This window comes from Mycobacterium sp., assembly GCF_046330795.1.
Classification (GTDB): domain Bacteria; phylum Actinomycetota; class Actinomycetes; order Mycobacteriales; family Mycobacteriaceae; genus Mycobacterium.
Window position 1 is genome coordinate 281,647 of record NZ_JAXLSA010000003.1, and the last position, 56,898, is coordinate 338,544.

Consider the following 56,898-nt stretch of genomic DNA (forward strand, 5'->3'; position numbering starts at 1 on the left):
TCCACCGCGCGGCCGACCGGGTCTCCGGCGATGTCGCCGAAATCGTTGCCGCAGAACCGGATCCGGAGCAGGCGATCATCGGGCTGATCGCGGCGTACGTGGCGCGATCGTTCGACGATCCGGCGCTGGCCTACGTCTACTACACCGAACGGGCCAACCTGCCCACGGCCGATCAGGCGATCCTGCGCAACATCCAGCGGTCCACCGTCGCGGCCTGGGTCCGGCTGCTGGTGGCTGCCCGTCCGGAACTGGGCGTCACGCAGGCCCGGTTCGCGGTGCACGCCGCTCTGGCGCTGGTGGTCGACATCGGCCGGCTCGTCCAGTACGACAACACCGAGGAATCGCGTGCCTGCGTGCGGCGCATGATGGAGGCCACGGTCCTGGGTCAGCGCGCGGCGGTACCGCTCAGCTGAACGGCTTGCGCCGGTCCAGCTTTCGCGATCCCGTCCCCGCCGTGCGCCACACCCGCGCGACCCAGTCGGCGTCGTCGTCGGTCACCAGGTTGGCCATCACCCGGACGGCGATGTTCATCAGCCGGGGGGAGCGCATCGCGACCGGACCCGCCATCGGCAGGAACCGCGGGATCGTCAGCAACAGCGCGAGCCGGCGTGCCACCGAGAAACATCGGCCGTAGTGATCCTGCAGGACGGTCGGCCACACGGTCGTCAGATCGCGGCGGTCGAGCAACTCGACCGCCAGCCGGCCGGACTCCAGCCCGTAGTCGATGCCCTCGCCGTTGAGCGGGTTGACACAACCGGCGGCGTCGCCGATCAGCATCCAATTCGGGCCCGCCACTCCGGACACCGCGCCGCCCATCGGCAGCAGCGCCGACGCCACCGCGCGGGGTGCGCCCTCGAACCCCCACGCGTCGCGTTTCAGGTCGGTGTAGTGCCTGATCAAGGGCTTGAGCGCGACGTCGGCGGGCCGCTTGGCGGTGGCCAGCGCGCCGACGCCGATGTTCACCTCGCCATTGCCCAGCGGGAAGATCCAGCCGTAGCCCGGCAGTACCTCGCCGTCGACGGACCGCAGTTCCAGGTCCGAGGAGATCCACGGTTCGCTCGCCCGCGGCGAGGCCAGATACCCGCGGGCGGCCACCCCGTACACGGTCTCCTGATGCCACTGCCGGCCCAGTCGGCGGCCCAGCGTCGAGCGGGCGCCGTCGGCGACGATCAAGGTCCGACACCGCACCACCGATCCGTCGGCGAGCACCACGGCGGTCACCCGTCCCGACGAATCATGTTCGGTGTCAACCGCTTTGGATCCCAGACACATCCGGGCGCCGGCGTCCTCGGCGACCCGGCGGATCCGGTCGTCGAGTTCGGTGCGCGGCGCTGCCGACCCGGCCGCGGGAAAGGACGGACCCGGCCAGCGGACCTCGATGTCGGCACCGAACCCGCTCATCCGCAGACCATCGTGCCGGATGTGCTCGTCGAGCCACGGACCCAGTCCCAGCAGTTGCAGTTCGGCCACCGCCCGCGGTGTCAGACCGTCACCGCAGGTCTTGTCCCGCGGGAACGTGGTGCTGTCGATCAGGAGCACATCCCGACCGCGCCGGGCCGCCCAGGCGGCTGCCGCCGAACCGGCCGGTCCGGCGCCGACGACCGCGAGGTCGACTGTGCTGGTCTGCTGAGGGCGCATGTCGCACAGTATGTTGGACCAATGCCAACACCGGTGAGCGTGGTTGCGGGAGTTGACTTCGGCGATGCCGATTTCGCGCAGCGCGTGCGCGCCGGTGTCATTCGCATCGAAGAGCTGATGAAGGAGGAACTGGGCCGCGCCGACGAGCTGATGTCAGAGGCCGTGCACCATCTGTTCCTCGCCGGCGGCAAGCGGTTCCGGCCGCTGTTCACCGTCCTGAGCGCGTCGCTGGGCCCCGATCCGGATTCCGCGCAGGTCACCGTGGCCGGCGCCGTCATCGAGATGGTTCACCTGGCGACGCTGTACCACGACGACGTGATGGATGAGGCCCAGGTGCGCCGCGGCGCCCCGAGTGCCAACGCCCGCTGGAGCAACAACATCGCGATCCTGGCCGGCGACTACCTGTTCGCCACCGCGTCGCGACTGGTGTCGCGGCTGGGTCCCGACGCGGTGCTGATCATCGCGGATACCTTCGCCGAGCTGGTCACCGGTCAGATGCGGGAGACCCGGGGCGCCACGGACGGCGTCGACGAGGTGGAGCACTACCTGAAGGTCGTCTACGAGAAGACCGCCTGTCTGATCGCCGCGTCCGGCCGGTTCGGCGGCACGTTCTCCGGGGCGGACCCCGAACAGGTGGAGCGGTTGTCGCGGCTGGGCGGTCTGGTGGGCACGGCCTTCCAGATCTCCGACGACATCATCGACATCGAGAGCGAGCCCGAGGAGTCCGGCAAGCTGCCCGGCACCGACCTGCGCGAAGGCGTGCACACGCTGCCGGTCCTGTACGCGTTGCGCGAGACGGGGCCGGCCGCCGACCGGCTGCGTCAGCTGCTGGCCGCCGATATCACCGACGAGTCGGTGGCCGAGGCGCTGAACCTGTTGCGCGAGTCCAATGGCATCCCGATGGCCAAGGCGATGGTGCGCAGCTACGCCGAGCAGGCCCGCGCCGAGCTCGCGGCGCTGCCGGACTGCCCCGGCCGGCGCGCGATGGGATCGCTGGTCGACTACACGGTGAACCGGCACGGCTGACGGCGTTCGCGGAACCTAACCGGTCCGTCTGACGTTTAATCAGCTGGTCGCACGAATTGGCCCCTGAATGCCCGGGAGGACCCTGATGACCTGGCACCCGACCCGCAACACCTTCAAGACGTTCGCCCTCCTGGTGGGGATGTCCGCGTTGATCGTGTTCGTCGGCGGTCTGTTCACCAACGCCACCGGCAATCGGATCTACCTCTACATCTCCGTGCTGCTGGCCGTCGGCACCAATTTCTACTCCTACTTCAACAGCGACAAGCTGGCACTGCGGGCGATGCAGGCGCAGCCGATCACCGAGGTCCAGGCCCCGGAGATCTACCGGATCGTCAAGGAACTCGCCACCACTGCGCACCAGCCGATGCCGCGGCTCTACATCTCCAACACCGCCAACCCCAACGCCTTCGCCACCGGACGCAACCCGCGCAACGCGGCGGTATGCGTCACCACCGGGATCCTCGATCTGCTTGACGAGCGCGAGCTGCGCGCGGTGCTGGGTCATGAGCTGTCGCACGTGTACAACCGCGACATCCTGATCTCCTGTGTGGCCGGCGCCATGGCCTCGGTGATCACCGGCCTGGCCAATATGGCGATGTTCGCCAGCATGTCCAGCCGCGGCCGCGGCGGCGCGAACCCGCTGGCCCTGCTGCTGGTGTCGCTGCTCGGGCCGATCGCCGCGTCGGTGGTGCGGCTGGCGGTCTCGCGGTCGCGCGAATACCAGGCCGACGAGTCGGGTGCCGAGCTCTCGGGGGATCCGCTGGCACTGGCGTCGGCGCTGCGCAAGATCTCCGGCGGTGTCGAGCAGGCGCCGCTGCCGCCGGTGCCACAGCTGGCCGACCAGGCCCACCTGATGATCGCGAGCCCGTTCCGCGCCGGCGAGAAGCTGGGCAAGCTGTTCTCCACCCATCCGCCGATCCCGGACCGCATCAAGCGGCTCGAGGACATGGCGGGTCGCGGGCTGGGCCGGTAACGATCTGCACCTTCGGGGACGACGCTCTAGTGTGAGCAACGTGCTGCGTGGAGTCCTGATCGGCGTGGCGGCGGGGATCGCCGTCGCGACCCAGACGCTGCTGGGCGCCGTGGCCTGGGCCGATCCGACGCCGGATCCGGAGCCGGGGCCGCCGCCCCCACCCAACGTCAATGCCCTGACACCGGTTTCGCCGGTGGACTTCGCCGTCGGGCCCAATGTCTGGGCCTTCGCCGGCCCGGGCGGGGTGACCTGTCTGCTGAACCTCCCGGGACGCACCTACGGCTGCAACGGAGCACTTCCGGGGGCGCCCAACGGCGCCAATGTCGTGACGGGCGGCGCGACGGGCGAACCCGGCTTCTCCAGCACCGACCGGCCGATCTACGCATTCGACAAGCCGGCGAAGCCGCTCGCCGCCGGGTCCAGGCTGTCGGCGAGCACCGTCAGCTGCGGTGTGATCGGTGATTCCACGATCTGCAGCAACAGCTTCGACCAGACCGGCTTCGTCATCGCGCCGACCGGCAGCTACACCTTCGGCGGGGTCAACCCGATGCTGGACCGGCCCAAGGGCACCAACCCGTATATGAACTGAGCCGGTGGGTCAGAACCCGGTGCCGTGCACCTCATGGCCGGGCTTGTCGGCGGCCAGTCCGCGGTAGGCCTGCTCGACGGTGGAACCGTGGTTGATGACGGCGTCCACCTCCCGGGCGATCGGCATGTTCAGGCCGTACTTGTCGGCGAACTCCATCACCACGCTGGACGCTTTCACGCCCTCGGCGACCTGATTCATCGAGGCGATGATCTCGTCGATGGACTTCCCGGCCCCCAGTTGCTCGCCGACGTGCCGGTTGCGGCTGCGCTGGCTGGTGCAGGTGACCACCAGATCGCCCATCCCGGCCAGGCCGGCGAACGTGTCGCGGTGCCCGCCCATGGCCTCGCCCAGCTTGGACATCTCCCGCACCGCCCGGGTCATCACCATGGCCCGGGTGTTCTCCCCGATGCCCAGCGAGTAACCCATCCCGACCGCGATCGCGTAGACGTTCTTCAGCGCTCCCGCCATTTCGACACCCACCACGTCGTCGGTGGTGTAGGTGCGAAAGAGCTTGGTGCGGAACAGCTTGGCCAGATCCGCGGCCAGGCTCTGGTCGGGCATGGCCAGCACCGCCGCGGCGGCGTACCCCTCGGCCACCTCCTTGGCGATGTTGGGCCCGGCCAGGATGCCGGCCGGGTGCCCGGGCAGCACCTCCTCGACGATCTCGCTCATCCGCTGATTGGTCCCCTGCTCGAGGCCCTTGACCAGGGACACCACCGGCACCCACGGCCGCAGCTCCTTGGCCAGCTCTTCGAGGACACTGCGGAACCCGTGCGAGGGCACCCCCATGACGATGACGTCGGCGCAGTTGGCCGCCTCCGAGAAGTCGTTGGTGGCACGCAGCGATTCGGGCAGCACCACGTCCTTGCCCAGATACTCGGTGTTGCGGTGGTTGGTGTTGATGTCCTCGGCCGTCTCGGGGGAGCGGACCCATTGCAGGGTCGGCCCCCGACGGGCGTTGATGGCCGCGACGGTGGTGCCCCACGAGCCACCGCCGAGCACGACGACCTTGGGTTGGCGCAGCGCTGGTGTCATGCCCTGAGCGTATTGCCGCCGACCGTCGTATTCAGCGAAGTTGGCGAACTGAGCGCGGCGGGGGCGCGATCGGCGACCCGGCCGAAGATCATTTCCTCGTCGATCCGGTCGAACCGGTGGTCGATGGCGTCGGCGAAGAAATTCTGCCGGACGTTCCACGGCCGCCGCACCCCGGACTTGGGCAGGGCATGGGGCGCGCGCAGCACGTAACCGGCGGCGATGTCCCAGGCCGGCTTCTCCCGCATGGGGCCGTCGACCGGATGCGGGTAGGCGTGGGTGTAGCCGCGGGAACGCATGTAGGCCAACAGCTTTCCCACCTGCTGGGCGGTCATGTCGGCGCGCAGCGTCCAGGATGCATTGGTGTAGCCCACGCACCACGCCAGGTTGGGCACGTCCTCGAGCAGGTGCGCCTTGTAGACGAAGCGGTCCTGCGGGGTGATCTCGACGCCGTCCATGCTGACCCGCACCCCGCCGAGCGCCTGCAGTTGCAGGCCGGTCGCGGTGACGATGATGTCGGCGTCCAGGTGCTCGCCGGAGGCCAGCGCGATCCCGGTGGCGTCGACGTGGTCGACGGTGTCGGTCACCACCTCCACGCGCCCGGAGCTGATGGCCGCGAAGAGGTCACCGTCGGCGTCCAGGCACAGCCGCTGATCCCACGGGTTGTACCGCGGCTTGAAGTGCACGTCCACCGGATAGCCGTCGGGCAGGTTCTTGACCGCGTCGCGTCGGATGATCGACCGCACCAGGTTCGGTCGCCGGCGGGCCAGGAACCAGATCAGCCCCTCCTGGATCGCGTTGCGCCACTTGGCGAAACCGTGGGAGGCCTTGCGCGGCAGCACTTTCCGCACCAGCTCGGTGCTGGGCGAGACACGTCCGCCGGAGGCCACGTAGGTGGGGGAGCGTTGCAGCATGGTCACCTTGGCCGCGCGGCGGGCCATCCCGGGCACCAGCGTGATGGCCGTCGCGCCACTGCCGATGACGACGGCCTTCTTCCCGGTGTAATCGAGGTCATCCGGCCAGAACTGGGGATGGACGACGGTGCCGGCGAAGTTCTCCAGGCCCGGGAACTCCGGCGTGTAGCCCTGTTCGTAGTTGTAGTAGCCGCTGCCGAAGAACACGAACCGGCCGCGGTACCGCACCGCGGCGCCATCGTGTTCGGCCTCCACCGTCCAGGTGTCGGTGGACGAATCCCAGTCGGCGCAGCGCACGGTGGTGCCGAACCGGATGTGCCGGTCGATCCCGTACTTGCGCGCGGTGTCGGCCAGGTACTCGCGGATGTCCGCGCCGTCGGCCACACCTTCCGTGCGGGTCCACGGCTCCCACGGGAAGCACAACGTGAAGACGCTGCTGTCACTGCGCACACCCGGATACCGGAACAGGTCCCAGGTGCCGCCGATCCGGTCGCGGCGTTCGAGGATCACGTACCGGATCCCGGGATTCGCCTCGGTGATCCGGTGGGCGGCGCCCAGGCCCGAGATCCCCGCGCCGATGATGACGACGTCGACGTCCACGGTGTCCGTCGCAGTGCTCACAGGCGGCCTCGCTTCGCTCGCGGGTGTGGTGCTCGTCACCCACGATAACGGTCACTGGTCGAGTCGACGATGCTGCCGCGGAACGCGGCGGCGGAGGAGCGAGACGCGGATTCAGCGATAGTTCACGAACTGCAGCGCCACGTCCAGATCGGAGCCTTTCAGCAGGGCGATGATGGCCTGCAGGTCGTCACGCTTCTTCGAGCTGACCCGGATCTCGTCGCCCTGGACCTGGGTCTTGACGCCCTTGGGGCCCTCGTCCCGGATGATCTTGTTGATCTTCTTGGCGTTCTCGGTGTCGATGCCCTGCTTGAGGTTCCCGCTGACCCGGTAGGTCTTGCCGCTGGCCTGGGGCTCGCCGGCGTCGAACGCCTTCATGGAGATGTCGCGGCGGACCAGCTTCTCCTTGAAGACGTCCACGGCGGCCTTGAGTCGCTCCTCGGTGGAGCTGATCAGTTCGATGGACTCCTCGCCCTTCCAGGCGATCGTGGTGTCGGTGCCGCGGAAGTCGAAGCGGGTGGCGAGCTCCTTGGCCGCCTGGTTGAGCGCGTTGTCGACCTCTTGGCGGTCGACCTTGCTCACGATGTCGAACGATGAATCCGCCATTGGATTGCCATCCCCTCTGCTCATGTGGCCGTTTTCGTGTTGGGTACATCCTCGTTGTACCCTGCTAGTCGCGCCAAACCCGGGAGGGTGACGATGCGGGACGAGGTACGAGTCCCGCTGAGGAGCCCGAACCATCCCACACGGTCGGTCCGGGCGTGGCGCGCAGCACCCAGGCAGGTTGCCCGAGCGGCCAATGGGAGCGGACTGTAAATCCGTCGGCTAACGCCTACACAGGTTCGAATCCTGTACCTGCCACGCTGATCAGGCCCCCTTTCGAGGGGGCCTGAGTGCTTTCAGGGCGTCGGCTGAGGAACTGCTCCCGACCCGCTAGGTGATGCCGCTGATCCTGCGCTGCTGGCCCGCGATCTGCTGATTGGCCGTTGATATGCACGCCGGTAAGGAGATCCGCCATAGGCATGTGGTCGACGCCCTGATATGTAGGTCATTTTGTCAAGAGGCAGGGGGAAACGGACGCCATGGCCGTCGTCGTGGCGTCCGTTTCCGTTGACCGAGCTGAGCCTGACGGCGAGCGTGTCGATGTTGTGTCGACGCGGGTGTCAAGTCTGATATTCGCGGGTTGGTTACCGCAGGACGGACTGTTCTGCTGGAGCGGATCGCGTGTCTAGTGTCGAGCGTGATCCTGTTGCAGGACAAGAGGATTGCTCATAGGGCGTTCGCGGGTCGCTCCCAGGCGCTGCCGCCATCAGGGGTCAGTTCGGACAATCATGGGCCGGTACTCAGGTATCGAGGACGGCCAATGACCAGCACCAGCCAGCCAGCTCCCGAGCGATCGCCGTGTTGGCGACGACGGGGCGCTTCTTGCGGGCATCGAACCGGCACCAGCGGGTGTGCAGACGCCGGTTGGCCTGCTGGCCCCGAGCCCGCGCGGCCGGACTGGCGGCGTCCCAGCGTCGACGCAGATCCACCCCGGGACGGTACGGCTGGCGGTGATGCCAGGCCGCTTCGATCAGCAACCGGCGAGCGTGGCCGTTGCCCGTCTTGGTGATCGGCCCCTGCGATCGTGAGGTACCCGAGGAATACTCGGTCGGGACAAGACCCAGATAGGCGCCGATAGAGCGGCCGGTCAGCCGTTCCCAGTCGCCGATCTCGGCAGCCAGCCCGAACGCGGTCAGCGTCGAGACTCCCCGCAGGCAGCCCAGCCGGGTCACCACCGGCGTGTAGGCACTGTCGGCGGCCAGTTCAGCGATCGCGTCATCGAGGCGGTTGCGGCGGTCCACAGTGGCCAGCATGGTGTCCACCGCGGTGTCATAAGCCAACTGCAGTGGCGCGGCATCGAACCGCTGCCCCCGCGGCCACGTCTCATGTTTGCCGGTCCAGGTCCGGCCGCCGGAGTAGATGATCCCCTGCCGCAGAAGCAGTTTGGATACCCGATGTCGAGAACTCATCAAATCGCCGCGGCAATCCTCCCGTGCCCGCACCAGATCGCGGGCGGCTTCCTGCTCGGCGCTGGGGACCGTGACATCCACGATCTGCCCCAAATGCAGCAGCCGGGCCAGATGCGCGGCATCACGGGCGTCGGTCTTGACCCGATCCCCGGAGGGGCGCTGCAGCTTCGAGGGCGCAGCCACCAGACACACGATCCCGGCCGCGATCAGGAACCGGGCCAACCCGAACCCGGTCGGGCCGGCCTCATAGGTCACCGCCACCCGACCCGGCAACGACCGCAGCCACTCCAGGACGTCCTGGTAGTCGGGGGTCAACCGACGTTCGACCACCTCGCCGGTGTCCCCATCAAGAGCACACCCGACAACCGAACGTGCATGCACATCCAAACCAACACTCGTACGATGACCAATCACTGGGGCCTCCATCCACATCTGTGGCTCTACCGGCCAGGACCCACTCCTGACGGCAACCCACGTTCACATGTGGCGAGGCCCCAGCCTCCCCATACCGTCTAGGCCTCGACGGATTCGACTCGTCACCCGTTGGAACTGGCCAACATCCGGTCGGGGCTGCGGAAGGTCTAGAACGACGGATCATGGGCAAGAAGTTCACGTATCGGCGATATATGGAAAGAATTGGTCATTTTCTTTCCATATTGCTCGGATTTCTGGGCACTCTGCTCTGGTGACCAACTGGCAACCTGATATCCCCTACAACGAACTGCCGCCGCCCCCTGGCGTCGACGAACTCGAGACTCGGAGGGTGTTGAAGGCTGCCATCGGTGCAAATGCAGCGCTAGCTCAACTCGACCAGGCGGTCGCGTCAATACCAAACCCGACCGTGCTCATCAACACGATCCCGATCCTTGAAGCGCAGGCGAGTTCCGAGATCGAGAACATCGTGACGACGACTGATGAGCTATTTCGGCATCAGATTGACGAGGCCGGAGCCGACCCCGCAACCCGAGAAACACTGAGGTATCGAACCGCGCTCCGCACAGGCTTCGACCTCACGATCCAGCGAGGCCTCACGACAGCGACAGCACTGGCGGTATGTAGCACGATCAAAGCTCGCGACATGCGTGTTCGGGCCTTGCCGGGTACGCGGATCGCCAATCCTGCCACTGGTGAGATCATCTACAGTCCGCCCGAGGGCAAGGAGCTGATCGAGACAAAGCTTGCTGAATGGGAGCGATTCATACATGCGGATGACGGTCTTGACACGTTGATACGCATGGCGGCGGCCCACTACCAGTTTGAGGCGATCCATCCGTTCGTGGACGGAAATGGTTGCACGGGCCGCATCGCTAACGTCCTCATGCTCGTCGACGCCGGCCTGCTCAGGTTGCCAGTTCTGTACTTGTCCAGGTACATCATCGATTCGAAAAACGACTACTACCGCCTGCTTCTGGCAGTCACCACCGACGGAGCATGGGAAGAGTGGATTCTCTACATCTTGCGAGGGATCGAGCTGACTTCGAGGTACACACTGCGCAAGATTGCTGCTATCCGCGACTTGCAGACAGATTTCACCCAACGTGCCCGAGTGGTGTCCAAGAGGGGCGCTGACTCCGAGTTTCAGTCCGTTCTGTTCGAACAGCCGTACTGTCGCATCGCTATCGTGATGGACAGGTGCGACGTCTCAAGGCCAACCGCGTCCGCTTGGCTCAATGCACTGGCCGAAAGCGGACTGCTCCAAACAGCAAAGGTTGGGCGAGACCGTCTCTACATAAACCGTGAGTTCCTGCAGCTCCTGGTGCGTCCAGAACCACTTGGCGAGCCGGATGGCACATGAAAAGGAACTTGGCATGTCATGGGAAAGCGGCAAAATTGTTGCGCAATACTACGGTATTTATGTGATCTACATCACTTCTACGGTGGCGTGCTACCCGGCCGGCGCGTCTGGGTGAGCGCTCAGCTCCCGATTACTCGAGCTGGCACCAGTGCTGCTGTGTCTGCCACGAACTGATCGGCGTCTTTCTCGTCACCGTCTGCACGGATTGCAGCGTCGGATACGGCTTGAACGGCAATGGCCAGGTCCGACGCATCGCAAGTGGCGGTGATCTCCCAGTGATCAGCACCGAACATGGGCGCCCTTCCGTGCTGTTCCCGACCTCTCGGTACGAATCGGGCGGAGGGCGTGGACCACGTGATTCATCAGGAGCGGACGGTAAATCCGTTGGCACAGGAATGCGCGATCTGCCGCGCTGATCAGGCCCCCTTTCGGGGGGCCTGATCACGTTTCGGCGAGGAAGTCCTTCCATCGTCCGAGGACGGCCTCGGGCCGCGGGGCGCTGGGCGCTTCACTCTGCCGGCGCGGCGGCCGCAATCCCATTGTCCGGCGGCCGATCTCGGTGAGCTCGGCGATGAGCGCCTGCTCGTCGATGTCGGTGGGCGCGCCGGTCGCGGCGCCCGCGAGGCCGGTCATCAACGCGGTTGCCTTGATGATTGCGGTGGCGCCCTCGTCGAGCTGGGTGAGCAATGTCAGCTGCCGAACGATCAGGTCTCCCCAGTCGGGCTGCAGTTGCAGGATGCGGTGGACGTCGGGGTCGAAGACCATCACCGCCGCCAGCGACCGGTTTTTGGCGACCACCGTCGCGAAACCGGCCACCATCGCGTCCACCTGGGTACGCGGCGTGCGCTGGCTCTCCGCCAGTTCCACGACCCGCCGAATGTCGTGCAGCATCGGCTCCATCAGCGCGATCAGGAGATGGTCGCGGGTGCGGAAGTGGTGGTAGATCGCGGCTTTCGTGAAGCCGAGCTCATCGGCGATCATCTGCAGCGAGGTGCCGCCGAAGCCGTGCTGGCTGACCAGGGTCATCCCGACGTTGAGCAGCCGCTGTCGCGTGTCGATCGGATTGCCCGCATCGGTCTTCTCCGCAGACGACATGCCTCACCTCCTGATGACAAGTGAAGCAATCACCTAGCCAGTCGACAAGCTATCACTTTACGATCGGTCAATGTGATGCTTGACACACGGCAAGCGATAGCTTTACGGTCGGTAAGTCAAAACTTGACGCTCGGTAAGTCGCAACGCTGCCGAGCCTCCACATCGAATCTGGCTGGGGTACCAATGAGCACACAAAATACGCAGGTCGGGCCGTATGCCCGCTATATCGGCCGGGTCGGCGCTCTGGCCGCCGCCTTGGGCATCGGCGTGATGGTTGCAACGTCACCGGGCATTGCGAACGCCGATTCCGCGGGTGCCTCGGCGTCGAGTTCGGCAAGTGATTCGTCGTCCGAGTCGGGCGCGTCGGAGGGTTCGAGCAGCAGCGACTCCGCTGCCAGTGGCTCGGAGGCCGGCACCAAGCCGGCATCCGAGGAGGGCTCGTCGGCCACCGGAAGCAGTGATACGGAGGACGAGACGCCGCAGAAGACAGAGGGCGACGTGGACGCGGCGGCGACCAACGCCGACGAGGAGGATGCTGCCGACTCCGATTCAGCGGACACCACGACGGCCGATTCTGCCGGCGTGGAGTCGACTCAAGCGGCCACCCCGTCCGCCCCGAGCGACGCGGCCGCCCCGGTCAAGGAGGCCGAAGCGGAAGAGACGACTGCGCCGAGTGCGACCCCAACTGCGGCCCCGGCGGCCGAATCCACGCAGACGACCACGGCACCGGCCGTGAGCGAATCACGTTCGGAGGCCGCGGCGGAGCCCACGCCGGCCGCGAAAGTGGTCACCGCGGCCGCCGCGGAGGACACGGATACGGATCGGGCCCCGAACGTGTCGAGTGTCGCTCCTGCGTCGGACGACGTCGCCGCGAGCGTCGCCGCCGTTCCCGCGACAGTTGCGACGGCACTCGTCGCACCGGTGAGCGCGGCGGCCACCGATCCCGTGGTCGGCGTCATCGGATTCCTCAACCACGTCGTCGCATCACTCCTCGATCCATTCCTGGCGCCGGCGCCCGCGTCACCCGACCTCCTGACCCCAGTCATCTGGGCGGTCCTCGGGTGGGTGCGCCGCAACGTGTTCAACGAGGGCCCGAGTATCAACTACGACTCCGCGACGACGGTCCAGACCGGACAGACGATCACGGGTAACTTCGGCGCGACGGACCCCGAGGGCGACGCTCTGACCTACACGGTCACGCAGGGTCCGCAGCATGGCAGTCTGACCATCGACCAGGCGACGGGCGCCTTCACCTACGCCCCTGACGACATCAATTACACTGCGGTGCAAACGGATTCGTTCACCGTCTCGGTCACCGACGGCAAGGGCAACCTGATGAGTCTGTTCGGGGTGCCGCACGGGGACGCCGCGACCGTCGACGTGACGGTGCTCAACCCCACCGTCGAGCGGGTGATCGTGTCCCTGCCGGCCGGCTTCACCAACGCGCAGATTCCGCGTTTCGCCGCCGACGGACAGTCACTCCTGTTCAGTGCCACGCCCCCGGACTCGGCGGCCGGTGCTCGCCGCGAGATCTACAACGTCAATGTCGACGGCACCGGCCTCACCTGTCTGACGTGCGGCCTCGCGGATCCCACTCCACTGGCGGCCGGCAGCACCACACCGAGGGATCTGTTCAAGCCGGTCCCGTTCGAGGACGGCTCCGGCCGGATCCTGATGCAGTCGGCGGCCAACGGCTCCTACACCAACGTGGTCTACGAGAGCGACGCCGATGGAGCGCGCCTCGTTCGCATCCTCACCCCGGCCGGGAAGGCGGGTGTCATCGCCACCGATGCGCAACGTGAGATGCGGATTTCACCGGACGGCACCCACGTGCTGTTCAGCCAGATCCAGCTGGTTCCGAATGCTGGGGACTCGCCGGGCTTCATCACCGCCGTCCCCATCGTCGGGGCATTGACCGCCAGCGTCGATGCCAACGGCAACAAGGTCTACACCATCACCGACGCCCGGGTGGTCTACGCAGTCGGTGAGGGCAAGCAGTGGACCCACGACGGAAAGGGCGTGATCATCCAGGGCGGTCTCTACGACTCGGGCAACGTCGATGACGTCGTGGTGGACCTCGCCACCGGACAGGTGACGCGGCTGACCGGAAATCTCGACTACGACGAGGACGTCGATCTGTCCCCCAACAATCAGTGGCTCGCGATCGACAGTGCACGTGGGCTCGACGCGCTGACCCCGGTGTCGCGGATCGTGCGCCCCGCTTTCGTGACGCTGCTGATCCAGGGCTCGGTGTATACCACCTATGCGGGCACGGGGAACTACACCAACGTGTCGAACCAGCCGTGGTTGGTGGCCGTGGAGGACGACCTGAAGGGCGAGGACGGAATCCCACTGTTCGTCAGCGACGACCCCGGCACGCCCGCGGACGAGGGCGACAATTGGACCGCGCGCAGCATGCCCAGCTGGAATGCGGACGGCACCGAGGTGGCGTTCTGGGAGGCCAACGCCACCGGACAGTCGCGGCTGGTCGTCGCCAAGCTGGAGTACACCACCAGCGTCGGGACCGCGGACGACAAGACGACGCCCGCCCTGTCGTCGGCCCTGCCCACCCTGACCAGCAATACGCCCCAGCAGGTGGAGCTCCTTCCAACCGGGACGTACTCGGGTGCCGGGGGCGGTAGCGCGGTGGTCACCCAGACCACCCTGGCCAACGGTCACATCGTGCGCAGCGTGACCTACACCGACTACGTGAACGTGGACGGGATGATCCTGAACGGCACCGAGTCGACCGACCAGAGCGCCGCTCAGAACACCATCCACTACATCGCCGACATCACGGTGACGGGAACCCACACCGGGTCCCTGACCGGTGATGCAACCATCAACAAGCTGACCCGGACCATCACGGCGACCACCCCGGGTTCGATGATCCAGTCGACCCTGGACGGCGACACGCTGGTCCTGCTCGATCCGACTCGGGTGGCCGCGGCCCAGGCGAGCACGTAGGGCCGCAGTTCCGCAGTAACTCCTCATCGAAGGGCCCGTCTTCACGGACGGGCCCTTCGACACACCTCTGGAACGCCGCCAACACGCCGCGCGGTCGCCGCGATGTCGCCGGTGCCGTTTAGGATGGAGCCATCCCGCTCGCCCCCGCGATTGCGGCTCCTCCTGTTTCAACCCGGCATGTGTATTGGAGTGTGTTGTTCAACCTGGATCGTCGTGCCCGAGGTGCGTCGCTGGCTGCGGTGATGGCGGTACTGGCCGTGCTCGGCGGGGTGGTGCTGACCACCCAGTCGGACCGTGACTGCCTCAGCTGTGGGGTGGCGGCCGCTCGCGTCCAGCCGTCCGCAGCAACCCCCACGGGTCCGGCCGAACTGACGGTGAAACCGGCGGCCGGCGCCCAGGATGTCGATCCGCTGGGCCGGGTCCTGGTGACCGCGCAGACGGGCGGACTGAGCGACGTCACGATGGTCAACGAGAACGGCAAGGCCATCCCGGGCATCATGACGCCGGACAATCAGGCGTGGAAGCCGGCGGAGCAGCTCGGCTACGGGCACACCTACACCATCACCATCGCGGCACGCGGGCCCAGCGGCATGCCGACCCGGGAGACGTCGAGCTTCACCACGTTGACGCCGAAGAACCAGACGGATGTGTACTTCAACACCACCGGCGGCAACCTGCTGGCCGACGGCGCCACCTACGGCGTCGGCATGGTGATCGTCGCCCACTTCGACGAACCGATCAGCAACAAGGCCAGTGCCGAGCGCAATCTGAAGGTGATCACCGACCCGATCGTGCAGGGCTCCTGGTACTGGATCGACGATTACAACGCCCATTGGCGGCCCGAGAAGTACTGGGCGCCAGGCACTTCGGTCACCGTGAACGCCAACATGTTCGGCGTGCCGATGGGCAACGGGCTCTACGGCCAGTCCGACGAGACGGTGTCCTTCAAGATCGGCGATGCGCACGTCTCGGTTGCCGACGACAAGACCAAGCAGGTCAGCGTCTTCGAGAACGGCAAGCTGGTGCGCACCATGCCGACCTCGATGGGCAAGGGCGGCACCGAGACCATCAACGGCCAGACGTTCTCGTTCTGGACCCCGCCCGGCGTCTACACCGTGATGGACAAGGCGAACCCCGTGATCATGGATTCGTCGACCTACGGGCTGCCGATCAACTCGCGGCTGGGCTACAAGACCACCATCCCGTATGCCACCCGGATCAGCACGGACGGCATCTACGTGCACCAGCTCAACGCCACCACCTGGGCCCAGGGCAATACCAACGTCAGCCACGGCTGCCTGAACCTCAACGGCGACAACGCGCAGTGGTTCTTCAACTTCTCCCAGCCCGGTGATGTCGTCGAGGTCCGGGGCACCGGGGGAGCGCCACTCGAGGTCTGGCAGAACGGCGACTGGACGGTGCCCTGGGTCGAATGGCGCAAGGGCAGCGCGCTGCCCTGATACCGGCACCTCCGAGGGTGTGACACAGCTCACAATCGGCGTACGGTGGAAGCATCTCTGCAACGGAGGGAGATGCGATGAAGGGTGCGCACCACGACCCTGTCGACCACGTCCGAACGACACAGCCACATGCGGGTGAGTCCTTCATCGACACGCTGTGGCTGCCGGGTCTGCTCCTGATCGGTATCGGAACTGCCCTGATCGCCGGCACGGTGGCCGCATCGGCGTACGGCAATCAGCACGCCTCGGTGGTGCTCGGCCTGATCGCCGGGGCGCTCGTGACGGCGGGGGCCCTGCTGATCACGCTCGAACACCACCGGGTCAAGCGGGTCGAGCGGCGTTGGCTGACCGAGCATCGACCGTCCGACCAGGGCCAATTCACTTAGCCCACATAGCAATTAGCCGAACTACTCGATGTTGCCTGGATCACACTTTGCCGTACCATGTGTTCCCAGACACATCGAAGGGACATTCAATGGCCGCTGGTGGTTTGTTCCCGCAGGCGAAACCGGTTCCGCCGCGCGCGGCACATGGATCGATCAGCGGCACCCGCGTGCTCATGGGTGTGCTGCTCCTCATGATCGCGGTCGCGGCCGTGGTCGCCGTCGTCGTCACCGCGTCCAGCGGTCAGGCGAACCTGGCAATCATCATCGGCATCTTCTCCGCGGCCTTCTTCTCCCGCGTCCTCTGCTGACCGACCGTCACATCGTGCGCCGCGGCCGTAGCCGCGTCGTCGGCATGGGCGGTGCCGGCAGCCATTCGGTGGCACCCCGGTAACCCGACACCCGGCCGAACCGGGCCGACTGCGCCTGCCACTGTGCCCGGAATTCCGCGATCTCCTCATGGGAGCGGCCGACGAAGTTCCACCACATCATCAGCTCCTCGCCGAAGGGTGTGCCGCCCAGCAGCACCGCGCGGGCGGGCTCGGTCCCGGTGTTGGTCACGGTCAGCACGTCGGCCCCGGCGCCCACGTAGGCCAGCTCGCCCGGCCGCACGGCCGCGCCCGCAACCGTGGCGTCGCCGCGGTCGAGCAGCAGCCCGTGCTCGAATCCCGGATCGACCTCCAGATCGACCGACGCGCCGGCGGGCAGGTCGATCTGCGCCCCGAGCAGTGGGGTGTGGGTGAGCACGGGTGAACGCACGCCGGCCAGTGCTCCCAGGAACACCCGCAGGCTCACACCGGACCGGGTGATCGGCGACGGCGCGTAGTGATCGAAGGCGCGAGCGGTGTACCGGGCCGGGTCGGGCAGGGCGATCCACAGCTGCACGCCATGCAGGAAATGTGTTGCGTCGGTCGACACTTCGGAGTGGCAGATGCCGGCGCCCGCAGTCATCAGGTTCAGTTCGCCCGGGCGGACCATCGCGTGCACACCGGCACTGTCGCGATGCTCGATCTCGCCGGCGAACAGCCAGCTGACGGTCTGCAGACCGGTGTGCGGATGCGGTGGTACATCCATCGCGGGCCCGGAGCCGCCGGTGTTGTAGTGGTCGGCGAAGCACCACGCCCCGACCAGGGATCGCCGGCGCTGCGGAAGTGTGCGCCGCACGTTGATCGCGCGCGGGCCGCCGAGTGGTACCCGGCGTGGCTCCAGGATCTCAACACCGGCGGAAGTCTCAGGGAGGCAATCGATTTCGGCCGGTTCGGCTTCCAGATTGCTCATGACTCAGTTTCGTGGCCGGCAGATCAGCAGCGGGATCTCACGATCGGTATTGCGCTGATAGCCCGCGTAACCCTTGTACGTCGACCACCTGTGGCCACAGTACGGCCCGCTCCTCGGCAGTGGCGGCATGCGCGTGCATCGGCACGGTCCGGCCGTCGATCACCAGGTTGACGTCCGGGTGGGCGACGGCGTTCTTGTACCAGTCGGGATGGTCGGAATGTCCGCCCTTGGAGGCCACCAGGACGATCTGGTTGTCGTCGTGCACGGGACTGGTGAGCAGGTTCGCGTACGGCCGTCCCGATTTGCGACCGACCGTCTGCAATTCGACGGTGAGCATGCCCATGACGGTGCGTGGGTATCGGCCGCCGGTCAGCGCGAGCATCGCGCGGTGGCCGTTCTCGAGCAGCCATGCGCCGGCTTCGGCGACGCGATCTGGTCTGGGCATGGGATTTCCTTTCGGTACTTCAACGGTCGCGCAGGACGGTGGCCTCGATGACGTTCTGGACCCCGCGCTGGATTCGCCGGGTCAGCGCACCTGCGTTGCGGCGCAACACACCCGGTGCGTCGGCGACGTGCACCTCGATGCGGTCGCCGACGTGCACCATGCCCGGCCGCGCCACATCGGCGTACACCCCCAGGAAGCGGTCGGTGCGTTCGGAGAGCAGCCGGGTGATCGAACGGTCGGCCTCGATGCCGGGCTGCGGGCGGGTGGGAATCACGCAGCGGATGGTCCGGCCGGACACCCGCAGCGCTACCGAGCCGATGTCCAACCGGGCGCCCGTCCACTCCGATTCCGGGAATTGCGTTGTGGCTTCGTTGTTCTCGAAGTCGATGTCGATCACGATATTGGGCCGGAACCGGCGGGCGTCGAACCCGCTGCCATCGGGTGACAACGACGCCAGACTGGTGGTGCTCAACAGGTGTACCGGGCTCAGGTCGACGAATGTGCCTGGCGGCGTGGAGAACCGGGCGAGGGTGGCGACCTCCCGCAGCGAGAAGATCGACGTGTCGATGAGCCTGTCACCGTCGGTCAGCCCGAAGTCCTTGCGCACCTCGCTGGGTGCGAAGGCGTCCAGGAGCTGGCGGGGCCGCAGCCGGTGCACCGAGGTGTCGGACTCCTCGGGCAGCGGCGTCAGCCGTACCGGGCGGCCCGCCACCTCGGAGAGGCGGTCGTCGATATCGGGGTCGGCGCTGCTGCGCCGGGTGCCGTCCGGGAAGGTGATCAGCACCTCGGGAACGTTGCCCGGCCCGGCAGCCTGGGCGGGTTCGTCACGGTATTCGGCGGTGCATCCCAGCAGCGCGGGAATCCGGCGGCCGGTGGCGGTGATGTCGTTGTCCAGATCGCGGACCGCCCACAGCCGGTCGGCATGAACACCGCGCCGGTCGATGCGCACCGCGTCGACCGGAGTGCCACCCATCGACTTGACCGGGTAGCGCCACAGCCGGTGCACTGCGATGCTCGTCATCGAAAATCAGCTCGGGACGCCGAATTCCGCCGGCATGTTCTCGATCCCGGCCCGGATGGCCTCCAGGGCCTCGGCGCGGGCCCGCAACTTGCTCGCCGCGTGGGCGCCCCGGTGCAGCTTGGCGAACTCATGGGCGGCCTCCTCGGCGCGCTCGAGCACCTTCTCCGCCGGTACCACCTCGTCGACCCAACCGGCCGCCTTGGCGGACTCACCGAAGAAGACGTTGGCCAGGCCGACGGCCTGCTGGTAGGCCGAGCGGGTCAACCGCAGCTTGACCACCTCGAGCGCGGCATAGGGCATCACCATGCCGATCGCCACCTCGTTGGCCTGAATGTTGTAGTTGGGCGCGGTGATTCGGTGATCACCGCTGCACAGCAGGAACGAGCCCATCGCGATGGCGTGACCCGTGCAGGCGATCACCACCGGCTTCGGGTAGGACAACAGCCGGTGCGACAACTCGAACCCGCCACGCAGCATCCCGATCGACGCGTCGAGGTCACCGGAGCGGAACACCTTCAGATCGAATCCACCGCTGAAGACCTTGTCGTTGCCGGCCAGCACCAGCGCGCCGACGTCGTCGCGGTCGGCCTGGTCGATCGCACCGTTGATGGCCTGCTGCATGTCCGGGCCCAGCACGTTGGCCTTACCGTCGTCCATGGTGATGACGGCGATCGAATCGTCGCGGCGGTAGGTGACTTTTTCGCTACTCGGGGCGGTCATGTTGTCGACGCTACGTCAACCGCCCATCAGCATGTGCCACTGCTCCAGGTTCGACGCCCGGTAGACGTAGTTGGTGCGCTTGACGTCTGCCAGCGGAGCACTGGGCTGCTCGGAATACCAGTGCCCGGGGAACACCGTCGGATCGCCCGCCAGAGCGGCCAGCTGCTGCAGGCTGCGGTACATGTCGTCGACGTTCCCGCCCGGGAAGTCGGTGCGCCCGCAGCCGTCGAGGAACAGGGTGTCGCCGGCCACCAGGCGTCCGTCGAGGAGGAAGCACTGGCTGCCGGGCGTGTGGCCCGGGGTGTGCAGCAACTCGATCTCCATGCCGCCGACGGCCACCTTGTCGCCGTGGCGGTGCGGCGTCAGATCCGACAGCGCAACGTCGGTGACCCGCGAAACCCATTTGGCCTCATGGATATTCACGTGCACGGGAACCGACTCGCGCTCCAGGAGATCGGCCAGGCCCTCGAGTGTGAACCCCATCATGGTGCCGCCGACGTGGTCGGGGTGGTGGTGGGTGACCAGGACGCCCGACAGTCGCATGCCGTCGGCTTCCAGGGTGTCCACCAGTTCGCCGGCCGCATACGCGGGATCGACCACCACCGCGTCACCGGTTTCGCGGTCACCGATCAGATACGCGAAATTGCGCATCTGGGTGGCGATCATGTCGCCGGCGGCGAAGTCGTGCCCGGAGAGCAGCTGTTTGAAGTAGAGCCGGTCGTCAGCCATGCCCAGATGGTGTCAGGCGCGCGTCAGCACTTGGTTTCGGGGCGGCGCAGGCTGATCGAGACGACCCGCTTCTTCTTCGGGTTCACCTTGACGACGGTTCCCGCCCGCGGGCTCTGCCCGCACACGATCCAGTTCGTCGGGTTCAGGATCTGCTGGGCCGGACCCTTCGCGTTGAATGCATTGATCTTGATGACGCCGGCGTCGACCAGCGACTGCAGCGAGGACTCCGCCGCCGCCAGCGTCCCACCCTTGAATGGGCCCGGCATCTCCCACGTGCCTTCTGCGGACACCGGACTGGCGTCGTCCGCCCAAGCCGGAGCGGCGATGCCGATCATCAAGCCGACGGCCATGGATGTCGCGCCCACTGCCGCTGTGAAGCGTTGCCGCATCGATGCACTCCTCCGTGCCGAGAAAAGAAGAATCCTGGACCTGTGTCGAACCATGTAAAGGTACCGCCAACCCGCAGTACCGTCACGGCGTATTCAACACCAGGGCTCACAACGTTGCCAGTTCGTTGCTGACCAGCGGTTTGGTGTTGAAAAGCGCCAGGCTGTACCCTCTTTAAGGCCCTTGCGGGTCAGGCCCCCTTAGCTCAGTCGGTAGAGCGTTTCCATGGTAAGGAAAAGGTCAACGGTTCGATTCCGTTAGGGGGCTCGGTGGACACTGGGATACTCCGGGTCCGGAGTGCCTTGCCTGTCGATCGGGGCGGTGTAGCTCAGCTGGTTAGAGCGCACGACTCATAATCGTGAGGTCGGGAGATCGAGCCTCCCCACCGCTACAGACCATTTGTTGAAGAGCCTGACTATCAGGACAGCGTGAAAGAAGAGGGCAGTAACCGTGGCCTCCAGTACCGATGTACGGCCGAAGATCACCCTGGCGTGTGAGGTGTGCAAGCACCGCAACTACATCACCAAGAAGAACCGGCGCAACGACCCCGACCGGCTCGAGCTGAAGAAATTCTGCCCGAACTGCGGCAAGCACCAGGCACACCGCGAATCGCGCTGACGCCGGCAGGTAGGTCGAGTTCCGTGTCGCTGTCGGAGAAGGTCATCGGGAAGCACTTCCGCCACCCCGACCATTACGAGGTCGAGCGCGAGAAGGTCCGCGAGTACGCCGCCGCCGTCAAGAATGATGCGCCGTTCTACTTCGAGCACGAGGCGGTCGCCGAGTTGGGCTATCGCGGCCTGGTGGCGCCCCTGACGTTCATGTCGGTGTTCGGTTATCAGGCCCAGGTGGCGTTCTTCGAGAGCGTGGGCGTCGGTATCCACGACGCCCAGATCGTCCAGGTGGACCAAGAGGTGAGGTTCCTCGAGCCCATCCAGGACGGGGACAAGCTCTACTACGACGTCTACGGGGAATCCGTCCGGCAGGCGCACGGCACCGACATCATCGTCCTCAAGAGCGTTGTCTCGAACGAAGCGGGCGACATTGTGCAGGAGAGCTACACCACGCTCGCGGGTCGTAGCGAAGGAAACGAAGAGAGTGGCTTCAACGATGACTCTGCGTGAGTTCAGTTCGGTCAAGGTCGGCGACGAGTTGCCGGAGCGGATCATCCCGCTGACCCGTCAGGATCTGGTCAACTACGCCGGCGTTTCCGGCGACCTCAACCCCATCCACTGGGACGACGAGATCGCGAAGCTGGTCGGCCTGGACACCGCCATCGCACACGGCATGCTGACGATGGGTCTCGGTGGCGGCTTCATCAGCGCCTGGGTCGGCGACCCGGGCGCGGTCACGGAGTACAACGTCCGGTTCACCGCCGTGGTCCCCGTCCCCAACGACGGCAAGGGCGCCGAGCTGGTGTTCAACGGTCGGGTCAAGTCCCTCGATCCCGAGGACAAGACCGTCACCATCGCGATCAACGCCACGACCGGAGGCAAGAAGATCTTCGGCCGGGCCATCGCCAAGGCCAAGCTGGCGTAGGGCGGTATAGCGAATATGGCCCTCAAGACCGACATCCGGGGCATGGTCCACAAGTACGAGGACGGCTACGTCGTCGGCCGGGAGAAGGTGCGCGAGTTCGCCAAGGCCGTCAAGGCCGAGGACCCCGCCAGCTACGAGGACGACGCCGCTGCCGAACTGGGCTACGACGGATTGTTGGCGCCGCTCACGTTCGTGGCCACCATCGGGCTGCTGGTGCAGCAGGACTTCTTCCGCAAGGTCGACACCGGCTTCGAGACCATGCAGATGGTGCAGGTGGATCAGCAGTTCATCTACCACAAGCCGATCAAGGTCGGCGACACCGTGTATCCGGTCATGGAGATCCACTCGGTGGTGGAGCGGTTCGGCGCCGATATCGTGACCACCCGCAACGTCCTGACCGACCAGCACGGCGAGGTCGTCCTGGAATCGTTCACCACGATGATGGGCCAGCAGGGCGACGAGTCGACCAAGATCAAATTCGACCGGGACAGCGGCCAGGTCGTCCGGGTAGCGGATTAGCAGTTCGCAGTTTCCCCGATGTAGACTCGGACCTTGGGGTTCTCCCAGAACAAGCGCGCTGTCCGGCCGGTTCCGATTGACCGATCGGGGGGCGCGCGAGTTATGTGGGGACCGCGACCCGCGGCGATGACGAGCCTGAGCGTGCGAAGGTGAGGAGTGCCGCGGAACAACAGAGGGGCGTAGCTCAACTGGCAGAGCAGCGGTCTCCAAAACCGCAGGTTGCAGGTTCAAGTCCTGTCGCCCCTGCTCAACTGAATATTGCAGAGGTGGAACACTGGAGAGTGTCCGCCAAGCCGAAGAAGCGACGAAGGAGCGTGCGGTGAGCGACGAGCTCGACAGTGCTGACGCCGCGGGCGTGGTGACGCCCCAACGTCCCACGGGTAAGCGTTCGCGGCGACGTGCTCTCGAGGCCACCACCGCTGAGCAGAGCTCCGAGGCCACGCTCGAGGCGGTCGACAGCGACACCGGCGACAGCGGAGCCGTTGCGGTCAAGGTCAAGCCCGCCAAGAAGGCCGGCGACAAGCCGCGAGCCCGCAACCCGTTCACGTTCGTCTTCACCTACCTCCAGCAGGTGGTGGCAGAGCTCCGCAAGGTCATCTGGCCCAACCGGAAACAGATGGTCAGCTATACGACGGTCGTGCTGGCGTTCCTGGTGTTCATGGTGACGCTGATCGGCCTGGCCGACCTGGGTCTGGCCAAGCTGGTGTTGCTGGTCTTCGGCTAGCACCCCGGCATTCGAGAGACGCAAGAGAGGACTGACAACGTGACCAGCTTCGAGGGCGAGACGCCCACGGGTGAGTCCGTCGACGTGATCGCCGAAGCGGCGGAAGCCGTCGAGCCTGCCGTGGCCGAGCCGCTCGACGAGGTGGTGGACGATCAGGCGGTCGCCGAGGAGGCGGTCGCCGAGCAGGACGACGCCGACGTGGATCCCGCGGTTGCGCTCAAGCAGGAACTGCGCAGCAAGCCGGGCGACTGGTACGTCATCCACTCCTACGCCGGGTACGAGAACAAGGTGAAGGCCAACCTCGAGACCCGCGTGCAGAACCTCGACGTCGGCGACTACATCTTCCAGGTGGAGGTCCCCACCGAAGAGGTCACCGAGATCAAGAACGGTCAGCGCAAGCAGGTCAACCGCAAGGTGCTGCCGGGCTACATCCTGGTCCGGATGGACCTGACCGACGACTCCTGGTCGGCCGTGCGCAACACCCCCGGCGTGACCGGCTTCGTCGGCGCCACCTCGCGGCCCACGTCGCTGTCGCTGGACGATGTGGTGAAGTTCCTGCTGCCGCAGGGCGCGGCGAAGAAGGCGGCCAAGACCACGGCTGCGGCCGCCGCGGCCGGTAGCTCCGAGGCCACCCTCGAGCGGCCCGAGATCCTGGTCGATTACGAGGTCGGCGAATCGGTCACCGTCATGGACGGCCCGTTCGCCACCCTGCCGGCGTCGATCAGCGAGGTCAACGCCGAGCAGCAGAAGCTCAAGGTACTCGTGTCGATCTTCGGTCGCGAGACACCGGTCGAACTGACCTTCACCCAGGTCGCCAAGATTTAGCAAGTCGGGCCCCGAGCCCAAACCCACAGAAGAAGAAGTAAAGGAAACACCACACCCATGGCCCCGAAGAAAAAGGTCGTCGGGCTGATCAAGCTGCAGATCCAGGCCGGGCAGGCCAACCCCGCCCCGCCGGTCGGCCCTGCGCTCGGCCAGCACGGCGTCAACATCATGGAGTTCTGCAAGGCGTACAACGCGGCGACCGAGTCGCAGCGCGGCAACGTCATCCCCGTCGAGATCAGCGTCTACGAGGATCGCAGCTTCACGTTCGCGCTGAAGACCCCGCCCGCCGCCAAGCTGCTGCTCAAAGCCGCCGGCGTGCAGAAGGGTTCCGGCGAGCCGCACAAGACCAAGGTCGCCAAGGTGACCTGGGATCAGGTCCGTGAGATCGCCGAGACCAAGAAGGAAGATCTCAACGCCAACGACATCGACGCCGCCGCGAAGATCATCGCCGGGACTGCCCGGTCGATGGGCATCACCGTCGAGTAGCGCAGCGGATCGGCGCGACAGCAGAAGTCGAGTATCCGTTTTCCCCGTGGGAGGGCTGGCATCGGCCCGCGAACCACGACCTCTGAACACAAGGAGACACCAATGAGCAAGAACAGCAAGGCCTACAAGGAAGCCGCCGAGAAGGTCGACAAGACCCGGCTCTACTCGCCGCTCGAGGCGGCCAAGCTGGCCAAGGAGACGTCGTCGAAGAAGCAGGACGCCACCGTCGAGGTTGCGATCCGTCTCGGCGTGGATCCCCGCAAGGCCGATCAGATGGTGCGTGGCACCGTCAACCTCCCGAACGGCACCGGTAAGACCGCCCGCGTTGTGGTGTTCGCGGTCGGTGACAAGGCCGAGGCCGCGCAGGCTGCCGGCGCCGACGCTGTCGGCAGCGACGACCTGATCGAGAAGATCCAGGGCGGCTGGCTGGACTTCGACGCCGCGATCGCCACCCCGGATCAGATGGCCAAGGTCGGCAAGATCGCGCGCGTGCTGGGCCCGCGTGGCCTGATGCCGAACCCCAAGACCGGTACCGTGACCCCGGATGTGGCCAAGGCCGTCACGGACATCAAGGGCGGCAAGATCAACTTCCGCGTCGACAAGCAGGCGAACCTGCATTTCGTGATCGGCAAGGCGTCCTTCGACGAGAAGCAGCTGGCCGAGAACTACGGCGCCGCGCTCGACGAGATCCTGCGCGCCAAGCCGTCGTCGTCGAAGGGCCGGTATCTCAAGAAGGTCACCGTCTCGACCACCACCGGCCCCGGGATCCCGGTCGACCCGGCCGTCACCCGTAATTTCACGGAGGACTAGAAGGCCGGGGCGCGCCAGCCCCTCAGCAGAACGACCAAGAGCCCCTTCGGGGGCTCTTGTCGTTTGGGTGGTTCTCGGCTGCGCCGCCGACACTCTGCGGTCGATGAATTCGAGGCACGGATCGTGGTGAGCGACGGCACCGTGCCGGCCACCTGGTCACACTCCCGACTCCTGAACCGCCGCGCCGCGCCGGCATCCTCGTCAGGCGGCTGCGCCCTGCTTCAGGTACGTCACCAGGCTCACATCGATCGCCTCGTCGATGAAGTAATACTGGCAGCCCTTCAGGTACCGCATGTAGCGGTGGTAGTTCTCCTCGTCGGTGGCCGCGATGGCGGCGTCCTTGTTCTGCTCGAGGCGGTCGGCCCAGATGCCGAGGGTCTTGATGTAGTGGTTGCGCAGGGACAGCGCCTCGGGCACCACGAAGCCGGCCTTCTCGCCGTGCTCGATCATCATCTGGGTGGTCGGAATCCGGCCGCCCGGGAAGATCTCGGTGATCATGAACTTGATGAACCGCGCCAGCTCGAAGGTCAGCTTCTTGCCGCGGGCACTCAGGTCGTACGGGTGATAGCCCACGCTGCTCTGGATCGTCATCCGGCCGTCCTCGGGCAGGATCTCGAAACAGTTCTTGAAGAATTCGTCGTAGCGTTCGAAGCCGAAGTGCTCGAAGGCCTCGATCGAGACGATCCGGTCGACCGGCTGATGGAACTGCTCCCAGCCCTCCAGGCGCACGTCGAACGTGCGCTCGGAGTCGAGCTTGCCCAACAGCTGGGTGCAGTAGGCCTGCTGGTTCTTGCTCAACGTCAGACCGATGACGTTGACGTCGTACTTCTCCATGGCGCGCTGCAGGGTCAGTCCCCACCCGCAGCCCACCTCGAGGAGTGTCATCCCGGGCTGGAGATCCAACCGGTCGAGGTTCTGATCGACGTTGGCGATCTGCGCCTCCGACAGCGTGACATCCGGGCCGGTGAAGAAGGCGCAGCTGTACTTGCGGGTCGGATCCTGGAAAACCCCGAAGAAGTCATCGGACAGGTCGTAATGCGCCTGGATGTCTTCGAAGTGCGGACGCATCTCGTCGGTGTCTGCCATCCCTGATCACTGCCTTTCCATGCTGGGCACAGCCGATCGACCAGCTGTGCAACGCACCATACCTGTGAATCCATCCAGACCGAAACGACATCGACCGTCGGTTCCCGACACACCGGACACAAACCGCGCTACTTCTCCAGCGTGAACTGGCACACGTCGATCTGGCCCTGCCGGAACATCTTCGCGCATCCGGTCAGGTACTTCATGTAGCGCTCGTACACCTCTTCGGACTGGATTCGGATCGCGTCCTCGCGGTGGGCTTCCAGCGCTGCCGCCCACAGGTCCAGGGTGCGTGCGTAGTGCGGCTGCAGGGGCTGTTCGCGGGTGCAGGTGAAGCCGCCCGCGGCCGCATGTTCGCGCACCATCTCGAACGACGGCAGCCGTCCGCCGGGGAAGATTTCGGTCATGATGAACTTCACGAACCGCGCGAGCTCGAAGGTGACGGGGATGCCCAGTCTCTGCGCTTCGGCGGGACGGAACGCGACGATGGTGTGCAGCAGCATGACGCCGTCGCTGGGCAGCGCCTTGTACGCCATCTCGAAGAAATCCGAATAGCGATCGTGTCCGAAATGCTCGAACGCGCCGATCGACACGATGCGGTCCACCTGTTGGTCGAACTGCTCCCAACCCTCCAGCAGAACTTTCGCGGTGCGGCCGCCCGGTGCGTCGGCGAAGAGTGATTCCACGTGTGCCGCTTGGTTTTTCGATAATGTCAGACCGATGACATTGACGTCGTAGCGTTCCATCGCCCGCTTCATCGTGCCGCCCCAGCCGCAGCCGACGTCGAGCAGAGTCATGCCCGGCTCGAGGCCGAGCTTGCCCAGTGCGAGGTCGATCTTGGCGGTCTGGGCCTCTTCGAGCGTCATGTCCTCCCGCTCGAAGTAGGCGCAGCTATAGGTGCGCGATGGATCGAGGAACAGCGCGAAGAAGTCGTCGGACAGGTCGTAGTGGGCCTGGACGTCTTCGAAATGCGGGGTGAGTTTTCTCGGCACGGCGGAACGCCTTCCTGCTCTGGTCAAGGACACAGCGTTCCCCGCAACGCATCGTTCTATTCCACCCCGATGCGGTTACCCGGCCGAGGCTACACCGGCCGCGATGTTGGCCGCCAACTCCGCGACGATCGGCTCCCACAGGGGTTCGGGCAATTCGTGGCCCATTCCGGGGAACAGCACCAGCCGCGCGCCGGGGATGTTCCGGGCGATCGCGCGGCCACCGGACGGGCGCATCAACCGGTCCGCCTTGCCGTGGATGACGACGGTGGGGGCGGTGATCCGGCGGTCGTAGTGGCGCAGGCTCCCGCTGCCGAGAACCGCGCCGAAATGCCGCGCCACGCCCACCGGGTAGTAGCTGCGGTCATAGGCCTCTTCGGCGTCGCGGCGCAGCCGGTCCTCGGCTGCCGGATACGCCGGACTGCCGATGATCCGCAACACCCGGACCGAGTTGTCGACGACGACGTCGCGCGGTGAACCCGGTTTAGGGCCCTTGATCACGGAGAACAGCGCCTTGGGCGCCGGCGGCGGCAGCAGGGGCTGGTTGTTGCTGGAGAAGATGACGCCGAGCGAGGCGGTGCGGTGGGCGTGCCGGGCGGCGAGAACCTGGGCGATCATCCCGCCCATCGAGGCGCCGACGACATGCGCCCGCTCGATGCCGAGGTGGTCCAGGAGTGCGGCACCGTCGTCGGCCAGGTGCTCGACGGTGTAGACCGCCGGACTGGGCCGACCGATGAACGAGCGCAGCATCGCGGCGTACTGCGAGCCGCCGGCGCGCTGGCCGTCGAGCTTGCTGGACAGCCCGACGTCGCGGTTGTCATAGCGGATCACCCGCAGTCCCCGCTGCACGAGCTTCTCGCAGAAGCCGTCGCGCCAGAGCAGCAACTGGGCGCCGAGCCCCATGATGAGCAGCACCGCTGGGTCGTTGGGGTCGCCCATGTCCTCGTAGTAGATGTCGAGGTCGCCGGACTTCGCCGTGCCGGTACGCGTCTGCACTCAGGCCTCCGGCTTCTTGTCGTCGAGATCGGTGCGGTGTTCTCGACTGACCTCCACCATGAAGTTGGCGAAGTATCCGGAGAACTGGGGATCGCTCATCATCTGCCACCGGGGCGCGAGCAGCTTCATGTAGCGCTCGACGTAGAGGAACTGCTTGCCGATCAGGACGAGCTCGCGCGGCAGCTTGACGTCGTAGGCGTCGGCCAGCGTCGAGAGCTGCTTGCCGATGTCGGCGTACGACATGTCGCCCAGGGTCTTCATCGTCAGCGGTTGGGCGAACGCCTCGAGGTCCCTGGCGGCCTGCGCCTCCGGTTTGGTGGTGCCCACCGCGCCCAGCAGGACGACGATCTTGCCCGCTGCCGCGTGGTCCTTCTTGACCAGCAGCGCGTGCACCAGCTCGCGCAGCAGCCAGCGGGTGCGCGGGTCGATCCGGCCCATGATGCCGAAGTCGAGGAACACCACCCGGCCCTGTTCGTCGACCAGCAGGTTGCCGGCATGCAGGTCGCCATGGAACAGGCCGTGCCGCAGACCGCCCTCGAAGGTGGAGAACAGCAGCGCCTTGACCAGCTCCTCGCCGTCGAAGCCCTGCTTGCGGATGGCGGCGACGTCGTCGATGCGGGTGCCCGCGACCCGCTCCATGGTCAGCACGCGGTCGCTGGTGAAATCCCAGTGCACGTCGGGCACCTTGATGTTCTTGCCCAACGGGGACGCCTGCAGGTGCGTCACCCAGGCCTCCATCGACTGCGCCTCGATGCGGAAGTCGAGTTCCTCGGCGAGGTTGTCGGCGAAGTCGGCGACGACGTCCTGGGCGGACAGCCGTCGGCCCAGCTTGGCGACCTCGACGACCTGCGCGAACCGCTTCAGGATCTGCAGGTCCGCCGCCACACGGCGACGAATGCCCGGCCGCTGGATCTTGACCACGACCTCCTCGCCGCTGTGCAGGGTGGCGTAGTGCACCTGGGCGATGGACGCCGACGCGAACGGCGTTTCCTCCCAGTGCTCGAACAGATTCTGCGGCTCGTCGCCGAGTTCCTCGGTGAAGAGTTTGTGGACCTCGTCGCTGTCCGCGGCGGGGACGGCGTCGAGCAACGTGCGGAACTCCCGGGAGAGCGGCTCGCCGAAGGCGCCGGGGCTGGACGCGATGATCTGGCCGAACTTGACGTAGGTGGGGCCCAGGTCGGCGAACAGCTGGGGGATCTCCTTGATGACCTTGGTCTGCCACGGTCCCCGGGTGGGCAGCTTGGTGAGCACACGGGCGCCGGTGCGGGTGAGCTGCCAGCCGGTGGTCCCGAAGCGGATCGCCTCGAACGGCAGCGGAACCCGGTCGAGTTTGGCGACCTCACGGTGTTTGGTCGAACTCATTCTCGTAGTGTGCCAAACCGCGCTCGAGCGTTCCGAATCCGCGTGCGGCCGCGGCGCCGCCGGACTCCGCTGATTTTATTTGCTGAAATCACCTTGCTGACAACTCGATGAGAATTTGCCCGAGAGGGTCGACCACCCAGTCCGCCAGTTTTTACAATTGACCATTGGCAGGCAATCTACATGTGTAGATGCGTTGGATATCCGAGTGGATAGATGCTTACCGAGCGTAACAATTTACTTTGCGAAAGAGAAGGTGACTCGGTGCCTATTCCGATTGCTGACGGCCTTCCCGACGAGTCCGTTCCCGGCGATCGCGCCGCGCCATCCACGCCGCGATTCGAGATGTCTTGGCGGATTACCTGGTCGATTGTCGGGATGTGCCTGGTCCTGGTGGGCATCGTGGTGCTGTTCCTGATGCGGATGGGCGTGCCGGCCTGACGCCGGCGGTCAGGCGTCCGTCGTGTCGCCGCGCCATGGCTGCAGCCACGGGGTCGGTTCCATGCCTTCGGCGGCCGCGATCAGCTCGTACATCGTGGCGCCGTCGATGCTCTCGCGGATGATGTCGGCGTGGCCGGCGTGCCGGGCCAGCTCGCTGATGACGTGGAGGAACACCCAGCGCACCGACCACGCGTCGACGTCCCGCGGGAACCACGGCGCATCCCGGGGGACGGGGACGGCGGCGTCGAGGTCGGCGGTGTCGACCAACCGCAGTGCCGCGTCGTTCTGGGCCCGGTAGCGGCCCAGTAGGTCGGCCAGTGTCTCGTCCGCGGTCATCACGTATTCGTTCTGGTATTCGGCGGCGCGCTGCTCGAAGGGCCGCTCGTCGGGTGCCGGTGCCTCCGGTGCGGCGGCGACGCGTTGCATCCAGCTGCGCTGCATGCCGGTGACGTGCCTGAGCAGACCGCCGATCGACAGCGCGCTGACGGTTGGGGTAGACCGGGCCTGGTCGTCGGTCAGGCCGTGGGCGACCGCGACGAACGCCGCCTGCTGATAGGCCAGGAACTGGCGCAGGGCGTCGCGTTCGCCGGTGACGGGTGGGGCCAGTGCAGGCATGGTCATGCTCCTTTTTGATGGACGTAAAGATCACGGACACAAGCGATTTCGGCACCGTGATGGATCACCTCACGGTTGATGTGCAGGATCAGGTCCAGCATCGGACGGTCGGCCCACGGTCCCTCGGCCGGGCCCACCGGGGTGGCCAGATCCGGTTCGCCGAGGCGTCGCACCCCGTCGTGCCAGTTCCGGTAGGCGTCGTCGAGCTGGGCGAGTGCGGTGGCCGCATCGGTGGCGTACGCCCAGGTCTGGTAGTCCGCGGGCGGGCCGCCGAAGTGCGAGTGGTTGCGCATGGCCAGGACGCCGACGATGACGTGCGCGAGGCGCCACGCGATGGTGGTGAACGGTGCGGGCGCGGGAGCGGGGTGGGCGAAGTCGATGGTGCCGTCGCGGTGCAGGGTCCAGCAATCGGGTACCGGTTCCCAGAAATACTCGTCGTCGGTCAGACCGTCCAGGCGCGGGCGCAGCGCGTTGTGCCAGTGCCAGTCGAGTTGATCGGTGAGGTGTGCGGTGAGGGCCATGACACCAGCGTGTCAGGAATTCAGGACAGAAGCTGTCCTAGAAGTGCGCGAGACTGGTGGGATGTCGCAGACCACCAACCGCGTACTGCAGCTCCTCGGTCTGCTGCAGTCGCGGCGCGTCTGGTCGGGAACCGAACTGGGCGAACGGCTGGGTGTCACGAGCCGCAGCGTGCGTCGTGACGTGGAGCGGCTGCGTGAACTCGGCTACCCGGTGCATGCCAGCCCGGGCCACGGCGGTGGGTACCAGCTGGGAGCCGGTGCGGTGCTGCCGCCGCTGCTGCTCGATGCGGACGAGGCCGTGGCCGTGGCGGTGGCCCTGCGTCTGGCCGCCGGGAGCAATGTCGCCGGGGTCGCCGAATCTGCGCTGCGGGCGCTGTCGAAACTGGACCAGGTCATGCCACCGCGGTTGCGCTCGCAGGTGGCCGCCGTGCGCGACAACACGGTCACGTTGACCGCTGCCGACGCGGAGCCCGTGGCCCCCGAGGTCCTGATGACCCTGGCCCGCGCGTGCCGCGACCATGAGCACGTCGACGCGCGATACACCGCGCGCTCCGGTGTGACCAGCCAGCGTCGGCTCGAGCCCTACCGGTTGGTGACGACAGGCCGGCGCTGGTACCTGCTCGCCTTCGACCGGGACCGCGACGACTGGCGCACCCTGCGGCTGGACCGGATGTCGCAGGTGCGGGCCCGGGGCAGCACGTTCACCGCCCGTACCGCGCCCGACGCCGCGGCGTTCGTCAGCCGTGCGCTGAGCAGCTCGCCCTACCGGCACGTTGCCCGCGTTCGCTACTTCTGCCCGAAAGACGTTGTGCTACAGCAGTTCGCGCCGTCCGCCGTCACCGTGGTCGAGGATGGCCCGGACGCCTGTGTGGTGACCACCGGCGCCGACGATCCGCAGGTGCTGGTGCTCTACCTGGCGATGGTCGGGTGTGACTTCGAAATACTCGGGCCGCCGGAGGTCATCGACGCCGCCCGCGCGGTCTCGGCGCGGCTGGCGCGAGGGGGTGACGTCTAGCGGGTGGGCCGGTGCCGGATGGGCGTGCGCCGCCGCGACGACGAGGCATGCCAGCGCAATCGCAGCATCAGCAACCGCCGGTGCGCCTGCCAGCCCACCGACAGCGGATCGCGCCATGCCGGCTCGGTCTTGTTCTCGCTCACAGTGACTCCACTGTGGCACAGGAATGCCCGATCGGCGCGTGGCGTGGGCGGGCTCACACGTGAACTGTTCCCGAACAGTGATCGACCGGCGATCACCCGGCGATGACGTCGGCGATCAGCGGCACGCCCGGACGGTAGGCCAGATGCAGGTGTGACGGCGCGTCGAGCACCGCGAAGTTTGCCCGCTGACCGACCGCCAGTCCGCCCACATCCCGGCGGCGCAGGGCCGCCGCGCCGCCGGCCGTCGCCGACCACAGCGCCTCGGCGGGGGTGAAGCCCATGTCGCGCACCGCGATCGCCATGCAGAACGTCATGCTCGTCGTGTAGGAGCTGCCCGGATTGCAGTCGGTGGCCAGCGCGACGGTGGCCCCGGCGTCGAGGAAGCGCCGGCCGTCGGGATAGGCGGCGCGCGTGCTGAACTCGGCGCCGGGGAGCAGGGTGGCCACGGTGGCGGCCGACGCCGACGCGAGGGCCTCGATGTCGGCGTCGGTCGCAAAGGTGCAGTGGTCCACCGACGCGGCCCCGAGTTCGACGCCGAGGCGGATGCCTTCGCCCGGGCCGAGTTGGGCGGCGTGCAGTCGCGGTGTCAGCCCAACGGCCGCACCGGCTTCCAGGATCGTGCGGGCCTCGTCGACGTCGAATGCGCCGCGCTCGCAGAACACATCGATCCAGCGAGCGTGCGGGCGGCATTGGTGGAGCATCTCCCCGGCCACCGATCGTACGTATTCGTCGCGGTTCTCCCGGTACTCCGCGGGCACCACGTGCCCCCCGAGAAACGTGGTCTCCGTGGTGAATTCGCGGGCAATGCGCAGCGATCGGACCTCGTCGGCGGTGCGCAGGCCATACCCGCTCTTGGTCTCGAACGTGGTGACGCCGGCGCGGCGCAGCTCGGTCGACAGCCGGGCGAGGTTGGCGCTCAACTGGGCATCGGTGGCCGCGCGGGTGGCCGCGACGGTGATGGCGATGCCGCCGCCGTCGTACGGGACACCCGACATCCGGGCCGCGAATTCGTGGGCGCGGTCGCCGGCGAACACCAGATGTGCATGGCTGTCCACGAATCCCGGGATGACCGCCGCGCCGTGGAGATCCACGCTGTCGTCGGCCGCGGGGGCCCGGCCACGCGCACCGACCCAGCTGACCATGCCGTCGTCGACCACCAGCGCCGCGTCGGTCAGCAGTCCCAGCGGCGAGCCGTCACCGACCGTCGGGTCGTTGGTGACCAATTCGGCGATGTTGGTGTAGACGGTGCTCATCGGTCCTCGAGTACCGCGCGTATCGCCGCCGTCAGTGCGGCCCCGGTGTCCGGGACGTCGACGTGGGTGCGATCCACCACCACCGGGCGACCGTCGATCACCACGTCGGTGACGTCGGCGGCGCCCGCGGCGAAGACGGCGGTCTCCGGGGTCGGCCCACCGCCCGCGGTGCGCACCGAATTCAGGTCTACGGCAACCAGATCGGCGCGCGCGCCGACCCGCAACACACCGGAGCCGGGCCGCCCCAGTGCGCGGTGCCCGTCGACGGTGGCACACTCCAGCAGCCGGGCGGCCGGGAACAGCCCGCGTTCCCGCCGGTGGAGCCGTTCGTCGAGTTCCACCGCACGCGCCTCCTCGAAGAGGTCGATGATTGCGTGGCTGTCCGACCCGAGACTGAACGTACCCTCGATCAGGGCCGCGGCCGGGCCGATCCCGTCGCCGAGATCGCGTTCGGTGGTCGGGCAGAAGCACACCCCGGTGGCACTGCCGGTGAGGTCGGCGACGTCGCGCTCGGTCAGGTGCGTCGCGTGCACCGCGGTGGTTCGCGCCCCGAGCACCCCATGGTCGCGCATCAGGGCCGTCGGGGTGCAGCCGTGCACCGCCAGACACTGCTCCACCTCACCGGTCTGCTCCGAGGAATGGATGTGCAGCGGGGCTTTTCGGCGCGCTGCCCAGTCGGCGACGGTCCCCATCTGATCGGCCGGTACCGCGCGCACCGAATGGATCGCGGCGCCGATCGTCACCGAGTCCGGTGCGCGCAGCGCGTCGACCCGCTGGGCCCACTGGTCGGCGTCGCCGTCCCCGAAGCGTCGTTGCGGACCGTCCTGCAACCGCGCGCCGTCGATCCCGGAGCTCAGGTAGCAGGTGTCCAGCAGGGTCAACCGCAATCCGGCAGCGGTGGCGGCGTCGATCAGGGCGTGGCCCATGGCGTTCGGGTCGGCGTAGCGCCGGCCAGCGGCGTCGTGGTGCAGATAGTGGAACTCGCCGACGGCGGTGATGCCGGCCAGTGCCATCTCGGCGTACACCGCGCGGGCCAGTGCGCGGTAGGTGTCCGGCGTGAGGCGCTGCGCCACCGCGTACATCAGCGTGCGCCAGGTCCAGAACGATCCGTGGCCGCGTTGGGTGCGCGAGCGCAGTGCGCGGTGGAAGGCGTGCGAGTGGGCGTTGGCCAGACCGGGGATCACCAAGCCGTGCAACACGGTTCCGGTCGGTGGTGAGTCGGGCCGCACCGCCACGATGGCCCCGTCGTCGACGCTGACCGTGACCGCGTCGGCCACCGTATTCCCGCCGAGCCAGGCGTGCTCGCACCACCAGTCGCTCACGCCACCCAATCCTTCATGACGGCCGCCAGGGCACGCGCACCCTGGTGACAGTCGGCGATCTCGGCGTACTCCTCGGGGGAGTGCGACACCCCGGTCGGATTGCGGACGAACAGCATTGCGGTCGGAACGGCGGTCGAGAGTACGCCGGCGTCGTGGCCGGCGGCGGTCGGCAGCACCGGGACGTCGCCGAACTCCGCGCCCAGTGCCTGCCGGATGCGCCGGCGCGGACCATCCGGGAAGAGCACTGCGGGCGAGAGGGATTCGGCCTCGGCGACCACCGAGGTGCGGTCGAGGTGAGCCCGCGCGGCGGCATCGGCGGTGATGGTGTCGACCAACCCGGCCAAGGTCTCCTCGTCGGCGGCGCGGGCATCGAGCCAGGCCTCGACCCGGGACGGAATCGCGTTGGCGCCGTTGGGTGTCACCCGCATCTTGCCGAACGTCGCGACCGCACCGTGCGCGGCCGCGCGGGCGCGGGCGTCGTGCACGGCGGTGGCGAACGTCAGCATCGGATCGCGGCGATCCTCGAGTCGGGTGGTGCCGGCGTGGTTGGCCGTACCGCAGAAGGTGAACCGCCAGCGGCCGTGCGGCCAGATGGCCGATGCGACGGCGACGGGCCGGTCCACGAGGTCCAGCGCGCGACCCTGCTCGACGTGCAGTTCGACGTAGACCCCCACCCGTTCGGCCAGCTCCGGGTCGGCACCCAGGTGTTCGGGGCGGCGTCCCGCCTTTCGCAACGCGTCGGCCAGTGTCGTGCCGTCGCCGTCGCGCAGATTCAGCGCGCGCTCGGGATGCAATGCCCCGGTGGACAATTGGGAGCCGACGCAGGCGACCCCGAACCGGGCGCCCTCCTCGTCGGAGAAGGCGACGACACCCACCGGGACGCGCGGTGTGACACCGTCGGTGCGCAGCAGATCGATCGCGCTGAATGCCGACACGATGCCGAGCGGTCCGTCGAAGGGGCCGCCGTCGGGCACCGAGTCCAGATGCGATCCCGTGACGAACGCGTCGCGCGGGTCGTCGACGTATCCGGGTGGCAGCCACCACGCCCACAGGTTGCCGTTGCGGTCCTCCTCGAGGCTCATACCCCGCCGTTGAGCCTCCCCGGTGAACCACTCGCGCAGCGTGAGATCGACTGCGGTCCAGGCGAACCGGCGATATCCGCCACTGCGGGCGTCCCGTCCGACGTCGCGCAGCGACACCCAGAGCGAGTCGAAGTTCACGGCCGGTCCTTCATCGGAATGCGGACCCCGCGCTCGTCGGCCACTCTCGCGGCGTATTCGTACCCGGCGTCGACGTGCCGGATCACGCCCATGCCCGGGTCGTTGATCAGCACCCGCTCGAGCTTCTCGGCGGCCAGGGCGGTGCCGTCGGCCACCGTCACCTGTCCCGCGTGGATCGAGCGGCCCATCCCGACCCCGCCGCCGTGGTGGATCGAGACCCAGGACGCGCCGGAGGCGGTGTTCACCAACGCATTGAGCAGCGGCCAGTCGGCAATGGCATCGGAGCCGTCGGCCATCGCCTCGGTCTCGCGATAGGGCGACGCGACCGATCCGGAATCCAAGTGGTCGCGGCCGATCACGATCGGCGCCGATACCTCGCCGTTGGCCACCATCTCGTTGAACCGCAGACCGGCCAGGTGCCGCTCGCCGTAGCCGAGCCAGCAGATCCGGGCGGGCAGACCCTGATAGGTCACCTTCTCCTGTGCCATGGTGATCCACCGGCGCAGGTGATGGTTGTCGGGGAAGAGTTCGAGCACGGCGCGGTCGGTGGCTTCGATGTCCTTGGGGTCGCCGGACAGCGCGGCCCAGCGGAACGGCCCCAGGCCCTCCTCGAACTGCGGGCGGATGTAGGCGGGAACGAATCCGGGGAAGTCGAAGGCCCGGGCGAAGCCTCCTTTGAGGGCTTCGTCGCGGATCGAGTTGCCGTAGTCGAAAACCTCGGCACCGTTGTCCATGAAACCGACCATGGCGGCGACGTGCCGGGCCATCGACGCTTCGGCCTGCTCGGTGAAGTACGCCGGGTCCTTCTCGGCCAGCTTCTTCATATCGTCGAACGCAACACCGACGGGCAGGTAGCTCAGCGGGTCGTGTGCCGAGGTCTGATCGGTCACGATGTCGATGGGCGCCTTGCGGGACAGCAGCTCGGGGAAGACCTCGGCGGCGTTGCCGAGCAGGCCGATCGACAACGGGCGCTTGGCATCCCGGGCCTGCAGGGCCCTGGCCAGCGCGTCATCGATGTCGTCGGCCTGCACGTCGAGATAGCGCTGTTCGATGCGGCGGGTGATGCGGGTCTGGTCGCAGTCCACGCAGATCGCAACGCCGTCGTTCATGGTGACGGCCAGCGGCTGCGCGCCGCCCATGCCGCCCAGCCCGGCGGTCAGGGTGATGGTGCCGGCCAGGGTGCCGCCGCTGTGCGGATAGCGGCCGGAGGCCGCGAGCTTGCGGGCCACCGCGCCGAACGTCTCGAAGGTGCCCTGCAGGATGCCCTGGGTCCCGATGTAGATCCACGAACCGGCCGTCATCTGCCCGTACATCGTCAGGCCGAGGGCCTCGAGCTCACGGAACTTCTCCCAATTCGCCCAGTCGCCAACCAGATTCGAGTTGGCGATCAGCACCCGCGGCGACCACTCATGCGTGCGGAACACGCCGACCGGCTTGCCGGACTGCACCAGTAGCGTCTCGTCGTTCTCCAGCCCGCGCAGCGACGCGACGATGGCGTCGAACGCCGCCCAGCTGCGGGCAGCCCGGCCGGTACCGCCGTAGACGACCAGATCCTCGGGATGTTCGGCGACCTCCGGGTCGAGGTTGTTCATCAGCATGCGTAGCGCGGCTTCCTGCTGCCAGCCCTTGCAGGACAGTTCGGTACCGCGCGCGGCGCGTACGACGCGCGTGGGTTCGGAGGTGATCGTGTCGTCCATGTCTGCAAGCACACCCGACGCGAGGCCCTTGCTGAACACCTGATCGGCCGATAGCGTCTCGTATCCGAGACCTCCCCACCGCCCAAACGTACGAACGGGCGGAAGAGTGCGAGTGGACTCCGCCGGAACGTCGATCTCGGCGCGATCAGGAGGCCGTCATGTCCAGCACGTCCCCCGCGGTCGGCCGGGCATTGGATGTGTTGATGTACCTGGCGGGTAAGTCGGGTCCGGTGACCGGGGCAGCGATCGCGCGGGACCTGGGGATCCCGCGATCGTCGACCTACCACCTGCTCGACGTGCTGATCGCCCGGGGTTTCGTCGTGCACTTCCCGGACCGGCGGACCTACGGACTGGGTGTGGCAGCCTTCGAAGTGGGCTCGGCGTACCTGCGTCACGAACCACTGGAGATGCTGGCCCGGCCGGTCCTGGGTCGCCTCGTCGCGCAGGTGGCGGAGACGGCGCACCTGGGCGTGCTGCACGGCGCCGAGACCCTCTACCTGCTCAAGGAGCAGCCGGCGGTGACGCGGATCCCGGTGACGCTGGTGACCGACGTCGGCGTACGACTGCCCGCCCAACTGACCGCCAGCGGCCGGTCGATCCTGGCGCACCTCCCGGCGGTCCAGGTGCGCGCGCTGTTCCCGTCGGCCCGCGGATTCGTCGACCGTACCGGCGCCGGCCCGTCGACACTGCCCGAACTGCGGCGTGTGCTGGCCGCCGAGCGCAAACAGAAGTGGTCGGAAGAGGTGGGCCTGGTGACCGACGGACTGCAGTCGGTGGCGGCCTGCGCATTCGATCACTCCGGTCGGCCGTCCGCGGCGCTGAGCGTGACGTGGCGTCAGGACCACGCCCGGCTGCCGAAGGCGGAGTTGGTTCGGGCGGTGCGCCGGGCCGCGCAGCAGCTGACCTGGGCGCTGTCCGGGCGGGCACCCGATGGCTGGTTCACGGACTGACGCCGAGATCGACGTTCGGGCGGATCCCACCCGCGTTTTTCCGACCGTTCGTACGTTTGGGCAATGCAACGGTGTCTGGGATACGAGACACTATCCGCGGCGGGAACGCTCGTGCGGTGGCGCAGGAGTCCTAACGTTCCGGGCATGACAGTCATCGTCGGGACCGGACCGGTCAGCTTCGCCGATGTCGTCGCGGTCGCCCGCGGGGGCGCCGCCGTCGAACTCGCCGACGACGCCGTGGCGGCCATCGAGGCCAGTCGGATCCACATCGAGGCGCTGGCCGCCAACCCCAGCCCGGTGTACGGCGTTTCGACCGGGTTCGGCGCGCTGGCCACCCGCCACATCCCGCAGGAAATGCGAAAGCAGTTGCAACGCAGCCTGATTCGTTCGCACGCTGCGGGCTCCGGGCCCGAGGTCGAGCGCGAGGTCGTTCGCGCCATGATGCTGCTGCGGCTCTCCACGCTGGCCAGCGGCCGCACCGGGGTCCGCCTGGAGACGGCGCAGGCCTACGCCGACCTGCTGTCGGCCGGACTCACGCCGGTGGTGCACGAGTACGGCAGCTTGGGCTGCTCCGGGGATCTGGCTCCACTGGCCCACGTCGCCCTGGCGGTGATGGGCGAAGGGCACGTGCGCGACGCCGCCGATCGGCTGATCCCCACCGCCGGCGCCCTGCACACGCACGGCCTGGCGCCCGTCACCTTCGCGGAGAAGGAAGGGCTGGCCCTGATCAACGGCACCGACGGCATGCTCGGCCAGCTGGTGCTCGCCCTGACGGACCTCGACGACCTGCTGCGGCTGGCCGATATCGCCGCGGCCATGAGCGTCGAGGCTCAACTCGGCACCGACCGGGTGTTCGCCGCCGACCTGCAGGAGCTGCGCCCGCACCCGGGCCAGATCGCCTCGGCGGCCAACATCCGTCGGCTGCTCGCGGATTCGCCGATCGTCGCCAGCCACCGCACCCCGGACTGCACGCGGGTGCAGGACGCCTACTCGCTGCGGTGCTCACCCCAGGTCGCCGGCTCCGCGCGCGACACCGCGGCGCACGCCCGCGCCGTCGCCGAACGCGAACTGGCCAGCGTCATCGACAACCCCGTCGTCACCCTCGACGGCCGGGTGGAATCCAACGGCAACTTCCACGGCGCGCCGGTCGCCCATGTGCTGGACTTCCTGGCCGTCGTCGTCGCCGACGTCGCCGGCATCAGCGAACGCCGCACCGACCGCTTCCTGGACACCGCCCGCAACCACGGGCTGCCCGCTTTCCTGGCCCATGATCCGGGCGTCGACAGCGGACACATGATCGCGCAGTACACGCAGGCGGGGATCGTCTCGGAGCTCAAACGGCTCGCGGCCCCGGCGAGCGTCGACTCGATCCCGTCCTCGGCGATGCAGGAGGACCACGTGTCGATGGGGTGGTCGGCCGCCCGCAAGCTGCGGCGCGCGATCGACGGGCTGACCCGGGTGCTGGCCATCGAGGTACTGACCGCCGCACGGGCCATCGATCTGCGGGCACCGCTGGCCCCGGCGCCGGGGACTGGTGCGGTGCGAGCGCTGCTGCGCGAACACGTCGAAGGACCCGGCCCGGACCGCCACCTGGCGCCGGAGATCGCGACCGCGGTGGAGCTGGCCGGCAGCGGGGCGATGGTGGCGGCCGCGGAAGAAGCCGTCGGGCCGCTGGGCTGACCGGTGGCGCCCATCCGCGAGCGTGCGCACAAGTACGCGTCCGCCCGGCGTGTCGCGGACCGACGCGCACGCTCGCGCCAAAAGATGGGTGGGTGCTCGCCGCAAACTCGACCGAACTGTTCGTCGGACCGGAGGACACCCCGCAGCAAATCGTCCGGGTCGCCTATGCCGGGCTGACAGCGACTGGTGTCCGGATCGAGGGCGACGGGCTGTCCGGAGCCGCCGACCTGACACCCGGCGACGCTGGTAACGGGGTCGTCGAGATTCCCGTCACCGTCATCGACGCGGAACCGGGCCGACAGCGGGCGGCCACGGCGATCGCCGGCGCCGAGCGTGCCGAGTTCACGTTCACCGACGCCGAGCCGGGCTGGACCATGTTCATGATCAGCCACTTCCACTACGACCCGGTGTGGTGGAACACCCAGGCCGCCTACACCAGCGAGTGGACCGAGGATCCGCCCGGACGGGCCCGCCAGACCAACGGCTTCGAGCTGGTGGCCGCCCACCTCGAGATGGCCCGCCGCGACCCGGACTACAAATTCGTGCTGGCCGAGGTCGACTACCTCAAACCGTATTGGGACACCCACCCCGAGGATCGGGCCGACCTGCGCCGGTTCGTCGCCGACGGCCGGGTCGAGATCATGGGCGGTACCTACAACGAACCCAACACCAACCTCACCAGTCCGGAGACCGCGATCCGGAACTTCGTACACGGCATCGGATTCCAGCGGCACGTCATGGGCGCCGATCCCGCGACCGCCTGGCAGCTCGACGTCTTCGGGCATGACCCGCAGTTTCCCGTCATGGCCGCCGCGGCCGGACTGACCTCGAGCTCGTGGGCCCGCGGACCGCACCACCAGTGGGGTCCCATGGCGGGCGACGGAGATCCCGAGCGCATGCAGTTCGCCAGCGAGTTCGAGTGGATCTCCCCGTCGGGCACCGGCCTGCTGACCCACTACATGCCGGCGCACTACTCGGCCGGCTGGTGGATGGATTCCGCGGCCACCCTCGCGGACGCCGAGGCCGAGACCTACAAACTGTTCGACGGCCTGAAGAAGGTGACCTCCACCCGCAACGTGCTGTTGCCCGTCGGCACCGATTACACGCCACCCAACAAGTGGGTGACCGAGATCCACCGCGACTGGAACACGCGCTACACCTGGCCGCGGTTCGTGTGTGCGCTGCCCAAGGAGTTCTTCGCCGCGGTGCGCGCCGAACTCGGCGGGCGCGGTGTCGAGCCCTCGCCGCAGACCCGCGACATGAACCCGATCTACACCGGCAAGGACGTGTCGTTCATCGACACCAAACAGGCCAACCGGGCGGCCGAGACCGCCGTCCTCGAGGCGGAGCGGTTCGCCACCTTCGCGCACCTGCTGACCGGCGCGCGGTATCCCGAACCCGCGCTGGCCAAGGCCTGGGTGCAGCTGGCCTACGGCGCGCACCACGACGCGATCACCGGCTCGGAGTCCGACCAGGTCTACCTGGACCTGCTGACCGGCTGGCGCGACGCATGGGAGATCGGGCGCGCCACGCGCGACAACGCGCTGGCCGTGCTGGGGCGGCAATTCGACCCTGCGCCGTTGATGGTGTGGAACCCATTGGCGCACAACAGGACCGATGTGGTGACCATCGACACCCACGACGCCGCGGTACAGGTCGTCGACGACACGGGCTCGCCGGTTCCCGCGGTGGTCGATCATGAGCGAGGAACCGTCAGTTTCGTGGCCGCCGACGTGCCCGCGCTGGGCCGGCGGTGCTACCGCCTGGAACCGGCCCGTGCCGCGTCGTCCTGGGAGCCGGTCGACGGGGCCCAGATCGGCAACGAGCACTACCAGGTGCGGGTGGATCCCGACCGCGGCGGGGCGGTCGACTCGCTGCGCCACCACGAACGCGAGCTGCTGACGCCGGGACGCCTCGGCAACGAATTGGCGGTGTACGCCGAGTATTCCGCGCATCCGCAGGCCGGCGAGGGTCCGTGGCACCTGCTGCCGAATGGCCCGGTCGTCGGTTCCGGCGCGGCGCCCGCCGAGGTGCGGGCCCATCGCAGCCCGGCGGGCGAACGGCTGGTGGTCACGGGCCGCATCGTCGACGGGGGCCGCGCCGTCCTGCGCTACACGCAGACCCTGACCCTATGGGCCGGGATGGACCGGCTGGACTGCACGACCACGGTCGACGAGTTCGTCGGCGAGGACCAGCTGCTGCGGCTGCGCTGGCCGACCCGCATCGCCGGGGCGATGCCCGTCAGCGAGGTCGGCGACGCCGTCATCGGCCGCGGCTTCGCGCTGATCCACGAGCCCGGCTCGGAGCATTCGGTGGACACCGCGGTGCACCCGTGGACGCTGGAGAACCCCGCCAACGGCTGGTTCGGGCTGTCGTCCGTAGCGCGAATCACGTTCGGCGACAGTGCTGTTCATCCGATCTCGGTGGCCGAGGTGATCACGCCGGCCGAGGCCGGCTCCGCCCCGCTGGCCCGGGGCCTGATGGTGGCGCTGGTGCGTGCGGGCGTCACGGCGACGTGTTCGGGCGCCGACAAGCCGCGGTACGGGAACCTCGCCGTCGACTCGAACCTGCCGGACACCCGGATCGCCCTCGGCGGCCCGGACCGCAACGCGTTCACCGCCGCGCTGCTGGCCGACGCGGGCCCGCAGTACACCGACGAGTTGCGCAGGCAGCTCGACGCGGCCGGGCACGCGCGGCTCTTCGTCCCGGCCGCGGCGCCGCTGGCCGCCGGATGGGTTCCCGACGCCGACCTGCAGGGCATCCGGGCGTTGCCCGTGCTGGTGATCGCCGGCGGTGACGACGATGCGCTGCGCGACGCGGTGACCGCGGTGGCCGACGACCTCTCGGACGCCGAGATCGCCGTCACGCAGCACCCGGCGTTCCGGGCCGCTGCGTTCGAGGACCGCACCGTCGCACTGCTCAACCGCGGCGTGCCGAGCTTCGCGGTGGAGTCCGACGGCACCCTGCACACCTCGCTGCTGCGGTCCTGTACCGGCTGGCCGTCGGGCGTCTGGACCACACACGAGCGCCGCGCGGCGCCGGACGGTTCGAACTTCCAGCTCCAGCACTGGTCCCACACCTTCGAATACGCAGTGGTCGCCGGGGACGGTGACTGGCGCGACATCCGAATGCCGTTACGCAGCAACGAGTTCAGTCATCCGCTGCGGGCCGTCCTGGATCACGGGGCCGATGGGGACCTGCCGGCACGGACGGCCCTGCTGTCGGTCGGCGAGGGCGTGCGGCTGGAGGCGCTCAAACTGTGCGGCAACCCCACACCGGAGGGCCGGGCGGCCCCGCCGCCGGGCCGGGCGGCGCTGCGCCTGGTCGAGACCCGTGGCAAGCCGACCGAGGTCCGGCTGCAGTCCGGGCCAGGCCCGATCCGCCGCCTCGCCAGGGCGGGTCTGCTGGAGGACGGGTCCCGTCCGGTCGGGAACCTCGAGCTGCACGGATTCGAGATCGCCACCGTCACAGCCGAATTCGGTGACGTCGACCGCGCCGGCGAACCCGCCGTGCTCGCGCCGGACACCGAAGCCGCGCAACCCCTCTATGCCCGCTACTGGCTGCACAATCGCGGACCGGCTCCGCTCGGCGGATTGCCGGCGGTGGCACACCTGCATCCGCACCGGCTCGCGGCAGCCGCCGGGCAGACGGTGTCGCTCCGGCTGACGGTCGCCAGTGACTGTACCGACGCGGCACTGACCGGAGTCGTCGAACTGATCTGCCCGCCCGGCTGCACCGCCGAACCCGCGACGCTGCCCGTCGCGCTGGAACCCGGCGCATATCGCGAGGCGGACGTCACCGTGGCGCTGCCCGCCGGCGCCGACCCCGGGTGCTATCCGGTCCGCGCCCAGCTCACGCTCACCGGCGACGCGGACCTGCCGCCGCCCTGGCGGCAGACCGTCGAGGATGTCTGCCTGATCACCGTCGGCGACCCCGCCGGTCCGGTGCTGCGGCTGGTCGCCGGCCCCGAGGACGTCGACCTGCGCGCCGGCGAGCGCGGCCGGATCACCATCGAGATCGGTACCGACTGCCGGGCGGATCTCGCGCTCGAGGCTCACCTCATCAGCCCGTGGGGCACCTGGGAGTGGATCGGGCCGGCCGCGGTGGGCGCCGTGCTCCCGGCGTCCGGGCAGGTTCGGCTGGACTTCGACGTGACCCCGCCGGCATCGGCCGGACCCGGCGAATGGTGGGCGCTGGTCCGGGCGGCCGCCGCCGGCGAATTGCTCTACTCACCGGCCGTGCGGGTGACCGTCCGATGACCCCGCCGGACGGCGTGGCCCGGGTGTGCGGGCAGCCCGTGACGGTGACCGACGTCGATGCGCGCGAGGCGCGGCTGCGTGCCACCGCACCGGCGGCCTCGCTGCCGCTGGCCGGCACCAGCGAGGGCCGTCAGCTGCGCCGCTGGCTGACCCAGCTGATCGTGACCGAGCGGGTGATCGCCGCCGAGGCACACCGGCTGGGCGTCAGCAGCGACGATGCACCCACCCTGCGCAGCGTGCTGCCGGACGCGACCGCACGGGTCGAGATCGGCAGTGTGACCGCCGCGGCCCTGTCCGACCCGCTGGCCCGGGCGCTGTACGCGTACGTGGTTGCCGACGTGACCGTGCCCGACGACGACGTCGCCGGGTATCACGCCCGCAACCCGATGCGCTTCGCGGCGGGAACCCGTACCGACCGGGGTTGGCGCAACCCCGGGCCGCCGCCGTCCCTGCAGCAGGTTCGTCCGGCGATCACGGCCCATCTGCTGGCTGCGGCGTGCCGACGCACCTTCCGGAACTGGCTCGACATGCGCCGCGCCGATCTGGTCGAACTGGCGCCCGGGTACGAGCATCCCGGCGACCCCCGGCAGCCCGATAATGTGCACAGACACTGATGTCGCACCTGACGCTGGCCCTCGATATCGGCGGCACCAAGATTGCCGCCGGCCTCGTCGACGCCGACGGAACCCTGCTGACCTCCACCCAGGAGCCCACCCCGCGCGGTGATGACCCCGAGGCGGTCTGGACGGTCACCGAACACCTGATCGCGGCGACCACGGCCGGTCACGACGTCGGCGGTGCGGGCATTGCGTGCGCCGGGCCCGTGCACCTGCCCACCGGGACCGTCAGCCCGATCAACCTGACCGCGTGGCGCGAATTCCCGATCCGCGACCGGGTGGCCGGCGTGCTGCCGGGGCTGCCCGTGCGGCTGGGCGGCGACGGCGTGTGCATGGCGCTCGGCGAGCATTGGCGTGGGGCGGGGCAGGGGGCGGCATTCGTACTCGGCCTGGTGGTGTCCACCGGAATCGGCGGCGGCCTCGTTCTCGACGGTGCCCCGTACGTCGGGCGCACCGGCAATGCCGGCCATGTCGGGCACGTCGTCGTCGACACCGCGGGGCCGCAGTGCACCTGTGGTGGCCGCGGCTGCGCCGAGGCCATCGCCAGCGGGCCGCACCTGGTGCAGTGGGCGCGCGAAAACGGTTGGGATGCAACGCCGGCGGCCACCGCCAAGGAGTTGGCCGCCGCGGCCGCCGCTGGCGACCCGGTGGCGGTGCGGGCGTTCCGGCGGGGCGCGACGGCGGTGGCGGCCATGATCGCGTCGGTCGGTGCGGTGTGCGATCTGGACCTGGCGGTGATCGGCGGCGGGGTGGCCAAGGCGGGCCCGGTGCTCTTCGATCCCCTGCGGGAGGCGATCACGCACTACGCGGGCCTGGACTTCATCGCCGGCCTGCAGGTGGTGCCCGCGCAGCTCGGCGGCGATGCCGGCCTGGTCGGGGCGGCCGCCCTGCTGCGTGGCTCCTGATCCGTTTTGGCTGATCGGCGGGGTGCACGCTATTCTTGTCCGCGATCCACCGAAGACCGTCGGTCACCGAGCAATCGGTTGAAGGTCCGGGAACATCCCGGCGGCCCACGCAGGAGGACGAGGCAGCAACCCGCTGGACACCACAGCCAGTGGATCTTCACGCCCCGGCCGCATCCTGCGCCGGGGCGTTCGTGTTGTTACCGCTCGTTCGGTGCGAACACACACATAGCTACGCAGAAGCTTTTACTAACCGAGGAGGCATGCATGGCCAAGGCTGACAAAGCCACTGCCGTTGCAGAGATCACCGAGCAGTTCAAGGCCTCGACTGCGACCGTCGTCACCGAGTACCGCGGCCTGAGCGTGTCCAGCATGGCCGAACTGCGGCGCTCGCTGGGCTCCGGAACCACCTACACCGTCGCCAAGAACACGCTGGTCAAGCGTGCGGCGACGGAGGCGGGGGTCGAGGGCCTCGACGAACTGTTCGCCGGCCCGACCGCCATCGCGTTCATCAGCGGTGAGCCGGTCGAATCCGCGAAGGCCCTGAAGAAGTTCGCCAAGGACAACAAGGCGCTCGTCATCAAGGGCGGCTACATGGACGGCGCACCGCTGTCCGTGGCCCAGGTCGAGGCGATCGCGGACCTGGAGAGCCGCGAGGTGCTCCTGGCCAAGCTGGCCGGCGCGATGAAGGCCAACCTGTCCAAGGCCGCCGGGTTGTTCGCCGCTCCGGCATCGCAGGTCGCCCGGCTCGCCCTGGCGCTGCAGGAGAAGCGGGCCGCCGACGGGGAAACCCTGCCGGCCGCCGATGCTCCCGCCGACGAGGCTCCGGCCGAGGTTGCAGAGGCCCCCGAGGCCCCCGAGACCGCAGCCGACACCGAGACAACCGAATAAACCAACAACAAACAGCACCAACCGGGTAATACCGAAAACCCTAGAAAGGACCCATCATGGCAAAGCTGTCCACCGATGAACTGCTCGACGCGTTCAAGGAACTGACCCTGCTCGAGCTCTCCGAGTTCGTCAAGAAGTTCGAGGAGACCTTCGAGGTCACCGCGGCCGCCCCGGTCGCCGTTGCCGCGGCCCCGGCCGCCGGTGGCGCCGCTCCCGCCGAGGCCGGCGAAGAGCAGTCCGAGTTCGACGTCATCCTCGAGGGTGCCGGCGACAAGAAGATCGGCGTCATCAAGGTCGTCCGCGAGATCGTCTCCGGCCTGGGTCTCAAGGAGGCCAAGGACCTCGTCGACGGCGCTCCCAAGCCGCTGCTCGAGAAGGTCAACAAGGACGCCGCCGAGGACGCCAAGGCCAAGCTCGAGGCCGCCGGCGCCACGGTCACCGTCAAGTAGTTCACAGCTCTACCGCAAGGAGCCCCCGGACGTCCGGGGGCTCCTTCGTTTCTCCGGGTCAGCCCCAGCCCGCCGCCACCATCGAGGCGGCCAGCCGCTCCGGTGAATCACCCATGGCCACCAGAAGATTCGCCAGGAGCCGGCCGAGCACCGAGATCAGCGCGCCGCCATCGACGGCGTCGCCGTAGTACCCGGCGAGTTCGAGCATGACGTAACCGTGGATCGTGCTCCAGAACTGCGCCGAGGTCGACACCACCGCCGCGTGATCGTCGGCCGCCGCGGCGGTGATCCGTCCCGCCGTCATGCAGCGGTGCACCACCGCCGTCAGCTTCGCGAATGCCGCGTAGTGCGCCTCGATGTCCCCGGCCGAGGCGGTCAGCACGTTGCGGGCCGGGGCGTCGATCCCGTGGGCGCTGGTGCTGCCGAACATCAGCCGGTACAGGTGCGGCCGCCTGATCGCGAACCGCCGGTAGGCGGTTCCGCAGGTGATCAGGTCGGCGACCGGATCATCGGTCTCGCCGACGGTGATCGCGGCGTCGAACTGGCGCCGGCCCTCTTCGGCGACCTCGGCGATCAGTCCCCGCATGCCGCCGAAGTGCGTGTAGACCATCATCGTCGAGGTCCCTGCCGCCGCGGCCACCTTTCTGACCTGCAGGGCGTCCGGGCCGTGGTCGTCGAGCAGGCCGACGGCGGCGCGCAGCATTTCCGCGCGGGGGTCCGGCCCCGTCGCCGCCATTGCAGTTCTCGAGTCCATCGCCGTCCTGGAGTCCGACCGCCGTCCTTGAATCCGTCGTTGCCATGGTCGCACTCCGGGCGTACGGTCTGGAGAGCACCCGAATAACAATGTTATGAAGGGATCCCATGACCACGATCGAGAACCGCCCCGACGTCGTCGAAAACCCCTACCTGGAGGGTTACCTGGCGCCGGTGGACACCGAGATCACCGTCGAGGCGGCCGACCTCGAGGTCACCGGCTCCATCCCCGACCACCTCGACGGCCGGTACCTGCGCAACGGCTCCAACCCGGTGGGCAAGGTGAACCCCGCGATCCAGCACTGGTTCCTCGGCGACGCCATGGTGCACGGCCTGGCACTGCGCGACGGCAAGGCGCAGTGGTACCGCAACCGGCTGGTGCGCACCCCGGCGGTGTCGCGGGTGCTGGGCGAACGACCGGTGCCCGGGCTGGATCCCCGGGCCGGCATGTTGGGCGTCGGACCCAACACCAATGTGCTGACCCACGCCGGGCAGACGCTGGCGCTGGTCGAGGGCGGTGGCGCGCAGTACCGGCTGACCGAGGACCTCGACACGCTGGGCACCTGCGACTTCGGCGGCACGCTGTTCGGCGGCTACACCGCACACCCGCACCGAGACCCGAGAACCGGTGAGCTGCACGCGGTTTCCTACTCGGCGGCGCGTGGCCACACCGTCCAGTACTCCATCATCGACACCACCGGCCGCGCGCGCCGCACGGTCGACGTCGAGGTGGCCGGCTCGCCGATGATGCACGATTTCTCGCTGACCGACGACTACGTCGTCATCTACGACCTGCCGGTCACCTTCGACGCTGCCGAGATGGCTCCCGGCGTCGCCCCCAAATGGCTGCAGGCGCCCGTCCGACTGGCCCTGCAGGCACTGGTCGGCAGGGTCCGGGTGCCCGATGCGCTGACCACCCGGATGAACGCCGAGACCCGCCGTCCGGCGCGGATGCCGTTCTCCTGGAACGAGAAGTATCCGGCCCGGATCGGGGTCATGTCGCGCAGCGCCGTCGAGGACGGCGGTCAACCCCCGGTCCGGTGGTTCCAGATCGAGCCGTGCTACGTGTTCCACCCGCTCAACGCCTACACCGAGGACCGCGCCGGGCACGAGATGCTGATCCTCGACGTGATCCGGCACGACCGGATGTTCGACCAGGATCGGCGCGGGCCGGGGGAGAGCAACGCGACGCTGGACCGCTGGGAGATCGACCTCACCGCGGGCTCGGTGCATACCGAGACACGCGACGACCGGGGTCAGGAATTCCCGCGGATCAACGAGGCGCTCACGGGCACGCGGCACCGGTTCGGCTACACCGTGGGCCTCGACGGCGGGTTCGGCGGCGGCAAGGAACTGCGCACCGCCGTGTACAAGCACGACTACAACACCGGTGCGGCGCAGAGTGCAGCGCTGCCGGACCGGCTGTGGGTCGGCGAGATGGTCTTCGTCGCCGACCCCGATCCCCGGGGCGAGGACGACGGAGTCCTGCTCGGATTTGGGCTGGACCGCGAGACGGACCGCGGCCAGCTGCTGATCCTCGATGCGCCGACGCTGGAGACCCGTGCCACGGTGCAGCTGCCGCAGCGCATTCCGATGGGGTTCCACGGCAACTGGTGTCCCAGGTAGTGACAAACTCAGTGCCGGATTTCGCCGTGCGCTACAGTGACTCAAGCCACAGGTCGAGCTGGGCGATCGTCGCTGATCATCGGAAGGAATTCGCGTGGGTATTGGCATCCAGGTGGAGGGGCTGACCAAGTCCTTCGGGTCCCAGCGAATCTGGGAAGACGTCACGATGGATATTCCGTCCGGTGAGGTCAGCGTGCTCCTGGGGCCGTCGGGTACCGGTAAGTCGGTGTTCCTGAAGTCCCTGATCGGTCTGCTGCGCCCGGAGCGCGGCAAGATCATCGTCGACGGCACCGACATCATCCAGTGCTCGGCCAAGGAGCTCTACGAGATCCGCACGCTGTTCGGCGTGATGTTCCAGGACGGCGCGCTGTTCGGCTCGATGAACATCTACGACAACACCGCATTCCCGCTTCGTGAGCACACGAAGAAGAAGGAATCCGAGATCCGCCAGGTCGTGATGGAAAAGCTGGACCTGGTGGGTCTGGCCGGCGACGAGAACAAGTTCCCCGGTGAGATCTCCGGCGGTATGAAGAAGCGCGCCGGGCTGGCGCGCTCGCTGGTGCTGGACCCGCAGATCATTCTCTGCGACGAGCCGGACTCCGGTCTGGACCCGGTTCGTACCGCCTACCTGTCGCAGCTGCTGATCGACATCAACGCGCAGATCGACGCGACCGTCCTGATCGTGACGCACAACATCAACATCGCCCGCACCGTGCCGGACAACATGGGCATGCTGTTCCGCAAGCACCTGGTGATGTTCGGGCCGCGTGAGGTCCTGCTGACCAGCGAGGAGCCCGTCGTCAAGCAGTTCCTCAACGGCCGCCGGATCGGCCCCATCGGCATGTCCGAGGAGAAGGACGAGTCGCAGATGGCCGAGGAGCAGGCCATGCTCGACGCCGGTCATCATGACGGTGGCGTCGACGAGATCGAGGGCGTGCCACCGCAGTTGACGCCGACGCCGGGTATGCCCGAGCGTCAGGCGGTCGGCCGTCGTCAGCAGCGGGTGCGCGAGATCCTGCACACCCTGCCCCCGGCCGCGCAGGAAGCCATCCGGGACGAACTCGACGGCACCCATAGGTTCCCGGTGCACCAGTTCGCCACCGATACCGCTTCGCCGAGCCGCGACAACGGCTGATCGGCCACTTCTCTGCCGGTGCCGGTGGCGCCGGCTACTTCTGCTGTCCCCGTCGTCGATACGCGGTGATTTGTGGAAGTGGGATCTTTGCCACGGGTTGCGCATCCTAGCAAAGCGTGAGAGCCTCGCCTAATTCAGCGAACCGCGTACTTTTTGCAATTTGCTGAGTTATCTTCAACACGGCGGGGGTCAGTGCAGAAGGGTGCCAAATGTCGGGTTTGGCTGTTGATGGTCGCCATCGTGGTTCATTTGTCGGTACCGGATGTTCTCCGGGTGTCGAATCGCCCTGCGCCGTAACCTGATTGCCCATTTTTCCCGGGCGACGGTTGACGAGTCCCCTCCGCTCGGGAGCTGGAATCCACCACCTGCTGTGTGCGCTTCGGCGCTGCCGCCGGTTGGTGCGGCCCACCTGAATCCGTCTTCCTTTCCCCATTCGCGCGTTCGCGCACATCTCTTGGCGCAGTTCAGATCAGCAGGAGTTCGACGTGGCAGTGACCAAGCAGCAAAAATCCTGGCTCCCCGTGGGCGTCGTCAGCGCAGGGGTGGGCCTCGTGCTTGCCGTGGCGCCCATCGCGATGGCGACCACCGGGACCGAAGGCGACAGCGGAGGCACCGCCGCGGTCGACCAGAACACGTCCAGTGGCGCTACCGCCGGGACCAAGGCCGATGCGACGGGTTCGGCCGGGGCTCCCACGGGTACCGCCGGGGCTGCCACGGCCTCAACTGGTGACAAGACCGACACGGCGGCCGACACCGACGACACGTCGGGCGGTGTCGGTGAGGACGACGACACCGACAGCGCGACCGAGCCGAGTACCGGGGGCACCGCGTCGGAGGCAGCGGCCGCGAGCGCCACCGTCGGCGCCACCGAAACCGCCGCCCCCACCGAAACGGCCACCGAGACGGAGACCGAGACCGCCACCGAGACGGCCAGCCCGACCACCGAGGCGGCCGCCGAGGCCGAGACCGGCGTCGTGGTCGAGACCGGAGCCGGCGTCGCCCCCGAGGCGCGGACCGACCCATCGGCCACGCAGTCCGCCGAGGTGGCGGCATCGCCGACGGCCAGCGCGGAACCCGAAGCCGCCGCCGCGGACGACACCAGCGCAGACGAGAAGACCGAGACCTCGGCCCCGACGGCCGAGCTGGTGGCCGAGACGGTTGCCGCGCTGGCCGCGACGGCCGAGCAGTCCGACACGGATGCCGCCGAGGCGGCTCCGGCCGCGGCGACGCTGGTGATGACAGCGGCCACCAGCGATCTGACGTCGGTCGCCAGCAGCCCGAATCTGGTCAGTCTGCTCGGTTCACTGGTGTTCGGGATGTGGACCGCTGTCCTGCGGCTGTTCGAGGGATTCCCGTCGTTGCCCGCCGGCAGCACCGTCAACGTCCGTCAGTCGTCGCTGACGATCGACGTGGCCGGCGGAACCACGGTCCCGGCCTACTGGTATTTCCCCGCCGACGCCAACCCCGACCGACTGATCGTCCTTCAGCACGGCTTCCTGGCCAGTGCTCCGATGTACAGCTACACCGCCGCGACCCTGGCGCAGAACACCCACAGCATCGTCGTCACCCTGTCGCTGAGTTCGAACTTCCTGGACGCCGACGGTGCCTGGATCGGCGGTGACGCGCTGCAGCGTGCGTTCGCCAAGCTGCTCGAGGGCAACCGGACCGAGTTGACGCGGAGTGCCACCGCCGCGGCCGGGCACACTGTCGTGCTACCCACCGAGTTCGTCCTCGCCGGTCATTCCGCCGGCGGTGGTTTCGCTCTCGGCGTGGCCAATCATCTGGATGCCGCCGCTATGAGCAACCTGGCCGGGATCCTGATGTTCGACGGGGTGGCGATGGGCACCGTGACCGCCACCGAACTGATCTCGTCGCTGCCGGCCGACCTGCCGATCATGCAGATCGCCGGGCTGTCCTACGGCTGGAACCTGTACGGCGACACCACGCTGGCGTTGTCCCAGGCCAGGCCAGGTCAGTTCAACGGCGTCGAATTGAGCTGGGGCCGGCACATGGACAGCATGCAGAGCGGCAACGCGTTCGTCGGCATCTTCGTCCTGTCGCTCCTGGAGTTCTCGCTCCCGCAGAATGTCGATGCCATCCAGTCCCTGGCGTCGACATATGTGAACAAGATGTTCACCGGCGCCACCGACTACGGCACCCCCGGTCAGACGTTCACCATCTCCACGGCGCACGGAACGGCCACTGCGTTGCCACTGCCGGGTTCGGCGGGATCGCTCTGGATCCTCGATGCGCTGCTGAAGAGCGCCTACCTCTTCGTTATCCGCCTTGCGCAGGAATTGGCACTGGGCACGGAATCCTCGGTCGCGACGTCGGTATGAGGGGAGCTCGGATCAACGACATCAGGACCGGCGTGAACACTTGACGGAACGCGCCGGAGCCGTCAATCTGTTGGGCAGCATGTTCGTGTGGTCCAGGAGTAACGGTGGCGTAGAGGTGGCCAGCCAGCCAGCGCGTCCGTCGCTCGATCCACCCGGATGCTGTATGCACGGCATTTGAGGAATGCCCGGTTGGTGAAATATCCGACCGTGCGCTATCGTTGGACGTTGCGCTGGCTGCCTCCTGCCCACTCACCGTTCCGACCTGCACTGGCCTGAGTTCTGCTCAGTCATCTCGTTGCGTGCCGTGGTCCGGTTGCCATCCAGCCGAACCGACGCAGATTAAGCGGCTCCACGCCCGGCTCACCGCCGGTGCCGAAGGTCGCGTGAGGTGCTGGAAGGACGCATCTTGGCAGTCTCCCGCCAGACAAGTTCCGCTTCTACTTCTTCTCGAACGAGCTCCGTTCCCGGGGCGCCCGATCGCATTTCCTTCGCCAAGCTCCGCGAACCCCTCGAGGTTCCGGGGCTGCTCGACGTCCAGACCGAGTCGTTCGAGTGGCTGATCGGCTCGCCGGCGTGGCGTGAGCGGGCGATCGAGCGCGGCGAGGTCGACCCCAAGGGCGGTCTCGAAGAAGTGCTCGACGAGCTGTCGCCCATCGAGGACTTCGCCGGCAACCTGTCGCTGACCTTCTCCGATCCGCGCTTCGACGAGGTCAAGATGCCCGTCGACGAGTGCAAGGACAAGGACCAGACCTACGCGGCGCCGCTGTTCGTCACCGCTGAGTTCATGAACAGCGAGAGTGGCGAGATCAAGAGCCAGACCGTGTTCATGGGTGACTTCCCGATGATGACCGAGAAGGGCACCTTCATCATCAACGGCACCGAGCGTGTCGTGGTGAGCCAGCTGGTCCGCTCGCCGGGTGTCTATTTCGACGAGAGCATCGACAAGTCCACCGAGAAGACGCTGCACAGCGTCAAGGTGATCCCCGGCCGCGGCGCGTGGCTGGAGTTCGACATCGACAAGCGCGACACCGTCGGTGTGCGCATCGACCGCAAGCGCCGCCAGCCGGTCACCGTGCTGCTCAAGGCGCTGGGCTGGACCAGCGAAGAGATCCGCGAGCGGTACGGCTTCTCCGAGATCATGATGGGCACCCTGGAGAAGGACAGCACCTCCAATCAGGACGAGGCGCTGCTGGACATCTACCGCAAGCTGCGCCCGGGCGAGCCCCCGACCAAGGAGTCCGCGCAGACCCTGCTGGAGAACCTGTTCTTCAAGGACAAGCGCTACGACCTGGCCCGCGTGGGCCGCTACAAGGTCAACAAGAAGCTGGGCCTGAACACCGACAAGCCGGTCGGCAGCGGGTCCAACACGCTGACCCCGGAGGACATCGCCGCCACCATCGAGTACCTGGTGCGTCTGCACCTCAACTCGCAGACCGGCCAGGCCACCCCGATGACCGCCCCCGGCGGCGTCGAGGTGCCCGTCGAGGTCGACGACATCGACCACTTCGGCAACCGTCGGCTGCGCACCGTCGGCGAGCTGATCCAGAACCAGATCCGGGTCGGCCTGTCCCGCATGGAGCGCGTCGTCCGCGAGCGGATGACCACCCAGGACGTCGAGGCGATCACGCCGCAGACCCTGATCAACATCCGTCCCGTCGTGGCGGCCATCAAGGAGTTCTTCGGCACCAGCCAGCTGTCGCAGTTCATGGACCAGAACAACCCGCTGTCCGGCCTGACCCACAAGCGTCGCCTGTCGGCGCTGGGCCCCGGCGGTCTGTCCCGTGAGCGCGCCGGCCTCGAGGTCCGCGACGTGCACTCGAGCCACTACGGCCGGATGTGCCCGATCGAGACCCCGGAAGGCCCGAACATCGGCCTGATCGGATCGCTGTCGGTGTACGCGCGGGTCAACCCGTTCGGCTTCATCGAGACGCCCTACCGGAAGGTGTCCGGCGGTGTCGTCACCGATCAGATCGACTACCTGACCGCCGACGAGGAGGACCGCCACGTCGTGGCGCAGGCCAACTCGCCGCTGGACGACGCCGGCCACTTCACCGAGGACCGCGTGCTGGTTCGTCGTAAGGGCGGCGAGGTCGAGTACGTCTCCTCCACCGAGGTGGACTACATGGACGTCTCGCCGCGCCAGATGGTGTCGGTGGCCACGGCCATGATCCCGTTCCTCGAGCACGACGACGCCAACCGCGCCCTGATGGGTGCCAACATGCAGCGCCAGGCGGTTCCGCTGGTGCGCAGTGAGGCCCCGCTGGTCGGCACCGGCATGGAGCTGCGTGCTGCCATCGATGCCGGTGACGTCGTCGTCGCCGACAAGGCCGGTGTCATCGAAGAGGTCAGTGCCGACTACCTGACGGTGATGGCCGACGACGGCACCCGCCAGACGTACCGGATGCGCAAGTTCGCCCGCTCCAACCACGGCACGTGCGCCAACCAGCGCCCGATCGTCAACGCGGGTCAGCGGGTGGAGGCCGGCCAGGTCGTCGCCGACGGTCCGTGCACCGAGAACGGCGAGATGGCGCTGGGCAAGAACCTGCTCGTGGCCGTCATGCCGTGGGAGGGCCACAACTACGAGGACGCCATCATCCTCTCGCAGCGCCTGGTGGAGGAGGACGTCCTGACGTCCATCCACATCGAGGAGCACGAGAT

General features: G+C 67.8%; 53 protein-coding genes, 4 tRNA genes and 1 pseudogene (2 of these 58 cut by a window edge). 34 read left to right on the top strand and 24 right to left on the bottom strand.

Translation table 11 applies throughout. The annotated features are described in order from the left end of the window. Positions 1-413, top strand: the final stretch of a protein-coding gene (locus U0R18_RS12775; RefSeq protein ID WP_526368834.1) for a TetR/AcrR family transcriptional regulator. 823 nt of this gene lie to the left of the window's left edge; 413 of the gene's 1,236 nt are visible here — the last part of the coding sequence; the start codon falls outside the window, past its left edge; the stop codon is at positions 411-413. On the opposite strand, the gene menJ is transcribed toward U0R18_RS12775, so the two are convergent. Beyond that, on the bottom strand, positions 406-1,638 hold the full coding sequence (gene menJ / locus U0R18_RS12780; protein ID WP_526368836.1) for a menaquinone reductase MenJ: 1,233 nt from the start codon (positions 1,636-1,638) through the stop codon (positions 406-408). The genes U0R18_RS12775 and menJ overlap by 8 nt on opposite strands. 21 nt (positions 1,639-1,659) lie before the next feature. On the opposite strand from menJ, the gene grcC1 reads away from it, so the two are divergent. The 3 genes from grcC1 to U0R18_RS12795 all read left to right on the top strand — a co-directional run bounded on the left by grcC1 (position 1,660) and on the right by U0R18_RS12795 (position 4,226). Continuing rightward, entirely contained in the window at positions 1,660-2,664 is a 1,005-nt protein-coding gene (gene grcC1, locus U0R18_RS12785) for a nonaprenyl/(2E,6E)-farnesyl/geranylgeranyl diphosphat synthase (RefSeq protein WP_526368838.1), read from the top strand. Between the two features lie 85 nt (positions 2,665-2,749). Beyond that, complete coding sequence (gene htpX, locus U0R18_RS12790) at positions 2,750-3,637, top strand: zinc metalloprotease HtpX (protein ID WP_526368840.1); 888 nt, start codon at positions 2,750-2,752, stop codon at positions 3,635-3,637. 40 nt (positions 3,638-3,677) lie between these two features. Beyond that, entirely contained in the window at positions 3,678-4,226 is a 549-nt protein-coding gene (locus U0R18_RS12795; protein ID WP_526368842.1) for a hypothetical protein, read from the top strand. A 9-nt stretch (positions 4,227-4,235) separates the two neighbouring features. Here the strand turns inward: U0R18_RS12795 and U0R18_RS12800 are convergent, their stop codons facing one another. The 3 genes from U0R18_RS12800 to U0R18_RS12810 all read right to left on the bottom strand — a co-directional run bounded on the left by U0R18_RS12800 (position 4,236) and on the right by U0R18_RS12810 (position 7,396). Continuing rightward, positions 4,236-5,261: an NAD(P)H-dependent glycerol-3-phosphate dehydrogenase gene (locus U0R18_RS12800; protein WP_526368844.1), complete on the bottom strand. Its 1,026-nt coding sequence runs from the start codon at positions 5,259-5,261 to the stop codon at positions 4,236-4,238. Next, positions 5,258-6,793 carry a flavin-containing monooxygenase gene (locus U0R18_RS12805; protein ID WP_526368846.1) on the bottom strand — a complete coding sequence of 512 codons (1,536 nt, stop codon included), beginning with the start codon at positions 6,791-6,793 and terminating at the stop codon, positions 5,258-5,260. The genes U0R18_RS12800 and U0R18_RS12805 overlap by 4 nt, the downstream gene beginning before the upstream one ends. Positions 6,794-6,904: 111 nt before the next feature. Further along, positions 6,905-7,396, bottom strand: coding sequence for a YajQ family cyclic di-GMP-binding protein (locus tag U0R18_RS12810; protein ID WP_526368848.1), 492 nt, complete (start codon positions 7,394-7,396; stop codon positions 6,905-6,907). A gap of 172 nt (positions 7,397-7,568) precedes the next feature. Here U0R18_RS12810 and U0R18_RS12815 point away from each other — a divergent pair. Then, positions 7,569-7,651, top strand: a tRNA-Tyr gene (locus U0R18_RS12815). 482 nt (positions 7,652-8,133) lie between these two features. Here the strand turns inward: U0R18_RS12815 and U0R18_RS12820 are convergent. Beyond that, a complete protein-coding gene (locus tag U0R18_RS12820) occupies positions 8,134-9,216 on the bottom strand; it encodes an IS110 family RNA-guided transposase (RefSeq protein ID WP_526368850.1) in 1,083 nt (360 codons plus the stop codon). A 271-nt stretch (positions 9,217-9,487) separates the two neighbouring features. Between U0R18_RS12820 and U0R18_RS12825 the strand changes: the two genes are divergently transcribed. Beyond that, positions 9,488-10,597 carry a Fic family protein gene (locus U0R18_RS12825; RefSeq protein WP_526368852.1) on the top strand — a complete coding sequence of 370 codons (1,110 nt, stop codon included), beginning with the start codon at positions 9,488-9,490 and terminating at the stop codon, positions 10,595-10,597. 441 nt (positions 10,598-11,038) lie between these two features. On the opposite strand, the gene U0R18_RS12830 is transcribed toward U0R18_RS12825, so the two are convergent. Then, on the bottom strand, positions 11,039-11,692 hold the full coding sequence (locus U0R18_RS12830) for a TetR/AcrR family transcriptional regulator (RefSeq protein WP_526368854.1): 654 nt from the start codon (positions 11,690-11,692) through the stop codon (positions 11,039-11,041). A 183-nt stretch (positions 11,693-11,875) separates the two neighbouring features. Here U0R18_RS12830 and U0R18_RS12835 point away from each other — a divergent pair, with 183 nt between their 5' ends. The 4 genes from U0R18_RS12835 to U0R18_RS12850 all read left to right on the top strand — a co-directional run bounded on the left by U0R18_RS12835 (position 11,876) and on the right by U0R18_RS12850 (position 16,813). Beyond that, positions 11,876-14,659, top strand: a complete 2,784-nt coding sequence (locus tag U0R18_RS12835) for a cadherin-like domain-containing protein (protein WP_526368856.1) — start codon at positions 11,876-11,878, stop codon at positions 14,657-14,659. A 242-nt stretch (positions 14,660-14,901) separates the two neighbouring features. Further along, positions 14,902-16,119: an Ig-like domain-containing protein gene (locus U0R18_RS12840; RefSeq protein WP_526369513.1), complete on the top strand. Its 1,218-nt coding sequence runs from the start codon at positions 14,902-14,904 to the stop codon at positions 16,117-16,119. A gap of 77 nt (positions 16,120-16,196) precedes the next feature. Next, positions 16,197-16,505 (top strand): protein UsfY, encoded by a 309-nt coding sequence (usfY, locus tag U0R18_RS12845; protein WP_526368858.1) that lies wholly within the window; start codon positions 16,197-16,199, stop codon positions 16,503-16,505. Between the two features lie 89 nt (positions 16,506-16,594). Then, entirely contained in the window at positions 16,595-16,813 is a 219-nt protein-coding gene (locus tag U0R18_RS12850) for a hypothetical protein (RefSeq protein WP_526368860.1), read from the top strand. 7 nt (positions 16,814-16,820) lie between these two features. Here U0R18_RS12850 and U0R18_RS12855 read toward each other — a convergent pair whose 3' ends face one another. The 6 genes and pseudogenes from U0R18_RS12855 to U0R18_RS12880 all read right to left on the bottom strand — a co-directional run bounded on the left by U0R18_RS12855 (position 16,821) and on the right by U0R18_RS12880 (position 21,084). After that, positions 16,821-17,780: a pirin family protein gene (locus tag U0R18_RS12855; protein WP_526368862.1), complete on the bottom strand. Its 960-nt coding sequence runs from the start codon at positions 17,778-17,780 to the stop codon at positions 16,821-16,823. A gap of 3 nt (positions 17,781-17,783) precedes the next feature. Then, positions 17,784-18,225 (bottom strand): annotated as a pseudogene (locus U0R18_RS12860) (nitroreductase/quinone reductase family protein). A 19-nt stretch (positions 18,226-18,244) separates the two neighbouring features. Further along, positions 18,245-19,246: an MOSC domain-containing protein gene (locus U0R18_RS12865; protein ID WP_526368864.1), complete on the bottom strand. Its 1,002-nt coding sequence runs from the start codon at positions 19,244-19,246 to the stop codon at positions 18,245-18,247. Between the two features lie 6 nt (positions 19,247-19,252). Then, positions 19,253-19,966, bottom strand: a complete 714-nt coding sequence (locus U0R18_RS12870) for a crotonase/enoyl-CoA hydratase family protein (RefSeq protein ID WP_526368865.1) — start codon at positions 19,964-19,966, stop codon at positions 19,253-19,255. A 15-nt stretch (positions 19,967-19,981) separates the two neighbouring features. Next, entirely contained in the window at positions 19,982-20,695 is a 714-nt protein-coding gene (locus U0R18_RS12875) for an MBL fold metallo-hydrolase (protein ID WP_526368867.1), read from the bottom strand. Positions 20,696-20,718: 23 nt separating this feature from the next. Beyond that, entirely contained in the window at positions 20,719-21,084 is a 366-nt protein-coding gene (locus U0R18_RS12880) for a hypothetical protein (RefSeq protein ID WP_526368869.1), read from the bottom strand. 192 nt (positions 21,085-21,276) lie between these two features. On the opposite strand from U0R18_RS12880, the gene U0R18_RS12885 reads away from it, so the two are divergent. From U0R18_RS12885 to rplA, 11 genes are all read left to right on the top strand, one after another. Next, a tRNA-Thr gene (locus U0R18_RS12885) sits at positions 21,277-21,349 on the top strand. 50 nt (positions 21,350-21,399) lie between these two features. Continuing rightward, positions 21,400-21,473, top strand: a tRNA-Met gene (locus tag U0R18_RS12890). 59 nt (positions 21,474-21,532) lie between these two features. Continuing rightward, positions 21,533-21,700 carry a 50S ribosomal protein L33 gene (gene rpmG / locus U0R18_RS12895; RefSeq protein ID WP_068250576.1) on the top strand — a complete coding sequence of 56 codons (168 nt, stop codon included), beginning with the start codon at positions 21,533-21,535 and terminating at the stop codon, positions 21,698-21,700. Between the two features lie 23 nt (positions 21,701-21,723). Further along, complete coding sequence (hadA, locus tag U0R18_RS12900) at positions 21,724-22,203, top strand: (3R)-hydroxyacyl-ACP dehydratase subunit HadA (RefSeq protein WP_526368871.1); 480 nt, start codon at positions 21,724-21,726, stop codon at positions 22,201-22,203. Continuing rightward, positions 22,190-22,618, top strand: coding sequence for a (3R)-hydroxyacyl-ACP dehydratase subunit HadB (gene hadB, locus U0R18_RS12905; protein ID WP_526368873.1), 429 nt, complete (start codon positions 22,190-22,192; stop codon positions 22,616-22,618). Before hadA ends, hadB begins: the two co-directional genes overlap by 14 nt. A gap of 15 nt (positions 22,619-22,633) precedes the next feature. Continuing rightward, entirely contained in the window at positions 22,634-23,137 is a 504-nt protein-coding gene (gene hadC, locus U0R18_RS12910) for a (3R)-hydroxyacyl-ACP dehydratase subunit HadC (protein WP_526368875.1), read from the top strand. Positions 23,138-23,310: 173 nt separating this feature from the next. Next, a tRNA-Trp gene (locus tag U0R18_RS12915) sits at positions 23,311-23,383 on the top strand. A gap of 73 nt (positions 23,384-23,456) precedes the next feature. Continuing rightward, on the top strand, positions 23,457-23,861 hold the full coding sequence (gene secE, locus U0R18_RS12920; protein ID WP_526368877.1) for a preprotein translocase subunit SecE: 405 nt from the start codon (positions 23,457-23,459) through the stop codon (positions 23,859-23,861). A 39-nt stretch (positions 23,862-23,900) separates the two neighbouring features. Beyond that, positions 23,901-24,686 (top strand): transcription termination/antitermination protein NusG, encoded by a 786-nt coding sequence (nusG, locus tag U0R18_RS12925; RefSeq protein WP_526368879.1) that lies wholly within the window; start codon positions 23,901-23,903, stop codon positions 24,684-24,686. Between the two features lie 57 nt (positions 24,687-24,743). Next, the gene (rplK, locus tag U0R18_RS12930; protein WP_526368881.1) at positions 24,744-25,172 is read left to right on the top strand and encodes a 50S ribosomal protein L11; all 429 of its coding nucleotides are present in this window, start codon (positions 24,744-24,746) and stop codon (positions 25,170-25,172) included. A 102-nt stretch (positions 25,173-25,274) separates the two neighbouring features. Further along, on the top strand, positions 25,275-25,982 hold the full coding sequence (rplA, locus tag U0R18_RS12935) for a 50S ribosomal protein L1 (RefSeq protein ID WP_526368883.1): 708 nt from the start codon (positions 25,275-25,277) through the stop codon (positions 25,980-25,982). Between the two features lie 201 nt (positions 25,983-26,183). On the opposite strand, the gene U0R18_RS12940 is transcribed toward rplA, so the two are convergent. From U0R18_RS12940 to U0R18_RS12955, 4 genes are all read right to left on the bottom strand, one after another. Further along, positions 26,184-27,068: a cyclopropane mycolic acid synthase family methyltransferase gene (locus U0R18_RS12940; RefSeq protein ID WP_526368885.1), complete on the bottom strand. Its 885-nt coding sequence runs from the start codon at positions 27,066-27,068 to the stop codon at positions 26,184-26,186. A gap of 128 nt (positions 27,069-27,196) precedes the next feature. Continuing rightward, positions 27,197-28,060 (bottom strand): cyclopropane mycolic acid synthase family methyltransferase, encoded by an 864-nt coding sequence (locus tag U0R18_RS12945; RefSeq protein WP_526368887.1) that lies wholly within the window; start codon positions 28,058-28,060, stop codon positions 27,197-27,199. A 75-nt stretch (positions 28,061-28,135) separates the two neighbouring features. Further along, positions 28,136-29,053 carry an alpha/beta fold hydrolase gene (locus U0R18_RS12950; protein ID WP_526368889.1) on the bottom strand — a complete coding sequence of 306 codons (918 nt, stop codon included), beginning with the start codon at positions 29,051-29,053 and terminating at the stop codon, positions 28,136-28,138. Continuing rightward, positions 29,054-30,415, bottom strand: a complete 1,362-nt coding sequence (locus tag U0R18_RS12955) for an ABC1 kinase family protein (protein WP_526368891.1) — start codon at positions 30,413-30,415, stop codon at positions 29,054-29,056. A 261-nt stretch (positions 30,416-30,676) separates the two neighbouring features. Between U0R18_RS12955 and U0R18_RS12960 the strand changes: the two genes are divergently transcribed. Continuing rightward, entirely contained in the window at positions 30,677-30,853 is a 177-nt protein-coding gene (locus tag U0R18_RS12960; RefSeq protein ID WP_526368893.1) for a hypothetical protein, read from the top strand. 9 nt (positions 30,854-30,862) lie between these two features. Here the strand turns inward: U0R18_RS12960 and U0R18_RS12965 are convergent, their stop codons facing one another. Beyond that, entirely contained in the window at positions 30,863-31,468 is a 606-nt protein-coding gene (locus tag U0R18_RS12965) for a DinB family protein (protein ID WP_526368895.1), read from the bottom strand. A gap of 2 nt (positions 31,469-31,470) precedes the next feature. After that, positions 31,471-31,989, bottom strand: a complete 519-nt coding sequence (locus tag U0R18_RS12970; protein ID WP_526368897.1) for a DinB family protein — start codon at positions 31,987-31,989, stop codon at positions 31,471-31,473. A 61-nt stretch (positions 31,990-32,050) separates the two neighbouring features. Between U0R18_RS12970 and U0R18_RS12975 the strand changes: the two genes are divergently transcribed. After that, positions 32,051-33,004 carry a helix-turn-helix transcriptional regulator gene (locus tag U0R18_RS12975; RefSeq protein ID WP_526368899.1) on the top strand — a complete coding sequence of 318 codons (954 nt, stop codon included), beginning with the start codon at positions 32,051-32,053 and terminating at the stop codon, positions 33,002-33,004. On the opposite strand, the gene U0R18_RS12980 is transcribed toward U0R18_RS12975, so the two are convergent. The 5 genes from U0R18_RS12980 to hutU form a co-directional block, all read right to left on the bottom strand. Beyond that, positions 33,001-33,147: a hypothetical protein gene (locus U0R18_RS12980; protein WP_526368901.1), complete on the bottom strand. Its 147-nt coding sequence runs from the start codon at positions 33,145-33,147 to the stop codon at positions 33,001-33,003. The genes U0R18_RS12975 and U0R18_RS12980 overlap by 4 nt on opposite strands. 92 nt (positions 33,148-33,239) lie before the next feature. Beyond that, on the bottom strand, positions 33,240-34,400 hold the full coding sequence (hutI, locus tag U0R18_RS12985) for an imidazolonepropionase (protein ID WP_526368903.1): 1,161 nt from the start codon (positions 34,398-34,400) through the stop codon (positions 33,240-33,242). Then, positions 34,397-35,722: a formimidoylglutamate deiminase gene (locus tag U0R18_RS12990; RefSeq protein WP_526368905.1), complete on the bottom strand. Its 1,326-nt coding sequence runs from the start codon at positions 35,720-35,722 to the stop codon at positions 34,397-34,399. Before U0R18_RS12990 ends, hutI begins: the two co-directional genes overlap by 4 nt. Next, a complete protein-coding gene (locus U0R18_RS12995; RefSeq protein ID WP_526368907.1) occupies positions 35,719-36,942 on the bottom strand; it encodes an allantoate amidohydrolase in 1,224 nt (407 codons plus the stop codon). Before U0R18_RS12995 ends, U0R18_RS12990 begins: the two co-directional genes overlap by 4 nt. Further along, positions 36,939-38,639, bottom strand: coding sequence for a urocanate hydratase (gene hutU / locus U0R18_RS13000; RefSeq protein ID WP_526368909.1), 1,701 nt, complete (start codon positions 38,637-38,639; stop codon positions 36,939-36,941). Before hutU ends, U0R18_RS12995 begins: the two co-directional genes overlap by 4 nt. 158 nt (positions 38,640-38,797) lie before the next feature. On the opposite strand from hutU, the gene U0R18_RS13005 reads away from it, so the two are divergent. The 7 genes from U0R18_RS13005 to rplL all read left to right on the top strand — a co-directional run bounded on the left by U0R18_RS13005 (position 38,798) and on the right by rplL (position 48,387). Beyond that, entirely contained in the window at positions 38,798-39,589 is a 792-nt protein-coding gene (locus tag U0R18_RS13005; protein ID WP_526368911.1) for an IclR family transcriptional regulator, read from the top strand. A gap of 144 nt (positions 39,590-39,733) precedes the next feature. Next, on the top strand, positions 39,734-41,269 hold the full coding sequence (hutH, locus tag U0R18_RS13010; RefSeq protein ID WP_526368913.1) for a histidine ammonia-lyase: 1,536 nt from the start codon (positions 39,734-39,736) through the stop codon (positions 41,267-41,269). A 92-nt stretch (positions 41,270-41,361) separates the two neighbouring features. Further along, on the top strand, positions 41,362-45,528 hold the full coding sequence (locus U0R18_RS13015) for a glycoside hydrolase family 38 N-terminal domain-containing protein (RefSeq protein ID WP_526368915.1): 4,167 nt from the start codon (positions 41,362-41,364) through the stop codon (positions 45,526-45,528). Next, positions 45,525-46,142: a DUF7158 domain-containing protein gene (locus tag U0R18_RS13020; RefSeq protein WP_526368917.1), complete on the top strand. Its 618-nt coding sequence runs from the start codon at positions 45,525-45,527 to the stop codon at positions 46,140-46,142. The genes U0R18_RS13015 and U0R18_RS13020 overlap by 4 nt, the downstream gene beginning before the upstream one ends. Beyond that, on the top strand, positions 46,142-47,050 hold the full coding sequence (locus tag U0R18_RS13025; RefSeq protein ID WP_526368919.1) for an ROK family protein: 909 nt from the start codon (positions 46,142-46,144) through the stop codon (positions 47,048-47,050). Before U0R18_RS13020 ends, U0R18_RS13025 begins: the two co-directional genes overlap by 1 nt. A 264-nt stretch (positions 47,051-47,314) precedes the next feature. Beyond that, the gene (gene rplJ, locus U0R18_RS13030; RefSeq protein ID WP_526368921.1) at positions 47,315-47,938 is read left to right on the top strand and encodes a 50S ribosomal protein L10; all 624 of its coding nucleotides are present in this window, start codon (positions 47,315-47,317) and stop codon (positions 47,936-47,938) included. A gap of 56 nt (positions 47,939-47,994) precedes the next feature. Next, on the top strand, positions 47,995-48,387 hold the full coding sequence (gene rplL / locus U0R18_RS13035) for a 50S ribosomal protein L7/L12 (protein ID WP_526368923.1): 393 nt from the start codon (positions 47,995-47,997) through the stop codon (positions 48,385-48,387). A gap of 58 nt (positions 48,388-48,445) precedes the next feature. Here rplL and U0R18_RS13040 read toward each other — a convergent pair whose 3' ends face one another. After that, positions 48,446-49,141, bottom strand: a complete 696-nt coding sequence (locus U0R18_RS13040; protein ID WP_526368925.1) for a TetR/AcrR family transcriptional regulator — start codon at positions 49,139-49,141, stop codon at positions 48,446-48,448. A gap of 107 nt (positions 49,142-49,248) precedes the next feature. On the opposite strand from U0R18_RS13040, the gene U0R18_RS13045 reads away from it, so the two are divergent. The 4 genes from U0R18_RS13045 to rpoB all read left to right on the top strand — a co-directional run. Further along, positions 49,249-50,766 (top strand): carotenoid oxygenase family protein, encoded by a 1,518-nt coding sequence (locus tag U0R18_RS13045; protein WP_526368927.1) that lies wholly within the window; start codon positions 49,249-49,251, stop codon positions 50,764-50,766. A gap of 94 nt (positions 50,767-50,860) precedes the next feature. Next, a complete protein-coding gene (locus tag U0R18_RS13050; protein ID WP_526368929.1) occupies positions 50,861-51,901 on the top strand; it encodes an ABC transporter ATP-binding protein in 1,041 nt (346 codons plus the stop codon). 485 nt (positions 51,902-52,386) lie between these two features. Continuing rightward, positions 52,387-54,240 carry an alpha/beta hydrolase family protein gene (locus U0R18_RS13055; RefSeq protein ID WP_526368931.1) on the top strand — a complete coding sequence of 618 codons (1,854 nt, stop codon included), beginning with the start codon at positions 52,387-52,389 and terminating at the stop codon, positions 54,238-54,240. A gap of 406 nt (positions 54,241-54,646) precedes the next feature. Then, positions 54,647-56,898, top strand: partial view of a DNA-directed RNA polymerase subunit beta gene (gene rpoB / locus U0R18_RS13060; RefSeq protein WP_526368933.1) — the 5' portion only. Its footprint extends 1,258 nt past the window's final position; the window shows 2,252 of its 3,510 coding nt (coding positions 1-2,252); its start codon is at positions 54,647-54,649; its stop codon lies off the right edge, out of view.

Excerpts from the sequence above, each read along its gene's own strand:
- menJ (WP_526368836.1), bottom strand. The coding sequence starts at position 1,638 with ATGCGCCCTCAGCAGACCAGCACAGTCGACCTCGCGGTCGTCGGCGCC.
- grcC1 (WP_526368838.1), top strand. The coding sequence starts at position 1,660 with ATGCCAACACCGGTGAGCGTGGTTGCGGGAGTTGACTTCGGCGATGCC.
- htpX (WP_526368840.1), top strand. The coding sequence starts at position 2,750 with ATGACCTGGCACCCGACCCGCAACACCTTCAAGACGTTCGCCCTCCTG.
- U0R18_RS12800 (WP_526368844.1), bottom strand. The coding sequence starts at position 5,261 with ATGACACCAGCGCTGCGCCAACCCAAGGTCGTCGTGCTCGGCGGTGGC.
- U0R18_RS12810 (WP_526368848.1), bottom strand. The coding sequence starts at position 7,396 with ATGGCGGATTCATCGTTCGACATCGTGAGCAAGGTCGACCGCCAAGAG.
- U0R18_RS12830 (WP_526368854.1), bottom strand. The coding sequence starts at position 11,692 with ATGTCGTCTGCGGAGAAGACCGATGCGGGCAATCCGATCGACACGCGA.
- U0R18_RS12835 (WP_526368856.1), top strand. The coding sequence starts at position 11,876 with ATGAGCACACAAAATACGCAGGTCGGGCCGTATGCCCGCTATATCGGC.
- U0R18_RS12840 (WP_526369513.1), top strand. The coding sequence starts at position 14,902 with ATGGCGGTACTGGCCGTGCTCGGCGGGGTGGTGCTGACCACCCAGTCG.
- usfY (WP_526368858.1), top strand. The coding sequence starts at position 16,197 with ATGAAGGGTGCGCACCACGACCCTGTCGACCACGTCCGAACGACACAG.
- U0R18_RS12850 (WP_526368860.1), top strand. The coding sequence starts at position 16,595 with ATGGCCGCTGGTGGTTTGTTCCCGCAGGCGAAACCGGTTCCGCCGCGC.
- U0R18_RS12855 (WP_526368862.1), bottom strand. The coding sequence starts at position 17,780 with ATGAGCAATCTGGAAGCCGAACCGGCCGAAATCGATTGCCTCCCTGAG.
- U0R18_RS12865 (WP_526368864.1), bottom strand. The coding sequence starts at position 19,246 with ATGACGAGCATCGCAGTGCACCGGCTGTGGCGCTACCCGGTCAAGTCG.
- U0R18_RS12870 (WP_526368865.1), bottom strand. The coding sequence starts at position 19,966 with ATGACCGCCCCGAGTAGCGAAAAAGTCACCTACCGCCGCGACGATTCG.
- U0R18_RS12875 (WP_526368867.1), bottom strand. The coding sequence starts at position 20,695 with ATGGCTGACGACCGGCTCTACTTCAAACAGCTGCTCTCCGGGCACGAC.
- U0R18_RS12880 (WP_526368869.1), bottom strand. The coding sequence starts at position 21,084 with ATGCGGCAACGCTTCACAGCGGCAGTGGGCGCGACATCCATGGCCGTC.
- hadB (WP_526368873.1), top strand. The coding sequence starts at position 22,190 with ATGACTCTGCGTGAGTTCAGTTCGGTCAAGGTCGGCGACGAGTTGCCG.
- hadC (WP_526368875.1), top strand. The coding sequence starts at position 22,634 with ATGGCCCTCAAGACCGACATCCGGGGCATGGTCCACAAGTACGAGGAC.
- rplK (WP_526368881.1), top strand. The coding sequence starts at position 24,744 with ATGGCCCCGAAGAAAAAGGTCGTCGGGCTGATCAAGCTGCAGATCCAG.
- rplA (WP_526368883.1), top strand. The coding sequence starts at position 25,275 with ATGAGCAAGAACAGCAAGGCCTACAAGGAAGCCGCCGAGAAGGTCGAC.
- U0R18_RS12940 (WP_526368885.1), bottom strand. The coding sequence starts at position 27,068 with ATGGCAGACACCGACGAGATGCGTCCGCACTTCGAAGACATCCAGGCG.
- U0R18_RS12955 (WP_526368891.1), bottom strand. The coding sequence starts at position 30,415 with ATGAGTTCGACCAAACACCGTGAGGTCGCCAAACTCGACCGGGTTCCG.
- U0R18_RS12965 (WP_526368895.1), bottom strand. The coding sequence starts at position 31,468 with ATGCCTGCACTGGCCCCACCCGTCACCGGCGAACGCGACGCCCTGCGC.
- U0R18_RS12970 (WP_526368897.1), bottom strand. The coding sequence starts at position 31,989 with ATGGCCCTCACCGCACACCTCACCGATCAACTCGACTGGCACTGGCAC.
- U0R18_RS12975 (WP_526368899.1), top strand. The coding sequence starts at position 32,051 with ATGTCGCAGACCACCAACCGCGTACTGCAGCTCCTCGGTCTGCTGCAG.
- hutI (WP_526368903.1), bottom strand. The coding sequence starts at position 34,400 with ATGAGCACCGTCTACACCAACATCGCCGAATTGGTCACCAACGACCCG.
- hutU (WP_526368909.1), bottom strand. The coding sequence starts at position 38,639 with ATGGACGACACGATCACCTCCGAACCCACGCGCGTCGTACGCGCCGCG.
- U0R18_RS13005 (WP_526368911.1), top strand. The coding sequence starts at position 38,798 with ATGTCCAGCACGTCCCCCGCGGTCGGCCGGGCATTGGATGTGTTGATG.
- hutH (WP_526368913.1), top strand. The coding sequence starts at position 39,734 with ATGACAGTCATCGTCGGGACCGGACCGGTCAGCTTCGCCGATGTCGTC.
- U0R18_RS13020 (WP_526368917.1), top strand. The coding sequence starts at position 45,525 with ATGACCCCGCCGGACGGCGTGGCCCGGGTGTGCGGGCAGCCCGTGACG.
- U0R18_RS13025 (WP_526368919.1), top strand. The coding sequence starts at position 46,142 with ATGTCGCACCTGACGCTGGCCCTCGATATCGGCGGCACCAAGATTGCC.
- rplJ (WP_526368921.1), top strand. The coding sequence starts at position 47,315 with ATGGCCAAGGCTGACAAAGCCACTGCCGTTGCAGAGATCACCGAGCAG.
- rplL (WP_526368923.1), top strand. The coding sequence starts at position 47,995 with ATGGCAAAGCTGTCCACCGATGAACTGCTCGACGCGTTCAAGGAACTG.
- U0R18_RS13040 (WP_526368925.1), bottom strand. The coding sequence starts at position 49,141 with ATGGACTCGAGAACTGCAATGGCGGCGACGGGGCCGGACCCCCGCGCG.
- U0R18_RS13045 (WP_526368927.1), top strand. The coding sequence starts at position 49,249 with ATGACCACGATCGAGAACCGCCCCGACGTCGTCGAAAACCCCTACCTG.